The following is a 57671-nucleotide window of genomic DNA, read 5'->3' on the forward strand; positions in this document are numbered from 1 at the left end:
CTTGTGTCATTTTGTCTAAAAAACTATGTTCCTCGGTCTTTCCAACACGTTAATAATCATTAAAGATACCATCACAAAGGCAATAATCCAAGCCAATGTAAGCTGAAAATTACTATCTTTGTAGCTAATAACAAAAGCAATCGTCTATGGTAAAAAAGATATTTACTCCTTTTATTCTCACCTTAATACTCCTCATGGGTGCTGTTACTTCGGCACGTGCCGAGGCTCCAGTGGAGTTAATCGAACAGGAACTTCCATCCATTACCATCACCGTTACAAATAATGTCTTACGTGTTGTTGGTGCCGAAGATGAGGTACTCTCGATTTATAACGTTACAGGGGTAAAGGTGATGAATGTGCGTGTTGACGGTAGTGACAAGCACTATACTTTGAGCTTCCCAAGGGGTTGTTACATTGTGAAAGTGGGTAAAGTTGTCCGGAAAATATCTATCCGTTAAGGGCTAGACATCCCCCAATTCTGGTACAGCAACAGCTTTTTGAGTAACGTGTCTCCCCTTGATAATTCGGAAGAAGTTCGCCAGTTAGCGAGCTCGGAAGAGCAACAGAAAGCATTCCTAGATATTGTAAACCGATATAGTGAACCGCTATATTGGAAAATTCGAAGTATTGTTATCACGCATGATGATGCCGATGACGTGCTACAAAACACGTTTCTAAAGGCATGGAAAGGACTTGACAATTTTCAAGGCAAGTCCCAGTTGTCTACATGGCTATATCGTATTGCCATCAATGAAGCTCTTGAGTGCCTACGTCGGAAACGCTCGACAGTTGTCACGGGAGGCGAAGACACCCTAAACCTAGCCGACAGCTTGCAGGCAGATGAGTATTTCGATGGTGACAGAGGGCAAGCCCTTTTGCAAGAAGCCATTGCCACCTTGCCCGATGTACAGCGCTTGGTGTTCACCTTACGCTACTTTGATGAGATGAAATATAGCGATATGAGCGAACTACTTGGTACGAGTGTCGGAGCATTGAAAGCCTCTTATCACATTGCAGTAGAGAAGGTTACGACCTATATGAAGCAACACGAATAATGTTGCAAAGTCTTCTGAACAAAAAAGGAGAGCCTTATGTTTAAACCAATCTACCTATTTGAAGTCTAAGAGAGTAGTAACAATAACTCTCTATGGAACAAGAAATTCATATCAATTCAAGCAATGGAAAGGCACGTCCCTTCCGTGTTCCCAACAATTATTTCTCCTCTTTTCCACATCGACTAGTGGATAGGCTGTTAGCGGAGGAGGCTGTAGTTAGCTGGGACGAGTATTACAGAACGACGGTAGAAAAGGCTCAGCTGTGATACGCATGATAGATTCATTATAAAAGAAAAGACCAATCAAAACAAATAAAAAAGCATAACAAAGAGAAAGATAAACACATGAGACAAATTCGTGAAGGCATGAAGATTCTGTCATTGATAGTGCTATTCTTGACCATTACTATAACCAGTTTTGCTAAGAGTCAACCAGCAAAGCGCGAGTTTCGTGGGGCTTGGATCCAGTGTGTCAATGGGCAGTTTCAGGGTATCGGAACGCAACAGATGCAGCAAACCCTGCGCTATCAGTTGGACGAACTACAAAAGGATGGGGTCAACGCCATCATCTTTCAGGTGCGAGCAGAGTGTGACGCCCTCTATCCAAGTAAGTTAGAACCATGGAGCAAGTTCCTCTCTGGGCGGCAAGGACAGGCTCCTTCGCCTTATTGGGATCCCTTGCAATGGATGATAGATGAGTGCCATAAGCGAGGAATGGAGCTGCACGCATGGATCAATCCCTATCGTGCTAAGACAAAGAACACCAACCAGTTGGCTAATAGTCATATCGCTGTGCAACATCCCGAACGTGTTTTTTCATACGATGGGTTGTACATCTTGAACCCAGCCTTGCGTGAGAACCGTGAGTATATATGCCAGGTTGTCGACGACATCGTGTCTCGTTACGATGTAGACGGGCTACATATCGATGATTACTTCTATCCTTATCCTGTTGCAGGACAGCCTATTCCTGACCAAAGAAACTTCCAACAGGATTCGAGAGGATTCTCAAATATCAACGACTGGAGGCGTGATAATGTTGATGTCTTCATCAAGGAACTAGGCGAAAGGATACATGCTGTTAAGCCATGGGTGAAGTTTGGCGTGTCACCCTTTGGTATTTACCGCAATCAAAAGGCTGACCCTCGTAACGGAAGTAGGACAAATGGACTTCAAAACTACGATGATCTCTATGCCGATGTACTAAAGTGGGTGAACAACGGATGGGTTGATTATTGTGTACCACAGCTCTATTGGGAGATTGGCAATCGTGCTGCTGACTACAAGGAATTGATTGGTTGGTGGAATCGCAACGCTGGGAAACGCCCATTATACATAGGTGAAGATGTGCTGCGAACCGTCAAATTCGCAGATCCACAGAACCCTTCTATCCATCAGTTAGCAGCTAAACGTCGCTTACATCAGCAGTCGACAAATGTCAACGGAACAGTGCTCTGGTATGCAAAGGCAGCTGTTGACAACCCTGGGAACTATGGAACTCTCTTGCGAACAGACTACTGGCGCTATCCAGCCTTGCAACCCTTAATGCCTTTCATAGACTCTGATGCACCGAAACATCCCAAGCGGTTGAAGGCACAATGGGAACGCGATGGCTATTATCTCACGTGGAAAGCACCGAAGGGAAAGGGCTGGAAGGATGAAGCACATCAATATGTTGTTTACCAGTTCACGCCTGATGAGCCTATAAACACCAATGACCCATCGAAGATTATAGCCATGCCTTATGAGAACAAGGTGCGTTTGAATTATAAAGATGGCAATCAGAAATATGTCTATGTGGTCACTGCTCTAGACAGAATGAGCAATGAGAGCACTGGAAAAAAGAAGAAGGTGAAGTTGTAAGAACTTCACCTTCTTTATTATATCATCGTCAGTTCTGACAAAGGAACAGGTTTTAAAAGACGGAGTAAGATAGGAATAGCATGTATCGTAATAGTTATTTAGCCAAAACAATGCCATGCTCTCTTGCCTTTATGACCTATTCGCTCCTTCTTTATTCAGTATTCCCTGCAACAGAAACGTTGCGTTCTGATTGCGTGCCACACCCTTACTTATCTTATAAGAATAGGTGATTTGCTCCCCTAACTCAATCTCGAAGCAATAGTTATGGAAGCGTTTTGGCTCCTCATCTTCCATCTTTGACAACTCTAAGTCATGTGTGGCAATCACGCCCGTGACGTTTCGTGAGGCGATGTGTTGTAGGAATAGACGTGAACCATTTAGCTTATCCAAGGAGTTAGTGCCCTTTAGTATCTCGTCAAGTATGATGAGGTTCGGTGTAGACTCACGTAGAGAGCCTAACAGCTGATCGAGTCGTAAGAGCTCAGCATTGAAGTAGGAAATACCATGAGTGAGGTCATCTGTGGTGCGCATACTCGTGAATAAGTGGAAGACGGAGACCTTTAGTTGCTTGGCAAACACGGGTAATCCGTTCATTGCCAACAGATAATTCACACCCAACGAACGCAGGAACGTACTCTTACCTGCCATGTTTGCACCTGTTACTATATAATATTCACGATCCTGAATGTCGAAGTCGTTTGCCACAGCATGCTCTCCTAAGAAAGGATGATAGAGTGCTTTTGCATTAAAGACAACCTGATTCTCTGCCACAACCTCAGCCTGCACCGCCTTGTTCTCATTGAGTTTGTAATTGCCCATAGATACCAGTGTGTCAAAGAGATTCAGCGTTTCTATCCATTCACTTGTGCGCTCTTCATACGCTCGTTGCCACTGCTGAAAGAGTCGAACAATGGTTATATCAATCAAAGCAAAGCAATTAAAGATGAATATACCAATCTCATTACTGCGGTTATCTATCTTCTGTAAGATGAGTGCTAACCGCTCTAATGACTCTTCCGCACCTGCTAATCGCCCTTTCAATGCCTGCAATTCTGATGCTTGAAAGTCGGTCTGATTGATGAGCCTCAGCACTTGTAAATAGCCGTCAACCGCTGTTTGCACCTTTGCTATCAGTTCGGATATAACACGGATGTGCTTATGCGAACACAAGAAAGCTAACAGGAAGTTGAAGATTCCCCACCATATTGGCAACAAGGAGGGCACGACGTCCATGAATGATAGTACGATACTGGCATAGAAACCCAGCAAGTTTGCAGAACAGAAAAGGCGGAAAAGAGGATGAGAGAAGTATTTGGGTAGCTGCTTCTGATGCACATCTGTCAGTGCAATCAGCACATCCTTCGTTTGAATCTGCCCTTTTACACCAAACGACTTGAACCGAGTTAGAAACGACTCTGCCTGTCCTAACTCTTGAATAGATGCCATTCTCTGATGGATTTGACCCACTTGTTCTCTCTGGTCTATACCTCCCCACTCCTTTGAAAGGCATTCTGCCAACTGGTCACTGCCCCCTGTTGAGATGGTGCGGTTGATACGTTGGAACAGAGAACCAGCTCCGAACACATCTAAATCGTATGTGTATGGATGCTGCGGATTGACATATTGCGTGCCAGCATTGAGCTTACTGAAGTCGCCATGATGGTAGTTTATCTCATTCTCATAGGTCATCACCATTGCTTCTCCCACCTTTATACGGCGGTCATTACGCACATCTAGCTTGCGAATGTATACATATAAGAAGAGAGCTAACAGCCCACAAGCTAGTGTCCAGGCTGCATTAGCAAGCAAAGTATAGACTACTACGAAGCCAATAGCAAGTAAGAAAGAGCTTACTTCAGCCAGTATGAAGGCTCGACTACGGTTGCGAAGCCTTGAGAGAAGGCTATTCTCTTCTTCAACTTTCCGTTGATAATGAGCTGTTAGATCCTTATTCATGTTGAGAAATATACTATATTGAAAGCGTTTATTGCGTTATAACCTCTTTACGAACACGTCCATCGCTGTACTTCACGATGTTGATTCCCTTCTGTGGAGCCGTAATTTGCCGACCATCCAATGTATAACGTGCGGTCTCAACAGCGGTTTCCTTTCTATCAGAAACAGATGAGATAGAAGTTGTTTGAGCGTCAGCAATACTGCATTTAGCCGCATTTTCTATTTTTTTTGTTTGAGTGTTTATCAGCAAGACACATACCTTCAACCTTGCTTTATCTTGTAGAGCTTTTATCTTCGAGACATCCTTGAAGATGTAAGAATGACTCTGCGTTTGGTCGGCTTTGATAGGAGCTTTGATGAGATTAGCCACTGGCTCTTTCACACCAGCAGCCGCAATGGCAACAAAGTTGTTCTTTAGATTACGGATTTCACTTGGTGAATCGATGAACACATCGAACTCTTTTGTAACTCCACGGTCGCTCTCGCTACCCGCATAAGCATTGTTTTGAACCCATTGGGGACGTGACATTCCATCCTCTGTCAGCACATAGGCAAAGCCATAAGGGGCTTTTTCACGATTCAAACGGAACGTTACTGCAGGCGTAACAGTGATGTTGTTCTTCTCTTTATCCCATTCGGCAGATACTTCAATATCCATATCTGCACCTGCATCTTGCTCTGCTTTGAACTCATCAACAGCCTTGACAAACCCTAACTTACGGCTTCTATTCATATAAAGAGAGGGACGGCGAGAGTCTTCCCTGGCTTTTGCATAATAGTCCCAACAGGTCAATGGATCATCAGCATGCACCGCTATACCTACGAAGTCATCGCCAAAAGTATGCGACAAGTTCTCCATAAGGGCAATACCAGATGGACAATATCGGCACCACATTGCCGTGTATTCCTCTACAACAACTTTCCTCTTTGCCACCTTAGTAACCGTTACTCGCGGTATTCGAGCCTCACTGATAGTAGCTCCATTGCGCCCTCCATTCACCTTCGTAATCGTGAAGATCAGTTCATCTTCACCCAATTCTGTGTATGGCGGAACAGCTACTTCAATCACAGCATCATCATTATGTCCCAATGTTTGGGGTAATGTGTAATGCTTTGACTCTAGCTCTTTTCCATTGAAAGAAAGCGTATAGTCAATGTCTTGAATGCGAGTTCTACCAATATTGGAAACCACAATCTTTCCTTTTACACTCGATCCCGTAAGTGGCACATACACCTTTTGTCCAGCAACAGGGATAAGTATATGCTCTTGTGCATGAGCGTTTCCTGCATAAGAGAGAATGGCAAGCAGGGTAATAATTTGTATGTAAATTCTGCGTAACATATTAGGTTGTGAATAATTAAAGATGAATACTTAGCGTACAACAAACTTCTTTATTGCCTTCTTTGAGCCCGTCTGTTTCAAGATGTAAATGCCCTTAGGAAGACCAGACAAGGACGTAAGCTGCCTATATAATAAGGTACCTTGCGTATTGAAAACATCGTAAGTAAGACCCTTCTGTGACGCTACCTCAACTATTCCTGTTGGGTTAGTATCGAACTTAACAATAATAGTTGGACCTTCAATCTCTTGCTCAGAACCAAGTTCTTTGGTAGTCAGCTTCAGTGTAATTGAGCCCTTCTCGCTATGCTCGTAAGTGTGTTCTATCGCAATAGACTCCTTCTCCGAGCCTGCAAGTAACATCTGACTTCCTATCTCAGTACTGTTATCTTCTTCCAAAGGAGTACATCCGCCGAGTGCACAAACCGTCACATTGCCCTCATCAAGGCTGTTAATTCTACTGTAAAGGGTCACTGTCAGGTTCTTATCCGACGTATTCTTAATATATACCTCACCTGCTATTTCCTTCCATCCAGGTGGGAACATGGCTTCTTTCACAGCGTTTAATACCACCGTTGTGCCGTTGGGAATAACCTTACCTTGCGCATCCACGAAGGCAACATCATTGTTACTTGTCTGTGCTTGAGCACTAACTAAAAGACTGGTCAGCAGTCCGATTAATACGAGTAAGCGTAATTTCATATTGTTCAATTTATATTTATCTACTTAATTGATGATGACTTATTTACGAAATAGAAACCTTTTGGCGCACAGCCTGCAGTACTCCGCTATCGTTATAGACGAATCCTACAACCCACGCATTGCCTGGTACGACATCTTCTGGGAGTGTGTACGATGTTTGCTCCACGTGCGTTCGCATTGAAGAGAGCATTAACTCCGTTCCCCACTCCCCATTGATAGCAGCACGGAACACGTGGTTATGCACATACTCCTTATCCATCTTATTGTTTGGAAAGAGTTGTGGAGCCACGACACTATCCTCTACTAACCAAAGCTGAAGTCTTCCCTTCACATCATCGGACAATGTTTTTAAGTTGGTTTCAATCTTCACTTGACGTGTAGCAGCGTCATAGTGACATTGAAGGGCTATATTGATTGTCGTCGTTTGAGCGAACTCTTCGTAGATACGCCCAGCCCAAGTATCTTTTTGTAGGACGCCTCCACGACGATTGATAATGGCTTTCGGCACATTAGGAACCGCCCAATACTTGTAATAAACATCCCCTGCATCAGTGCGCAAGCCCTTAACTCCACCCATACTCTTTATTGCGAGCGGTCCAGCATGTATGCCCACGGCTATCAATCTGTCTGCTCCATACAGCTTTTGCAGCTCTTCTATCGTCTGAGAAGCCGCCGGACAGAATATGCAACGTTGCCCTGTAAAATCCTCTATAAGTACATTTCGCTGAACAGTTGCAGGTGGAATCTCTATCAATCGTTCGTCAGAACCAACTGAATCACAGCCTGCCAAGAGTACAACAGCAGCCAAGATAAGTATATAAAAACGTCTCATTTCCATCAAAAGTTATAATTATAAGAGAGTGTCAAGCCCTTTGTTGCAGGGATATAACGGCATACTCCACCCGAACAATTAAAGCCCGCACGTGTTCGACCATAGCCTAATTGCAGTCGATGTGCCCCACCGCTATAGGTTACATAGCCTTGGTAGTAATGCACATGGGTGTTGCCTGCATTGTAGAGGTCGCTCACGGTGACCATCCAATGCGGTGCGAACGATAGCTCTCCCAGCCCAAATAGCCAGTCTTTATCGCCCTCTTTTGATGCAAGATACTGCCCTTCGACACGCAAGATGGCGTTCGTTGCGAGTTTCTGTTTGACATCTGCGACGAAGATATGCGTGTTTAGCATTCCTCCATGCCCTTCCAACAAGGTCTGATTGTATCGTTGATACATATACATCAGGTTTAACTTCGTTTCTTTTGAGAGTCGCTTCTCCAACTGTACATCAATATCTTGATAATAAGTAGCGTCACCCCATGCCCAAAACGGGCTACCATAACCCTCTGTTCCCATCTCTCCTGCACCCTTCTTACGCACTGAATGGACATGAGAGAAGTTCACTTTCGTTGTTATTCCATACTTTCCTCCCATCCAAGAGCCCTTTGGAAAGGTATAAGCTGCCGTGGCTTGATAAGCCCACTCACCCTCAGGGCGTGTGGCGTAAGGGTAGAGTGCAGCCAAGGTATAGGTATGCTCCACCGTGAAAGGCGGTAGATGATTGATGAAAGAGGAGATTCCTTCCATCCCTCTACGGCTTCGGAAGCCCATATTCGTACTGCGTTTTGCTTGCAGCAATAGGCTCATTCCACGCTTAGAATAGGACCCTGACAGCATTGCCACATAGCCATTACGATAGATGTAACCATTATCATGCGAAGGATCCTGCGTCTTCATCGCCATTTCTGCCAATACATTGAAGCCGTGATGTTGCACTCGTAAACGTAAATCGAACGCATTGACATAACGAGGAAGGCGCAACCGATGGGTCGGATCGACCATCACCACCTCGTCTCTCTCGTATTTATTAAGGTAGGAAGCACCCAACATTATATAGGTATTATGCTGTTGAAGCGACTTAAACGACTCCTCCATGTTCCATTCCACATCCGCTCCTGTCATCCAACTCTTATTGTGGTGCCAGTAACGACGCTGTCTACCGGTGAGCAACTTGACCGCAACTCCAGCACAAGGGAGATAGTTCAAGCGTGCACCTTGCAATGAATTGTCAATTCCAAGACTGCGTTCTTCATACGAACGAAGGATGAAACCAGAGCCAAACTGCTCATAGAAGCTACCCAAAGTAAGCTCCGCATTCTTATAACGACCCTTCAAGTAGGCGTAAGGAACGCCCCAACCCTTAAAGTCATGCTCGTATCCTGGGAGTGGATGGGGCATATATTCCAACCTTGCACCAGCCTCAAAGTAACTGTTTGAAAGCCTCAAGTCGAGATAAGTATTCGTTCGGAAACGACTGCCTGTAGCCTCTGCGCCTGTCGCACTGTCCTTTTGTGCCAACAGCATATCACTCTGAAGACTTCCAGAAAGGTGTAATTTGTCGGACTCTTGTGCATAAACTGATGCACTACTCAGGCTCATGAGCAGTCCTATCATCATCCATCTTTTCATAAAATCACCTTCTCGAAACCTCTTTCACCTTCTTATATAGCTCCATCTCAGCGCCCTCTGTGTAGCCATTATGCTTATAAACAATCCTGCCCTGACCATCGAGTAAGACCGTATAAGGCACTGACTGAATACCTAACGAGCGTCGGAACTCACCATTAGGATCGAGTAATACATCATAACGCCAGCCATTCTGGTCGACCAAAGGCTTCACTTTATTGACGTTTTGAGCCTGATCAATGGATACAGCAACGATTCGCACACCTGTTTCTAGGCGCCAATCGTCATAAAGCTCATCAATGCTTTTCAACTCACGGTCGCATGGCTTGCACCAAGTAGCAAAGAAGGTAACAACAAGAGGATTGCCATTATTAGAGATAGTGTCGGTTTGTACGGTCCTTCCTTCTAGATCTTTAAGGGTCACTTTGGGCAGTCGCTCTTGTGCACCAACAGCCACACTCGCCCCTAAAAGACAAAGGGATAGAAATAATTTATTCATCGTTTTTAGTTATAATTAGGTTGCAAATATACGAAAAAAAAGCGATATGACAAAGGCTTGTATTCGCTAACTCCTGTAAGAAACCTATCTTTTTTGCTCCTTCTTACCCCTTTGTTGCGTTGCAAACTACTTTGAATAATGTAATAAAATACTGCTAATTTCAGGGCTTCTATTTGCGTTTTTCAGAAGAACAAAGGACTTTGTCCACAAATACGGGAATTAGAGAGCGATTTTACAAGGTGCATATAACTTACTGACTAATAGCTATTTGCATAAGAGTAAGCCTCATTTTGGGTAGGAGGAAGTAATCCTAAGTACAAAAAATAGGCTATTTTTAGCTAAAACGATAGTACTTTTTACTCAAAACGGAGGTGCTTTCTACCCGAAACGGAGGTATCTTTTGCATAAAACGAAGGTACTTCTTACCCAAAACGGAGGTATCTTTTCACAAAAACGGAGGTACGTTTTCATAAAAAGCCACATATTGGTTCGTTTTCTAATAAGTATGGCTTTGAATGAAAGCTAGAATGAGAAAACAAATTGTAAAGTACTTTCTATATCAGTCCTCACCACTTCCGACCACTCAAAAAGGAGGATGCGCCACTTTGAGCGTACCCTCCTTACTGATCTTACTTTCCATCCAGTCGATAGAAGACTGTGCACATCGAAATGATATAAATGCGCTCAGCTCCCTTCGTATTCATTAAGAGAAAAGGATGCTATTGATAGGAGTTTTATTGCTTTGCAATGCGTTTTTTCTTAGCACCCTTCAGCCACATATACACCAACAAAAGGATGAATGCACCCAAGATACACAACAACAAGAACCCATACTCTTGTGGGTGAACCCAGAACTCTTTGAAGAAGTTGATGCGTCCGAGTATCTCTACTGGCGTCCAAAAGACGATTACTGTCGCCACAGCCATTCGAATGTTTGCACCCCAAGCGGCGATATGGAGCTGTCGACGGAACATAAAGAGTGAACCGATGAAACAGCCTATTCCGATGAGATAAGTTACTGGATGGTGGTCGCCAAGGAAGTTTTTATCATAACAGAACATCAACAACAGATAGAAAGCCCATAGTATCATGTTCAGTTCCATGAACGTGATTATAGACGTGTGGTGGGTCATTGGCTGCACAACTATCTTATTCTTATGCTTTCCGAAGAGCTTCTCTTGTATCCATGTGATGAAGTCGCAACCATTACGGGTACTAAAGATATACATCGTCATGACCATCATCCACAATCCAAAGGAGGCTGGCATAATAAGATATTCAGGCTTGGTAACGACCACACCATGCTCTATCTCGGGTGGAACTCCATAACGGCGTGCATAATAGAGGAATAGGAACTCGACCCATCCCGTCCAAAACAATAAACCGCCAATAAGCCCCCATAAGGTTTGACGAGTATCTCCTTTGACAAAGACACCGACGATAACCATAATCAAGCCAACGAACCCCATGGTGAAACCAGCATAATGTACTGCCACGGGATCCATAAACTTCTCCATCAGTATCATTAGTGCATGACCTAACGGCATAGTGAATAGTACGAGGACAAAGGAGGCTATCGTGCGCCACCAATAAGTTTTCTTTTTCTCCATTATTATATATTAGAACTTAAATAGTTTATCCACATCAACAGACAAGCCAACCTGCAGGTTCATGCCATCTGTCAATGGGCAATTCAAATAGTAATACTCTGGTTTATAATTGAAGAGGTTATCCAAGGCAACACTCAACTTCACACTCTTGCTGAATCGTTGTACAACAGCGAGCTTAAAGAGCGCGTATGCAGGGTAATGAATGGTGCGGATTCCCTTCGAGATGTCGTAATAATCGACGAACTCTTGGTTGTCTACTGATGATAAGAAGCGACCATCGAGTCCTATATTCAGCCCATAGTTCTTCACAAACTGATGGTCCCAATCAATATGCCCAGTCATTGCGTGCTTGCGAGCAGGGATGTATTGGTTATTCACCGAGTTATTGTTCTTATCCTTTGGTAGGCGCTCATCGGTATAAGCATAAGACAGACGTGCGGTGATACCATTCGACCATCTCGCTTGTGCCGAAGCCTCTCCTCCACAGACAGAATAGCCTCCTAAGTTAAGATAGGGTAGATGAGGAATAAGGTCAGAAGCACGCTTGTAATAAGGAGCACCAGTAGCGAGTTTATCCTTAATCCTATTGTAGTAAGCCGTAAGAGTGTAGTTGTAATGCCCGTGTGTATAGTCAGTAGACAGGGAGAAGTTATGACTTACCTCTGGTTTCAAGGCTGGATTCCCTTCCACAATCCATATTCCTGCCATGTCAAAGTTATAGTATTTCTCCTTTAACGTTGGTGATCTGAAGCCCATACCATAGCTAAGACGGAGATTAAGATTGTGTATTGGCTGGTAACGAAGGCTTATCTTTGGTGTCACGCGAGAGATATGTCCGTCCGAGAAGTAGTCGTAACGCAATGCACCAACAGCCTCCCATTGCTCGTTAATGTTCCAGTCATATTGCGTAAAAGCATCAAAGGAATCTTGCTTGCGGGTGCGTCCTTCAAGGTTCACATTCAATAAGTAGTCGTGCATATAATCGGCACCCACAGATAGAACATCGCCTCCTTTGAGGTTGTGATTATAGAGTAATCGGAAGCTATTCTGCACGTTTGAATAGTCGCGCACATCGATCTTTGCGATTCGTTGATAGTCCGACTTATCATATTGATCGAATGCGTATGTAAGCTCAAAGTTATCCGCTTCGGTCGGAGTCCACACTCCCCTAAGTCCGCCCGTGAAGTCTCTATATCGTTCTGGTGTCTCTGTTGTACGTACAAGCTGGCGATAGAAGTAACCCGCCCTACCGCTCAATGAGAGTTTATCACTCGGTGTATAAGACAGTTGCTCCTTAATGTTCCAAGTTGCATCTCCATATATCGTGGACACAACACGAGTAATAGGATGGTCGCCATTCTGCACGTTGTAGTTATCAGCCTTGCCCCTGTTAATGGTCAGGAGGTTGCTCCATTTCCCTTGTTTCAACTGCGCATTCAAGCCGTAACGTTGCTCGTTATGCTTGCCCAAACGCATATTTAGATTGAGAGAGAATGGGTGTATATTCTTTTTCGTAATGATATTGATGACCCCACCAGCCGCATTCGAGCCATAGAGCGCAGACGCTGCTCCAACGATTTCAATGTGGTCTACATTGTCCATCAGTAGTCTTGTGAAGTCGACATCATCCATCGTCTCACCAGCAAGACGTTCCCCATCAACAAGTATCAACACGCTTTGTCCACCAAAACCAGAGAAGTTCATGTGCACTTGCTGGTTCATTGCATAGGAGAACTCAACGCCTGGCATCACCTGTTGCAATAGGTCTCGAAGATTGGTGGCATCGCTCTTTGCGATGTCATCTGATGTAATGATTTTCGTCAAGACAGGTGTGTTGGCAAGTAGCTTTGGTGTACGCGTTCCCGTGACAACAACCTGTTCTAACTCATAAGACTTATAGATGGAGTCATTCAACTCATCTGCCCATGACACCGAAGGAAGTGTAAGGAGCAAAGCTGATAATAGAATGGTATTTCGTTTCATAAGCTCTATATAAAACCTTATTCGCCTTTCCGTTCCCTAGACGAGGGAACAAAGTAAGACGGAGGTCACGCCTAATAAGGGTATTTATAATTGATGGTCAACCAACATTTAGTGCCTCCCGCATTCATATAATTCACCAACTGTAAGGCTGCATATTTCCCATTCTTCAAGCGGAGAATGTACACATTATTCTTCATAGTAAAGGCTGGGGGCATTGGAGGAATGTCTACTCGAAGCCATGATGATAACACCTTATTAATAGTTATCCCTTGGCATCCTATCAAGCTCTGAAGCATTTGCGTCTGATCCGTCCAGACCTCATTTTCGCTCCACTCATCCGTTTGGAAGTTTGCACCGAGGAAGTCTATGCTACTCTTCGGAAGCTCAGTCATCGACTTATAATTAGTTTCCAACACTGCACCTCCATTCGTTCTCACATTGTTGCGATGGAAGGCAATGCTCCACGAAGGTGGCTCTTGTTGTGCATCAGTAGCCGTGAACGAACGCTTCTCATTGACGGCTATCCCCTTTCCGAACACATCGAACCAATAAGTATAGCTACCTGTTCGCCCATCAGTGGTACTAGCTGTGAGACTTGTGGGAATCGTCATGCGGGTTAAATGGCTCTGCGCCTTCAATAGTCCAGCAGTATCTTTATGCTCAATGAAGGTCTCTAACGAATCGAAGTCAACGTAACACCAATCTTTCCAACTCGTAGCATCGACTAACAACTGCCCTTCCGTAATCGTGGGAGAGGCTGGCGCATCATCGTATATACCATCAAAAAGCCCATTGCAAGACGTCGTTATCAAAAGGATAACGGCGCCTGCAAGGGCATATATAGGGCGAAATAATTTGAACATGTACACTTACTTAGATTTCGTTCCAGTATAGGTTGCAGATAAACCCATCGGCATTCTAGCTAGACTATAATCGTTCTTAATAGTCAACGAACCATTCTCTTCAAGTTTAACAGTTATCTCACTTTTATCTACAAAAGAATATTCCTTATCCAACGACATTACCCCTCCCTCTGATTTAAGGTAGACCTTGACATCGTCCTTGCCATAATTACGAACAAAGCTATGGGAACTTTCATCATAAGATAGGTTCTTTACAACATAAGAGCCAATCGTCAAGTTGCCCACCATCATAATATCTTTATAGTGTTCCTGAGGTGCTGTTACATTAATAGTACCATCTTCGTTGGCTGTAATCGTATAACTAACAGTAGCAGAGCTATAGGGTCCCATAGTGGTACCAACCATCAACGAAGTCGTACCAGAATAGTTACCTGAAACTTTTAAGGCTACTGGTACTTCCCCATAATGCCAATTGATAGTCACTCCCTGCATAAGAGATGGAATCTTAATACTGATGTTTGTCATCGAACCAGACATCTCTGCACTATATTTGGAAGCCTCTCCACTACGTGGATTAACTATTGTCATCTCACCAGAGCCACTAATTTGTCCTCTTGTCAAAGTGATATCGAACGAGCCAGAACCCCATTGTGCATCTGAGAACTGGGCGATATACTTGTCCCCATCTTGTAGTACTTTTATCTTTGCTGCATCGCCATAATACTTATTAGTAAAGAGTGAGCTTGTAACTGTTAGATAACCTGTAAACTTATGTAATACCTTTGGTTGAGATACAGATGACGCAGGTAAGAACTCAATCTTACTAATGTCTTTGGCATTATAAGTTACGACACTACCATCAGTCTTAGTGACCTTTAAGGTTTGTGCCTGTACTGCCATAGCACTTAAAAGTGATACGATTACTAAAGTAAAGAACTTCTTCATTGATTGATAAATTTAAATGTCTTGGTTAATGATTTTACTATAAACACGCCCTTCTGACCATCGAAAGGAACCTCTACAGCACCATTCTGGTTGACAACAGCACTACCAACAAGCTGCCCATTGATGGTATAGACGCTCACACGAGTGCCCGCTTTCAACCCTTCTCCACGTACTGAGAAGTTGGTAAAAGAGAACACGGCATTAGCCTGGTCAGCCCCAACAGTGTTGATACCAGTAGGCTGGTCGGTGAAAGTAAAGCTAAGGAAATCCGTTAATGGATACTCCACTGTTTTGCTACCAGCCGTCAAGACAAGATGATCTGACGTGAAGGTAACCGTTGGTTTGTCTGTGAGAGCAAAGGTCGTAGGCTTTCCCTCTTTGTCAGTTACTTTCACATAATCAGTTGCGGAAGCAGAGACTGCACCCCACATAGCCAACAATGCGATAGCAAATGACCTGCATAAAGTTCTAATTCTCATGTTATTGACACTATTAATATATATGATTCTAACTCATTGCAAAGTTATGTAATGTCTGTCAACAACACAATACTAAAATATGATGATTTTGTTAGCTATAATTAAGTCAAAACCTGTCTTTGCTTCATCTCCAAGTACTTATTTATGATGTCTACGCTTAGATTCTCAGGTGTTGTAAGTAAGCTATAAATACCATGCTGCCTGAGTGTAGACACGATAAGGCGTTTCTCATAGACAAACTTCTCTGCAATGACATGCTGATAATACTCTTCTATGGAGTGCTTAGTCGATTGTATGTACTCATTCAACTCGCTATCTTCAAAGAATACGACGAGCACACGATGCCAACGGCTTAGCAGTTTCAGGTAAGGCAACTGCCGATTAAGGGCTGTCATACCCGAGAAGTTGGTATAGACAACGCACAGACTTCGCTTGCTAACTTGCTCCCTCACGTTGATACAAAGGTTACTGAAGTCGGTCTCCCCGAAGTCAGTTTCTTGTCTATAAAGCGCATCCAACAGGCGTTGCATTTGTCCCGTGCGGCGCGAGGGAGCTACGAATGTGTCCATCTTATCGGTGAATGTAATCAAACCAGCCTTATCGTCGCGGTGCATAGCGACGTAAGAAAGCACCAAGGCGGCGTTTATGCTGTAATCTAATAAGGTCATTCCGTGGAACGACTGTTGCATAACTCGCCCCTTATCAATGACTGAAAAGATTTGTTGCGAACGTTCGTCACGATAGACATTGACCTTGAGTTGGTGCGTGCGTGCACTTGCTTTCCAGTTCATCATACGATAGTCGTCGCCCGGTACATAGTCTTTTATCTGTTCAAACTCCGTATTATTGCCCACACGTCGGAGCTTCTTGATCCCCATCTCAGTAAGATGATTGCTCATCGCAAGCAATTCGTATCGGTTCAGCATTAGATAAGATGGATAGACGGCGACGTCTCTTTCCTTGCCCAAGTTATACCTTCGCTCCACAAGTCCTATGCGGGTGCGAACGAAACAGCGAATCCGCCCGAAGGAATAAACGCCACGCTTCACCGGAGTTAGCGTGTAACGGATTTCGTTCTCGCCCTTTGCTGCAAGTTGCGTGGTATATGATATGTCTCTACGTTGGAACACCTTTGGTGCCTCGTCGATGATGGTTAGCCATACAGGGAAGGTATATTCGCTTGCTAAACGAAGTTTTATGACATTCTCATCGCCGTTTGAAAACCTATCTGCACAGCTTCGTTCCGCTGTTAAGGCACGTCGAGAATAGAGCATAAAGGCGTCTATAAGCGTTATAACAACGAAGGGACACAACAGAATCTTAGCCGCAGTGAAGAGGATGGGATAGACATATCCCAACCCACAAAGCAGTGTCAAGCACGCAAAGATGATATAAAATCGCTTGGTAAGAAACATTTACTCTATCTATAAGAGGGTTATTGTGTAAGGGTGCGAGACGTTCGCTCCAATGGTGCGAGGTTGTGTAACCATTTGTGCGGGGCGTTCGCACACATACGAGTCAGCAGTTTTACACGTATGTGTCAGCGTCGTGTATCGTATGTATCAGCGTCGTGAATCGTATGTGTCAGCACTGCGAATCGTATGTGTCATTATCCTTACTCATAAAACAAGGCTTTTCCTGTGCCGAAATTACTTAGGGACTTCCACCTTATCTATCAACTTCTGCGCTACTTTCAACGCTGTGTAACCCTCCATTTCAGCCTCAGCAGTAAGGAGAAGGCGGTGTTGAAGGATGCTAGGAGTAACGAATTTGATATCTTCCGGCGTCACAAAGTCACGTCCGCAGAGCATGGCATAGCCCTTAGAGGCATTGAGGATGGCGACAGATGCACGTGGACTGGCTCCGAGATAGACTACCTTTGACATACGTGTCTGCTGTACGATGGAGGCAATATAGCGTAGGAGGCTGTCTTCAACATACACTTCTTGCAGTTTCTGACGCATAGCTAGCAGCTCACTAACGCTTAGCAGGGGTTGTATGTCGGCTAGTTTCACGAGCTGCCTATCCTCTTGATGGCGCTGCAAGACGCTTACCTCCTCCTCAAGAGTAGGATAACTCATGCTTATCTTGAATAGGAAGCGGTCTAACTGAGCCTCTGGTAGTCGGTAAGTTCCCTCTTGCTCCACTGGGTTCTGCGTTGCTATGATTGTATAAAGGTCCTTCATGCGATGCGAAATGCCGTCGATTGTGACCTGCCGCTCCTCCATTACTTCAAAAAGAGCCGCCTGAGTCTTAGCTGGCGCACGGTTAATCTCGTCAACAAGTACCATCTCTGCGAACACAGGACCTTGATGGAAGTCGAATTCGGAGGTCTTCATATTAAACACTGTTGTGCCTAACACATCGCTAGGCATTAGGTCAGGCGTAAACTGAATACGGCTGAAACGTGCGTCAATGAGGCGTGAGACTAATCGAGCTAACAGGGTTTTAGCTACTCCGGGGACGCCTTCTATCAGTACATGACCGTCTGCAAGGATGGCTATTAACAGCAGGTCGACAGCCTCCTGTTGCCCAACAATCACATTGCCGATAGCCTTCTTTAATTGTGTAATCTTCTCACTGAAGTCCTGAAGATCCGTTCTCTTTGTTGTATTCTCTTCCATCTTGTTGGTGTATTGTTCGTTCGTCTTATTGTTTATTAGTTCGTCCATTAGGATTAAAGATTACTGATGATGCGGTCTAACCCATCTATCGACGCTTGCAGCTGCTTATCAGTTAGACTTGATGAGGGCTGTAAGTATCTACTAACTCTATCTAGTATTATGCGCACATCAGCCTCAGCCATTCCCGTGCGGAAGGCTAACTGCTGGATATTCTCACGCTTCATGTCCTCGTCGTCTATGTCTATTAGCAACTGCCTGCGCACTAGCTCTGCAAAATAACCATACTTCTTCTGTAACAAATCATGGTTCTCATGCTTCTGATAGTAGAGTGTTCCGATGAGTTGCACAAACTCCAACGACTTGTTTTCGGGCTGTTTTACCACTGGTATCACCCTTTGGCGACGTCGAGCATAGAACACGCAGAACAAAAGCAAACCTAACAATGTGAGATAAACACACCATCTGAGTGGCGCATTTTGCAGCCAGTAGCTGAGCGGACTCTCCTTGTTTATCACGTTCTTAGGCGCATACGCCTCTGTACGTGTTACTGGTAAGCCACGGAATTGGGACATCGCACGGAATAAGAGTCCGTTGATCTCGGGGTCAAGTACACCATAGTTGGTCCAAAAGAATGGGTCACATGAGAGGAACAACTCGCCCTTTCCCCACTTAATTCGTATGAGTCGTGCCTGCCAATAACCGCCTATCTTGTCAGCATACTCATCATCATCTAAGTCGTAAGAAACGACTGTTGTATCTACATCCCCATCAATAGAACGTTGGAAAGCACATAACAAGGTATCACACTGGACGCCCTTATCTACCTCAATCCCATAGCCTGACATCGATGTATAGACCTGATAAGTATGAGGTCTATAAGGCTTCACTGCATTCCAATAGAGGGTATCCATCGGGATTTGATAGGACTCTATCGACTTCTTCACCCACTGGGGAAGGAAGGTGTCTCTACCTGATACCGCCACTCCAAAGTCTATTTTCGAGGAGTCGCAAGCGAAGTCTGAGGTGACAATGAGCACTTTATTGCCTGCTTTTAACAACCTACTCAACGCTCTCCTATCGGTTTCTGTTGGGTTAAATGCCAATGTTTGCACAAGAATAGCATGTGGTTTCTTACCATATCCATCACGTTCTAACTGCGCAAAGGTCTTATTCGTCACATGATAACCAGCAGGGATTGACTTCTGCATAAGCGTGTCGAAGACTGCACAACCAAAGGGTTGATCATCGTAATGACCGAAGGTTGGTTTCCAAATGAACTTTGCAGGGGCATTAAACTCCATCGCTAAGACAAAGAGGAGGAATACTACTACGCCAAATAAGAACTTCTTATTCATGGTGAGTGCCTCCTTTCTCTATCCCATCTTCTATATGGAGTAGCTCGTTGACAAGCTCTTCTGATGCTTCATAATTACCATATCTCACACGCATGAAAGCATTGGTCATACGCTGGAAGTCGGTCGACAAGAACTCACGGGTGTATTGCGTTGGTGTCTTATAAAGCTGCCAATTAATCTTATGATGGTCTGCCAGCCAACGAAGTGTGCGCAGATACACCATTCGTACAGCCTTATAATAATCCTGTTGTGCCATCGCCTTGGTATATTCCGCATCGAAGTTGACACCATATATATTATCTTCTTCAGTATCAACACTGCTCACCTTACCTGTACGATGGAATAGCTTCGCACGATACCGATACATTAGAAAGGCAATAAAAGCCGCCACTGCAATGGCTAAACCTATATAGAGATAGAAGCGGACATCGCCTTTCCCATTCGGAGAGAATAGTGTCGATATCCACTCCATCAGCTTATTTACCAGCCAGTCCCATAAGTCAAGCTCTGGAGCTTGTAGCTCTTTCGCATAGTTATACGCCTCATCAACGCGGTATTGATGTAGTAAAGCTGTATCGCAAGAGAGCGTGTCGGACAGGGCTTGTAACATATCAGAAGGATTTAACGAGTTGTGTTATAGCTTATCAAAGTCGTCAATGTCGTTATCTTTCTCTGCCAGTTGATCAAAGTTTTGGATGCTTTCTTCAACCGAGACACCATCTACTTCCTCTGCAACACTACCATAGTGGAAGGCAAGCGCAATAATGGTTAATATCGTTGCTAGATAGGTTCCAAAGTTCATGACAACCGATAAGATGTACTCGACGAAGTTGTACACTGGAGAACTAGCAATCGATACTTCCTCTGCATTCGCAGCCGTTAGAAAGACCTTCGCAAGGTACATGAAGTACCAAGGGAGCGTCGTTACCGTTTGAAGGACATTCTCTATAAGCGCCATGATAAACATCAATCCAATCAAAGGGAAGAAGGAGTAAATACCTAATCTCCACCCACGACGAATGGCAGAGAACACTGTCTCATCATCTTCGAATAGATAAACTGGCCATGAGACAGTGGCTGGGACAAAGGCAACTAATAGTCCGATAATAACCAAAAAGAATAGTCCAATACCAATAAGGACATTAGGGAATTGGTCATTCGAGGCCACTTCAAAGAAGATAAAAGCAAAGAGTCCAAGGATGATAACGATAACCACCCATGCAACAGAGAACACTAAACCCATCAAGAAGGAGCGTTTCATACACTGAATGATGAGGGGCTTGAGGTCACGCAAGGTCACGCCCTGTAAGCGAGTGGGGCTTTCATTATAATACCTTATCATTGCGAAGCAGATAGAGAATAGCAAAAGTGTGCCTAAACAAATACAAATTAACAGCAAAATATAGGATAAGCCCGTATTGATGAGTAGGTAACTTAATGCTCCAGAAGTACTACCATCGTCTGCAACAGAAGACATATTGTCACTGGCAACAGCAGTCATTAACCTCTCAAAAGCGAATGCCTGGAACAGACAAACGGGTAAGATGAGATAAAAACAGGCCTTCAACAAGAGCTTATAGTTCTCTTTAATGAAGTCGAATGTTGCTGAAAACTTCTGTCCAAAGGTACGTACTCTATACAAATCAACCTTTGGTTTCTCTACTTGAAAGTTCATATTTATTACGTTTATAAGGTAAGTATATAAAGTAAAAGACGACAAATGCGAATGAAAGGAGGATGATGCTCAACCGCACATAGTTGTTGATTTCGGTGTGCCGAGTGACAAAGCTCTCTATAAAACCAGCCACAATGAAGAGCGGAATAGTACCAACTATTATCTTCATACCACGCTTTGCCCCTCGTTGGAAGCTCACTAAGCGTGAGTAAGTACCAGGGAATAGCCATCCATTACCCATTGCCAAGCCTGCAGCACCAGCCACCACGATGGATGAGAGTTCTAAGGTTCCATGCAACATAGTGGTTAGTAAGCATTCAGATAACAATCCGTGCTGATAGAAGAAGGTATCGAAACAACCCACCATAACGCCATTTTGGAACAAGGAATAGCCTGGCATGAAGCTCGTCAGTACGCCCGTGACAAAGGTATAGAACGATACCATGACGTTATTTAGCGTTATTCCGATGAACATAACACCCTCTTCTTCACTTCCATAAATGCCCATTGGCTTTCCTTGTGCTATGTTCTCGAGCGTCTGATCCATGTATCCATCACCGAGTATGAGCCTTGGGAAAGATTCATCTCCTAGTGTTGAGACGATTCCTATGAGCACACTTATCATGAAGATAGCGAATGACAGGAATAGTAATCGGCGTTCTTTCCACATCACATCAGGTACCTCTTGCGTCCAAAAGGTGATCATTCGTTTCCATTTCTCACGCTTATTGCGATAGATCTCATTATGAAGTGCAGAGGAAAGGTTGTTTAGATAGATTGTAATTCGTGATGTTGGATAATGTGTTTGAGCAAAGGCAAGATCGCTTGTGAGGTCTGTATAAGCATCAGCCAAGCGGTCAGGCATTACCGAGTTGATGTTGTCCACCAACGCTTCTATTGCTTTCCACTTCTCAATGTTATTACGTATGAAAAGGATTTCCTTCATTATCTCTTTTATAGGTAATGATGATTAATTCTACCAACTGCCCACAAAAGTAGAGTTTTTTTCCTATATTTGCAACTGAAATAACCAATTTGTTACAAAGAGAATGTCAGAATCCAACATCATTACAGGGCAATATGTGCAAATCAGTCAATCGCCAGCAAGCATTGGCGAACGTATGCTTGCACAGATGATTGACGCTTTTATCCTATTCGTTTACGCCTTTGGTATGGGACTACTGATATATAATGCAGACTATCTGAATGATAAACTACAATTATACTCGGCGTTCTTTGTTTTCTTATCAGTGCTCTTCTATTCCTTTTATATGGAACTCTTCAACCATGGACAGAGCCTCGGAAAGATGATTATGCGCATCCGTGTGGTGAAGAAAGACGGTACGACACCTGGTATAGGCGACTTCTTCATGCGTTGGTTATTCCTGATTATTGACATAGGGTTCTCCTTCGTAGGTGTAGCAATTATCCTTTTGACCAAGAACTCACAGCGTCTAGGCGACTTAGCAGCCCACACTATGGTGATAAAAATCAATGATTACCATAAGATCCAAGTCTCTCTTGACGAGTTCTCGTATCTTGATCGCAACTATAAACCCGTCTATCCACAGGCAGAAGACCTTTCGCTCAATCAGATAGAGGTCATTCAACGCACGCTCGATGCCGACTATGGACCTGATAGGGAGCGTCGAATTGCCACCTTAGCACCTAAGGTTCGGGAACACTTAGGCATCTCTGACACCAGAACGGGTAATGAGAAATTCCTTTATACCATCATCCGTGACTATCAACACTATAGTCTTGAGATGGTTTAAACACCTATTATAATAAGGTAAGGAACCAAATGATTCTTATACAGAATAACGTTGGCTCTTAGAGACGAATAGAGAGGAATGTACCCATGAGAGCATCTATCAAAAGTAAGTTAATGGCAATCAGCACTGCAATAGCCTATCCGCCCATCCATTTAAAACGCCAAGTAGTGGCAAAGGAGATGCGTGGGAAGTGGGCAATCGTTACGGGTGCATCCCACGGGATAGGGCGTGCTCTGACAGAGGTATTAATCTCTTTGGGGGCAAACATCTTTCTTATTGCACGCAGTGAGGCGGAGTTACAAATGCTCTGTACGAAAGCTAAGGAACAAGGGGGGCATGCGGATTATTGTGCGATAGACCTCCGTGATAGGGAGCAACTCGACCGCCTCTGTCAAAGACTACGCAAGGATATGCCACAAGTGGACTATCTTTTCTGCAATGCAGGCAAATCCATTCATCGCAATATCGCACTGGAAATAGACCGATTGCACGACTATGACCGCACAATGGACCTCAATTATCGATCCTTTGTGGCGTTATCACTCGCACTATTACCTGCCTTGCAAACAAATAAAGGGCATATCGTTTACTCATCCTCCGTAAGTTCTCTCTATCCAATGGCACCAGGTTGGTCGGCTTATCACGCTTCCAAAGTTGCCGCCAACGCATGGCTTGACACAGCAAGGATAGAGTTAAAGAAGTTAGGGGTGCGTGTTCATGTGGCTTACCTGCCCTTGGTTCATACACAGATGTCGGATGTTAATAGGCAATATCGTAATATTCCAGCTTACAATCCAGCCAATGCTGCTAAGATTCTCTTGCGCCTCTGCATAGGAAAGAAGTATCGTTACCAACCCTGGTGGGCTACTCTATCTGTTCCCATTGCGCGTGTCATTGCTCCTATTATCCGTCTTTTCTATCAGAAACTATGAAGAGTAAAACATTAAGAAACCTCCTTCTCATCCTTTATCGACTACATATTCTTTCGCCAAAAGGGTTATTCTACTGGGCAAAATACTTGCTTTCAGAAGGAATGAGTTTGATGGCTCTGCTCCGTTTCGCCGCTCACTTCTATCCAAATCGCTGTGCGCTAAAAGAGAAAGAAAGTTCTCTAACGTATCAAGAAACATACGAGAAGGCACAAAAACTGGCTCAACTGCTCTATACACAATACCAACTACGCCCCAAGATGAGCGTTGCTCTCTTAGGACGTAACAGCCTCATCCTGTCCTTACTGCTCCCTGCTCTCTCCCGAATAGGTGCTCATATCACCTTGTTGAACACTGACATGCCGCAAGATCAGCTTTTAGAATATCTGAGAAAACATCATTATCAACTCTTTCTATACGATAAAGAGCTGATAGAAAAGCCCCAACTAATAACTTGTAAAGCTGTATCAACAGAAGAACTCCACCACCTTATTATATATAGGGACTACAAGAAAGGCAAAATGAAGCTCCCTCGTATGTTCCAAGGAACAAAGATTATCATTCATACGGGCGGTTCAAGTGGTAATTACAAGGCTGTGGCTCGACGTCCAGCCATCATGTCCTTTCTCCCTCCTCTCATCGCCCTGCTCCACAAAATAGGGATTTATCGCTATGAAAGTGTGCTTATCTCTTTACCTTTCTATCATGGTTTCGGACTTGCCACACTCATTGTTTCACTCTTAATGGGTAAGAAGATCTGTCTACAAAGGCGTTTCCTCGTGCAAGAAACACTATCCATTATCCAGAACGAACACATTGAAGTAATGCCCATCGTGCCTGCTATGCTTTCAAGACTATGGCTGGTAGAAGGTGCAAAAGCACAAATGAAGAGTTTGAAATGCCTCATCTGTGGAGGTGACCGACTTCCAAAGCAACTCATCGAAACTACTCATCAACAACTGGGGGATGTTCTTTACAATCTCTATGGAACTTCTGAAGCGGGCTTCTTCTTACTTGCTACTCCACAAGAGTTGGCTGCTTTCGACGAAACAACGCTTGGGAAAGCGATATGGGGAGTAAGATGTAAGATGAAGGAAGCCAACGAGGAGCATGTGGGTGAACTATGGGTGCGTTCGAGTTGGGCTATGGCTGGACGTAAGAACCAATGGCAAAGCACTGGAGACTTGGTCTTTCAGAATCTCGATGGGTACTATTTTCATCGAGGTAGAACCGACCGAATGGTGGTATGTGGCGGTGAGAACGTCCACCCAGAACACATAGAACAGGTGCTACTTGCCCACCCTTCCATCATTGCAGTACGTGTCTTTGCTGTTCCTCACCCACTCTTTGGCAATGTGATACAGGCTGAAGTTGAATGTACCCCCAGCCTATCCATGACAGAAGAAGAACTCCTCACATGGCTTAAACCCCAACTCTCACGTGCTGAAATGCCACATGGTATAACCTTCCAAAACATCGGAATGCTATCAACTGGTAAACAAAAAGCATGGAAAACTTAATATTCTCATCAACAACATTTGCCTTCCTTTTATAAAAAAGACCATTATAAGTTTCCTATATAAGAAACTTTTATTATCTTTGTAGCATCAAATAACCTGAATATGAACGATTATTTCAAACTCTTTTTATCACAAGAAGCAGAAGAGTTTCTATATTCACTCCCTGTTATGGCAAGGCGGAAAATGATGTATAACATACGCCGTATCCAAGAAGGAGAACGTAATAAAGAGCTCTTCAAGAAGTTAGAAAACTCAGAGATATGGGAGTTTCGAACACTATATAACAAACTCGCTTATCGCTTATTCGCCTTTTGGGATAAAGAAGAAGAGACTTTAATTATTGCAACTCATGGTATTATAAAAAAGACACAAAAGACTCCTCTTAAAGAAATAATCAAGGCAGAGAGACTAAGATTGGAATATTTTAATAATAAGAAAACAAAGACAAGATGATGAAACTAAAAGACTTTGATATAGTACAAGACGAGTTATTAGGCAAAAAAGGCACTCCAGAACGAGATGCATTTGAGAAAGATGTAGCAGAGGCAGTGCAGGCTTATAAGATTGGAGAGGCTATCAAAATAGCTAGAAAAGCTCAAAATCTAACGCAAGAAGAGCTTGGTCATCGCGTAGGTGTGCAAAAGGCACAAATCTCCAGACTAGAGAAAGGCAAAAGCATAACGTTTAGTACGCTTGCAAAAGTATTTAAGGCAATGAATATACCAGTATCTCTAGACATGGGGACGATTGGTAAGGTTGCCCTCTGGTAATTAATCTTTCATCAACAACAGTTGCCCTCCTCAAAATCAAATAGGAGTATTGGGGAAAAGATAAACTCCTTTTATCAACAACTAAAAAAGCCCTACAACAATCGTTGTAGGGCTTTTCTCTTTTTCTTATATCTGTCTCCTCATTGAGAGGGAACGCTTCTTTAACCTAGATACTTCATCAACACACGGGCATTACCACTCTCACGTATCTTCTCAATAGCCTTCTCTCGGATCTGACGAACACGCTCACGAGTAAGTCCCATCTCGGTTCCTATCTCCTCTAAACCCTTCTCCTGACAACCGATACCGAAGCATTCTGTGACGATCTTAATCTCTCTGTCCTTCAGAGTATTCTGTAGAACGGCACGCAAATCATCTGACATTGACTCAAAATCAACGCCCTTATCCGTACGAGAATCATCACCAGAAGAGAGCATATCACTCATGGAGTTATCATCGTCATCACTAAATGGTGCATCAATACTCATGTGGTGGTTGTCCGCACTCTGGCTCTGACGAATACGTGCCTCATCAATACCTGTAAGCTCAGCAAGCTCATGGATTGAGGGACGACGATTGTGTTTTTGCACAAACTCATTTGTTACCTGGTTGATTTTTGATATAGCACCAACCTGGTTAAGAGGCAATCGCACAATACGACTCTGCTCTGCGATGGCTTGCAGAATGCTCTGACGAATCCACCACACAGCGTATGAAATGAACTTAAAACCACGAGTTTCATCGAACTTCTCGGCTGCTTTTACCAAACCAATATTGCCCTCGTCGATAAGATCGGTTAGTGAGAGACCTTGGTGCTGATACTGCTTTGCCACAGAAACAACGAACCTAAGGTTGGCTTTTATCAGCTTCTCCTTTGCGCGTTCGCCCTTTCGTCCACCCTTATGAATCTCTTGTGCGAGTTCAATCTCCTCATCAACTGTAATCATCGGCTCACGTCCTATCTCAACAAGATACTTGTCTAAAGCCTCGCTGGAACGGTTCGTGATACTCTTAGAAATCTTAAGTTGTCTCATGAATAATTATTATTTCCTCCTTTAATGATCTATTAGTTCCTCCTAAAAATAATAGCTTTTCCCGTTATCCTAAGTTGATACGGCGTGCAAAGGTACATATAATTATGTAGAAAACAAAATCTAGTTGGATATAATTCGGGTCTTTTATGCTTTTTTATAGATTAGTTGTCTCTGACAGAGGAACTTGTTTTAAAGACAAAATGACACAACGACATATTGTTTGAATGACATATTATTAAGACGGAAGAACATAGTTTTAAAGACATAACAACACAACGACATATTGTTTGAATGACATATTATTAAGACAGAGGAACATAGAAACACGAATCGTAATAATGAAAGAGCAAAAAGAAGGAAACGCCCTTCTCCATTTGAGAAGGGCGTTTCGTCCTATCCAAGAGAGCCTTTCCTTGCACCAACGAGACGCCCCCTTTATTTGCAAACAATAGTTTTCACTCCCCTCTCTATTCGGAGAGGGGTTGGGGGTGAGGCTGTAGATGGTTGGGGGTGAGGCTATGTTTACTTTACAGCAATACACTCAACTTCCACCAAAGCACCCTTTGGTAAGGTTTTTACAGCTACTGCCGAACGTGCTGGATAAGGCTCTTTGAAGAACTCGGCATATACCTCGTTCATCGCTGCAAAGTTATCCATATCAGAAAGGAAAACGGTTGTCTTCACAACATGAGATAGGTCAACACCAGCTGACGCCAGTACGTTTTGTGCATTAGTAATTGATTGGCGAGTCTGTTCCTTCACACCTCCTTCAGCGAAAGCGTTGGTAGCTGGATCGATAGGAAGCTGACCAGATGCAAAGATGAAACCATTGGCTTCGATTGCCTGACTGTAAGGTCCAACTGCTGCAGGAGCCTTGTCTGTGTGTAATGCGTGCATGTCTTTAAGATTTAAAAAGGAGTTAGAGACGTTAAAGAAGTCATTAGGAGCAACGCTAACATCCCTATTCTCCATCTGTTAATACTGTTATTTACGGCTGTAAAATTACTATTTTTCTATAAAAGGAACAAAGCATAGCAGTGATTTTTATCGAATAACAACGAAGGAGAAAGGGCTTTTCAATTATTTTTCGCTACCTTTGTAGCACCAATCACATATACCACATAAGCTATATGAAAGAATTAGCTCTTAAGTACGGATGCAATCCGAACCAAACGCCTTCACGTATTTATATGGAGGAAGGCGAACTCCCTATCACTGTTCTTAGTGGGCGTCCAGGATACATCAACTTCCTCGATGCGCTCAATAGTTGGCAACTCGTTAAGGAATTAAAGGCTGCTACTGGACTGCCCGCAGCAGCTTCGTTCAAACATGTTAGCCCTGCTGGTGCTGCCGTAGGACTGCCTCTTAGTGACACACTAAAGAAGATTTACTTCGTTGATGACGTCGACTTCGAGTTGACACCATTGGCTAGTGCATACGCAAGAGCACGTGGCGCCGACCGTATGTGTTCGTATGGCGACTTCTGTGCACTTAGTGATACTTGTGACAAGGAAACGGCTTTGCTCATCAAACGTGAGGTGAGTGATGGTGTGATCGCACCTGACTTTACACCTGAAGCACTAGACATTCTCAAGGCGAAACGCAAGGGTGGTTACAACGTTATAAAGATTGATCCGAATTACACTCCAGCCCCTATCGAGCACAAGCAAGTGTTTGGTATTACCTTTGAACAGGGCAGGAACGAGGTGAAACTAGATGATCCTGCGCTCTTCGAGAATATCCCTACAAAGAATAAAACGTTCACCGAAGAGGCAAAACGCGACCTTATTATTTCGCTCATCACACTGAAGTACACACAAAGTAACTCTGTTTGCTATGTGAAGGATGGGCAGGCTATCGGTATCGGAGCCGGTCAGCAAAGTCGTATTCACTGCACTCGTTTGGCTGGTAATAAGGCTGATGAGTGGTGGTTGCGTCAATGTCCAAAGGTGATGAACCTACCTTTCAAGGAGGGTATTCGTCGTGCCGATCGTGATAACACCATCAATGTTTACATCTCAGATGAGTATGAGGACGTATTGCAAGAAGGGGTTTGGCAACAGTTCTTTACCACTCGCCCAGAGCCTCTCACACGTGAGGAACGCAAGGAATGGATTGCTAAGAACACAGGAGTAGCACTCGGCTCGGATGCTTTCTTCCCCTTCGGTGACAACATCGAACGTGCCCACAAGAGTGGAGTGGAGTATATTGTGCAGGCTGGTGGCAGCATTCGTGACGACCATGTCATCGATACTTGCGATAAATATGGTATCGCAATGGCATTCACAGGAGTACGTTTATTCCATCATTAAACCGATTTTGTATGAGCGAGATAGATGATATTATAGAAGGAGGAATGGTCTTCCGAGGTGCATCAAAGCCCAAGAATGATGATGGGAAAGTAAAGACTAAAGCCAAGAAGAAGAAGTATATTACAGGTGCACACGGCTCTGGCAGTGCTAAGCAAAAGGCTAAGTACCGCCAGCAAAGAGCCAATCGTCACAAGTAATAGGCTTTTCTCTGCGACTTAGGTAAGTCCTTTTAGCATTATAAAAAGAGTAAGGAGGCAGAAGATGAAGTACCCAATTGGATTACAGAGTTTCGAGAACATACGGCGAAGTAAGTTCTTGTATATAGACAAGACCGATATGGTTTATCAACTCGTAATGCAAGGAGGTTGCCACTTTCTAATGCGTCCGCGCCGCTTTGGTAAGAGTCTTCTCGTATCAACCTTAGAGGCTTACTTCTCTGGAAAGAAGGAACTCTTTGCAGGCTTAGCCATTGACTCTTTGGAGAAGGAATGGGCTAGTTACCCTGTTCTACACCTCGACTTTAATCCTGAGGATTATTCACGAAAAGGTGCATTAGAGCTTCGCTTGACGCTTGCTATCACCCAATGGGAGAGCATCTATGGGCGTTATGAATTAGAGAAAACGCTTTCTCAACGCTTTGAAGGTGTAATAGAACGAGCCTATAAGAAGACCGGTAAGCAGGTAGTTATCCTAGTGGATGAGTATGACAAACCGCTCTTGCAAGCCATAGGGAACAATGAGTTACAGGCTGACTATCGTGGTTTATTGAAGTCGGTCTATGGTGCTTTGAAGTCACAAGACCGCTACATCCGCTTCGCCTTACTCACTGGTGTAACGAAGTTCGGCAAGGTTAGCGTCTTTAGCGACCTCAACAACCTGCAAGATCTATCAATGGATGAGGAGTACCAAGCACTTTGTGGCGTTACGCAAGATGAGTTAGAAACCATCTTCGCAGAGCCTATCAAGCAACTTGCCACTAAGTATAAACTATCCGTGGAAGAGGCACTTTGCCGATTAAAAGAACGATATGATGGCTATCACTTCGTGGAGAATGGCATTGGAATCTATAATCCTTTTAGCTTGCTAAACACCTTCAAACGACTGCAATTCGGTAGTTATTGGTTTGAAACGGGTACACCCACTTACCTCGTGGAGTTGCTGAAACAGGACAATTACAGGCTGCCCAACTTGACGAAAGAGGTATCAACTGCGGATGTTCTCAACTGTATTGATACGGCTTCAAACAACCCTATTCCTGTCCTTTACCAGAGTGGTTACCTCACCATTAAAAGCTTTGATGAGGAGTTCGGGGAGTATCGCTTGGGCTTTCCTAATAAGGAAGTTGAGGAGGGATTCACACGTTTCTTGCTGCCTTATTACACTGGTTTGCGCAATCCAGAGACGCCTTTTTCAATGGGCGAGTTCGTGCGTGACCTTCGTTCGGGACGTCCAGAAGACTTCATGCAACGCATGGCAACACTCTTTGCAGACACCGACTATAAGATTGTGGGTAACTCGGAACTATACTTCCAAAACGCTTTCTATCTTATAGCAAAGATGATGGGATTCTATACAAAGGTGGAACGCACGACCAGTAATGGGCGTATGGACTTGACGATAGAGACGAATGATTACATCTATATTGTCGAGTTTAAACTTGATGGTTCGGCTGATGTTGCACTGCAGCAAATCGATGAGAAAGGTTATGCTCAACCCTTTGCAATGGACAAGCGACAGCTCTTCAAGATTGGTGTTAACTTCTCGCTTGAGAAGAGATGTATAGACAAATGGCTGATAGCATAAGCCGTCCTAGCACATAATAAGCCCTACTTTCAACAGGATTAAAGGGATGTGTCGAGGTGTAAACCACCCTCCGCACATCCCTTTAAGTATCTCCCGTCGCCTCTCATAAGTATCTCTTGCACCCTTCAGAACGTTACTCTATTAGATTATACAGGCGTGTAGAAGGAATTATACAAGTGTGTATAATCAATTATACAGACGTGTATAATAAGTTATACAGACGTGTATAACCAATTATACAAACGTGTATAACCCACGACCCAGCGGTTCTAATGGAACGTACTGATACTGGGATGTGGGAGACGGACATACTTAGTCTTAACTTGCAAGGCTATCTATAAGTTACATCCAACATACTTTAATGCGATAAAGGGAAGTAAGGTAATACTGATGTGACCATAAGTAGCCCATCAAGAGAGGCTCTCTTGCAATGCAAGAAGGCGTTTCTTTGATGTAAAGGGAGGCTTTCTTTGATGTGAAGAAACGCCCCCTTCATTTGCAAGCCATGGTCTTCACTCCCCTCTCCATTCGGTGAGAGATTGGGGAGTGAGGCTCTTCCTTTCCCCTTTGGGGAGGTTGGGCAGGGTTATCTCATCCGTATGTTCCGTGATTAGAGTATGTCAGCAATACGGATGTTAGGCGTTATTTCAAATGGGAAGAATGTAGTTGTTTGATATAACGGAACGTTGCTAACATGGGTTGGGATAGTGCTAATGAATCGTTATACAGCGAGTCGCGCAGCGTAATTACACCTTTCTTACGACTTTGCTGGACGTGTCGGAGGGCTATACTCCCTACTGCCTCCTCCCAGAAATAATCGTCTCCACCAACACTAATCATGCTTGTGTCATTGTAAGTTTGCAATAAAACCTGCTCCACATGAGGGTTCTTTCGTCTTATCAAGGCGTCCAATGCGGAGAGACGAACAACGGGCGAATAACGATGATGGGTATAAGTTAGGAGTTGAGAATCGGTGCAAAGGCTGTCTAACAAGTCTTGAACACGCGGATAGGCAACTGCCTTTCTACGCTTCATAAAGGCTGTGTCGACCTTAGCCAACAAGCTATCATAATTGTAAGAGCACCTTGCTGTCTCCGTTAGTGTATAGTCATCGAAGTGACCCGACCAATTCAATAGGAATAAGACCTTGCTTAATTGTCCTTGACGGTTATCTGTACAGGACAATAGCAAGGCACTGATTACGAAGATAAAGACGAGTTTCCTCATTCCTGTTAAGCATTAGAAGTGAAGAAACTAGCGCAGAGCTATACCCGTATAAATGGTTCCGAAACTCTCTTTGAGGATTCGTGCCGAGAAGAAGTCATCGGCATTGTCGTAGGTACAAATAGCTGATTGAAGGATGTTCGAGGTGGGAACTCCCATCTCTTCAAGCTGTAGTTGGTTACAAAGAGGGAGGTCTATATGCCACTTCTCGTGCCTCTTTGCAATACGATCCATAGGGAAGTTCGCTGTGGCGAAGGCGTCATATACCTCCTGCCCTACCTCAAAGTTCTTCTCAGATATGCAGGGTCCAATAACGACTTTAAGCTCTGCTGGCTTCGTATCATATTGCTCCATCATGTGCTTCAAGGTGTGTTGTGCGATACGCTGCACCGTCCCTCTCCACCCTGCATGGGCTGCTCCAATGGCGTGATGAGTGGGGTCGTAGAAGAGAACAGGGACGCAATCGGCAGTGTGCACACCAATGCAAACATTACAACAATCGGTAATGACGGCATCTTTCCCCTCTTCCTTTTCTGCTTGTTGAGCCTTTGATAATTGGAAGAACTCGCTTGTTACGATCAGACAATGGGCTTCGTGTATCTGATGAAGGCGCACAAATCTATCCGCCTCAACCCCTATCTCGGTTGCTACAGCTTGTAAGTTTGTGGCAACAGCAGTAACATCATCCCCACGATGAGGGTTGATATTCAGCGTAGCAAGCTGTCCCTTGCTGACACCACCATGCCGAGTTGTGCTGAAAGCAACAACCCCTTTGGCAATGTCATAATAGTGTAATACGGGCTTAATCATTGGTATATTCAAAGTCATCAAGGTCTTCCACCTCATCCAATTCATCGATACCAACCTCCTCAACATCGTCGATGTCGGCATCTTCAGCAGCCAATTCCGCAGCGAAACGACTCATATCTTTATCGCGATGAACGAGTGTATCCTCTGAAGTTATGTCTTGCAACTTATTGCTTTCAGCGTTTAGTTCTTTCCAAAGAACGTCCTTTAAATCATCAATTCCTTGACCAGTTACAGCCGAAATGAATACTACAGGGAGGTCATCGGGTAATGTTTCTTTGAGCATTTCGATGAGTTCCTCGTCTAGTAAGTCGCACTTCGTAACCGCTAAGACACGATGTTTATCGAGCATCTCAGGGTTGAATTGCCTTAGTTCATTGAGTAGAATCTCATATTCCTTCTTGATATCATCCGTATCACCAGGCACCATAAAGAGTAAGAGCGAGTTGCGCTCAATATGACGAAGGAAGCGCAAACCGAGTCCCTTTCCTTCGCTAGCTCCCTCGATAATACCCGGTATGTCAGCCATCACGAAACTCTGATTATCACGATAGCTAACAATGCCCAACGATGGTTCCATTGTAGTGAAAGGGTAATTGGCAATCTTTGGTTTCGCACTTGAAAGCGATGATAACAAGGTTGACTTACCGGCATTGGGGAATCCAACAAGGCCCACATCGGCTAAGAGTTTAAGCTCAAGTATAACCGTCATCTCCTGCATTGGCTCACCCGGTTGGGCGTAACGTGGAGCCTGGTTTGTCGATGTTCTGAATTGGAAATTGCCCAATCCTCCTCGTCCACCTTTCAACAACATCACCGTCTGCCCATCGTGCATAACATCGCAGACATACTTTCCTGTCTCGGCATCATATACCACCGTACCACATGGGACATCAATATAAACATCCTTACCATCCGTTCCGTGGCACTTATCACGGCCTCCATTGCCTCCATGTTCGGCGTAGACATGACGCTGATACTTCAAGTGAAGCAATGTCCAATAGTTATGGTTACCACGCAGATAAACGCTCCCGCCTTTACCTCCATCACCACCATCAGGGCCGCCATTAGGGTTATACTTCACATGACGAAGGTGCATAGAGCCTCTTCCACCCTTACCTGATCGACAGTAAATCTTTACATAGTCTACGAAGTTACTATCCATTGTATATATTTAAAGGGAAGCCTCCCCAAGCCCCTCCAAAGGAGGGGATGTCTGATTACCTCAAGTGGTAACTTAAACATCCCCTCCTTTGGAGGGGCTTGGGGAGGCCTTAGTTATTATAGTTGTTCTATAACCTCTGCAATTCTATTGAATATCTCATCAACAGTACCTAAGCCTTCTACATGATGATGAATGCCCTCACCCTCATACCATTCAATCAATGGTGAGGTCTGTGTGTGGTAAACATTAAGACGCTTCTTGATTGTCTCTTCGTTATCATCAGAACGACCGCTTTGCTGTCCACGGAGTACCAAACGCTGCATTAACTCGTCCTCTGGTACGAACAACTCAATCATTGCAGCAACATTATGACCACGCTCTGCTAACATCTTCTTCAGTGCTTCCGCTTGTGGAATTGTACGTGGGAAACCATCAAAGATAACACCCTTGTGCTCTTTACCAAAACTATCATAAACACTTGCAAGGATGTCTACCATCAACTCATCTGGTATAAGCTGACCATTGTCAATGTAGCCTTTTGCAGTCTTACCTAACTCTGTTCCGTTCTTGATTTCATTACGAAGTACATCCCCAGTAGAGATGTGTTCAAAACCATACTTCTCAATCATCTTGTCGCTCTGAGTACCCTTTCCAGCACCAGGCGCACCAAAAATAACAATATTCTTCATTATTCTTTAATCTTTTACAAGCGTATAAATATCTCTTAAATTACGACCCTCTTGGTCATAGTCGAGCCCATAACCTACAATAAAATCATTAGGTATCTCAAACGCTGCATACTCTATATTCAATGGGACTGTGAGCTTACCAGGCTTCAACAATAAGGTGCAGATGTGAAGACCAGCAGGCTTGTGGGCTCTCAATGTATCTAACATTCGTTCCATAGTAGCACCTGTATCGACAATATCTTCTACTATGATAACCTCACGACCACTAATATCATTGTTCAGACCTATCACCTCTTTAATGGCTCCAGTAGAGCTTGTTCCTTGATAAGATGCCAACTTCACGAAGGATATCTCACATGGAATTGTGATGTTCTTCATTAAGTCTGATGCATACATGAAGGAGCCGTTCAATACCGCAAGAAAGAGCGGAGTCTTTCCCTCAAAATCCTTATTAATACGATTAGCTACCTGCTTTACTCTCTCTAGAATCTCTCTTTCAGGAAGGGATGTCTCGAACGTTTTATCCTTAATAGTTACACGACTCATGATGATATAAATCTTTATTTTCCGCAAAATTACGAAATTTATAGCAAACAGACATATCCGATTAGCATTAATTTTGTAATTTTGCCATCAGTATGAAGATATTTACAAGCGCCCAGATACACGAACTGGACAGATATACAATAGAGCATGAACCCATCAAGTCGATTGACTTAATGGAGCGAGCAGCCAAAGCCATCACTCATGCAATCACTGAGGAATGGACCACTCACACGCCTGTTGTGGTCTTTGCTGGTCCTGGCAACAATGGAGGAGACGCCCTTGCAGTGGCTAGATTGCTGATAAATGAGGGGTATAAAGTTAAGACTTATCTCTTCAATATCACGAATCATCTCTCTGATGATTGTGTACTGAATCGACAGCGTTTGCTTGATGGTAAGCACGCAAAAGACCTCATTGAAGTAACTGCCAAGTTTGATCCTCCAGAGCTTACAGCCGACATGCTTGTTGTCGATGGGCTCTTCGGTTCAGGATTAAACAAGCCTTTAGCCGGTGGATTTGCATCTTTGGTGAAGTACATCAATCAAAGTCCTGCAAAGGTTGTAAGTATAGATGTGCCATCTGGATTGATGTCCGAGGACAATACTTATAACGTACGAGCGAATATCATCCATGCGTATCTTACACTTACACTACACGAACGGAAGTTGTCTTTCCTATTTGGAGATGCACAGCAGTTTATCGGTAAACTAAAAGTTCTCGATATACGACTTAGTCCCGAATACATCCAAAAGACGGAAGCTCAATACCATGTCCTCGAAGAGAATGACATTCGTTCTCGCCTCCTTCATCGCGATGACTTCGCCCACAAAGGCAATATGGGTAATGCTCTTATCGTTGCTGGAAGCTATGGAATGGCAGGTGCAGCAGTCCTTGCCACACGTGCTTGCTTGCGTAGTGGAGTTGGTAAGGTAACAGCCATCACACCGAAGAAGAACTATGATATCATGCAGATAGCTGTCCCCGAGGCAGTACTTCAAATGGATCATGAAGAGACCGCTTTCACTGAAGCAGTAGACACTGATGGCTTCGACGCATTAGGTATCGGACCAGGCTTGGGACGCCAGGAAACGACTGCAATAGCGATGATTGCACAGATTCGACGTGCACAGTGTCCTATCGTGGCGGACGCTGATGCCTTGAATATTCTTGCTAGTCATCGTGCATGGATGCAGCAGTTACCAAAGGGAATCATCATGACTCCACATCCAAAAGAGCTTGATCGACTAACGGGATCACCCGCTAATGCCGACTATGAACGTCTACATCGAACATGCGAACTCGCTAAGTCTTTGCAGGCTTACATCATATTAAAAGGTCACAATAGTGCACTTTGCTTACCCAACGGAAACGTATTCTTCAATCCAACTGGTAACAGTGGAATGGCAACAGCAGGTAGTGGTGATGTGCTCACAGGTATCATTACCGCCCTTCTTGCACGTGGTTATCATCAGCAGAATGCCTGCATGGTTGGCATGTATTTGCATGGTCTTGCTGGCGACCTTGCCGCTAAAGAACTTGGCAAAGAGAGTCTTGTTGCAAGTGACATCATAGACCATCTTCCACAGGCTTTCCAATACTTAGAGGATTAAATAGTCGAGACAATCCTCTTGGCAAGAACTTGCATAAAAGAATATTTCGTAATTTTGCTGACTATATGGTAATCATGTATTACAGAAGAAAGATTATTTTAGCTTTATTAGAGACACTCAACAGAGATGTCTCTGCCAAAAGCATGCAAAAATATCTTTTTCTTTTCACCCGAAAGCAAACAATTGATAAGACTTTTGATTTTTAAGAACCTGTTACTACAGATATTACATTCTTATATTACCCTGTATTCCATACCTGTTTACTCTGCTTTAACCCGTGTTCCTCCATCTTATACAAAAGCCTCACCCCGTTAGGCACCCCCCTCTCTGTAGGAGAGGGGCTGGGGGTGAGGCTGTACCACAGGAGCGAGAGAACCAAATTAATACACTAGTTTTGAAAGACATTAATTTCACAATTAATATAATCGAGTTGTCTTATTACAGAACGATTGATACCCTGAATCAATCTAAAAAATGCTCCCGTGGCACGTTTATCTAAAAGCAGAACCTGTCATAAGAAATGTGTTCTTATATCATTCTGCCTAAAGCCTTGTCCTTCTGCTACAATGTTCCTCTAAGCAACGCAAAAAATTCTTCGCGAAGAAAATTAAAATTGTTCGCGAAGAATTTCGAATTTCTTCGCGAACAATTTTTTTGTTGTTTTAGCAGAATCTCAAAAATCCGTTATCATCCTTCTGTTACAGGACCTGAAGGCTCCGTTCCTTCTGCTTTCTTTTTCTCTTTCTTTCCTTTCTTTTCTTTCTTCTCCTTTGGTGCTACTTGTTCATACGTAACATCATTCAGAGTGAAATACTTCGCAGAAGCAAGGAACTTTATAACAGGTTTCTCGATATGCTGTTGTGCACGAAACTGCTCAACAGTCTCTACTGCCTTGCTCTTAAACGAGGGTGTCAACGTTCCCATGTCACCAAACTCCACAATGTCACCATTGGCAACGATGTCACGGGCGGTCTCGCTTGCAAGATTCAGCACGGCTGCCACCTCCTGCGCATTAAAGGTTGTTGACTTAGCAATGCGTTCGCAAAAGTTGCGGAAGTCTACACGGTGCCTACCAGTTGGACGAGCAACAATAACAGTCTTTCCAGCCTGCTTGCCGATGTTCAGCTTCTGCTCTCTCAAGAAAAATTGAATTGGTTTGTTAGCCATATCATCTTTAAGGTGGTCTCTCTTTATGATAGCTCCGCAGGCTCGAGACCTTTTAGCCCACGGAGCATTTGTAAGTGATATTATTACAAATTACTAGAGTTTCATCTTTTTCTATTGTTTCGTAGTCTACTCTCTTTTTACTCAAACTTCCAAGCATTCATAATATTATGTACGCGAGTGAGGTCGGAAGATATAGATAATTCTAATTCGTTGTTATCATTCATGAAATAAACAAAGCCAAATGCACTACTGCCACTAAAGGTACTAGCAGCATTAGCAGAAGAAGACCAGAAAGAAGCATTTTGGCCAGTCATATAAAAACGTTTTGAACTAGGGTCGTCATTTGCCATTCCAATGGCTGGTAAGAAAAAGTAGTCATTAATATCTCCAGAAGAAGGAGGAGTCTGATTTGTAATCTTCCGACTGAGATTTACGTTAGAAGTAGCAATTCTCCAATCCGTATTATCTGGTGCTTTATTTTCAATATCAGATATTGTCTTACCGTTATCGCTTGCTATCTTTGCTTTCTTTTTTAACCAAAAGCCTCCTTTACGTAAGTGTCCCATACAAGTCCAAAGGATATCTGCATCAAAACGAGAATCTCCCTTTTCTGCATACCACGCAAGCTCATTTGCATTTGGGCAATCTTTACAGAGATTAACCGCATCATTACGAACGCCAGCACCGGCATCATACATATTTGCAGCACGTGGAGGAGTAACAGGGGCTTTTAGTTCATCATAGTGAGGGAAAGGATTGGTATCAACCACTGGTTGCCAACGATCAGCAGGATTAGCAGCATTCCATTCATGCCCTACCCAATAGTCTGCCTGTGCATCCCAATAACAACGTGTTGCCTCATAATCTCTCACATCAAGATTAGCCGTCATGTCGTAGTACGTATTCTTATTGTAGGTAAAAGATGTTAGATCTTTTGTGATAGTACCCTCTACATTGTCAACAAGACTTTTTATCCAATAACGTACTCTGAGTGTATGTGTACCTGGCTTAATATGCATGTAGATCTTGTCAGCAGTAGATGCAGATGTTGCACTGGTCAACGAAAAGCCATTAGTGTATGCACCGCTACCTGTAGTAATGATATTAATCTCTTTGTCAGTTCCACTACCTGTCAGTTCACCTGTAGTTGGTTTAAGAGTATACGTTCCTGTAATATTGTTATCTGAAATTACTTCTATCTTTGTCAAATAGCAATTGTTCAAGGCTGTATTACCTGTATAAGGCTGAAAAACAAGAATTGCAGCTTGATGGTCAAGCGTGAAATGGAAATTATTTGCTCTTTTTGCGTCAGCTGTACCACAATCACCTGATACGCCGAAGTGTGCAGTACTATTGGGCTCTGTCTGACTTTGTGTTGCTGGGATCGTTACATTGTTATCTGTTCCATTCTTACCAGGATAATAAATCTTATAAGAAGCTTTATCTGTGAATTTGCCAGGAACTTTAAACTTAAAAGATGCCACCTTGCCAGTAGGGGCGTTATTGCTTACCTGCCAAACATTGTCATCGTCCTGCACGTAAATCTTGTCGCCAGCTTCCCAATAGAAAGCGCCGCTGTTATAATCCATCGTTGTGCGCGTCTCTGGTCTGCCACCAACAAACTCTGTAAAGTTCTTATCATTGTCTGTATCTTTGCCGTTCTGCGCCACATCTTCGCTAGCACAAGAAACTGCTGCTAATGCCATCGTGCAAAGAGCTGCAAAGGACAATAAGCGAATCTTAAATAATTGTTTTGTTCTCATCATTACTTTTTACTTTGTCTTTTTCTTGTTTATAACTCTCTTTTCTTAATCTTCCCAAGAAGGAATGTTTTGTTCATCGCTTTCTTCCTCATCTTCTTGCCAAATTGTTGCAGCTTTCGCCCCAGCAGGACCTACTGCATGGTGGGCTGGGTTGTGCTGACCTGGCATGGACGTTTGCATAAAATCAGTAGCTTCGTTTACTTGGATTATCATACACTCTGGTGTAGAATAACTCTTCTTTACTTGCTTTTTTCTCATTACTTCATTGATTAAAATAGTTGTTATTTCGTTCTTATTTTGCTTTAAATAGAGTTCGCAAAAGGACACAAAAAAAGAACAAAGGAAACTTCTAAAAGTCCTTTGTTTACAGGGTTTGCGGCACGCTTCGCGCGCGCGTACGCGAGAAGAAAAAAATGTGTAATTTACGTCTGCTCTACTAGAGAGAGAGAGAGAGAGAGAGAGAGTATACAAATATTTGGAACTACCAAATAATTTGCAGCCTTTTTCTCATCTTTTTTTGTTAGAGAATCAAATGTACGAACAACCGTACCTATACCTTTATTATATAGGGCTGCGTACTGCTGATAATTATGATTCTTTGTAATTCTCATCTGCTTTTTGATAAGTCGACGGCAAAGGTAATAATAAAAATTAAAAGGAACAAATAAAATAAGAAGAAGTATCATATAAAAAGAAAAGCGATAGCACCCAATAAGGGCACTACCGCCATCTTTTACTATATGGTAATTCTAATCTACAACTGTAAATTAATCACAGTTAACGAGCTTGTTGTCAGAACCGAGAACATCTGTGATCTTATGCTTGTAAAGGTCTTCCATGTACTCACGAGCCTTTCCGCAGTACTGACGTGGGTCGAAGTACTCTGGGTGCTCATCGAATGTCTGACGTACACCTGCAGTAAATGCAAGACGTGAGTCAGAGTCGATGTTGATCTTACATACAGCACTCTTAGCTGCCTGACGGAGCTGATCTTCTGGAATACCAACAGCGTTTGGCAACTTACCACCGTGCTCGTTGATGATGTCAACATACTCCTGTGGAACAGAAGAAGAGCCGTGAAGAACGATTGGGAAGCCTGGGAGCTGCTTCTCGATGGCTGCGAGAACGTCGAAAGCCAATGGAGGAGGAATCAAACGACCAGTCTTCGGGTCACGTGTACACTGCTCTGGAGTGAACTTGTAAGCACCATGAGAAGTACCAATAGAGATAGCCAATGAGTCACAACCAGTGCGAGTAGCGAAGTCAACAACCTCTTCTGGCTTTGTATAGTGTGATACCTCAGCTACAACATCATCCTCAACACCAGCGAGAACACCAAGTTCTGCCTCTACAGTTACGTCGAACTGATGTGCATACTCTACTACCTTCTTTGTCAAAGCGATATTCTCCTCGTATGGAAGAGCAGAACCATCAATCATTACAGAAGAGAATCCGAAGTCTACACAAGACTTACATGTCTCGAAGCTATCACCATGGTCTAGGTGAAGAACAATCTCTGGATGATGGCAACCCAACTCCTTTGCGTACTCTACAGCACCCTCTGCAAGGTAACGAAGTAAAGTCTGGTTAGCATACTTGCGGGCACCCTTAGATACCTGAAGGATAACTGGTGACTTTAGTTCTGATGATGCCTTGATGATTGCCTGAAGCTGCTCAAGGTTATTGAAGTTGAATGCTGGGATTGCATAACCGCCTTTGATTGCTCTCTTGAACATATCACGTGTGTTCACGAGACCTAATTTCTTGTAATCTACTACTGCCATAATTAATTATGTTTTAATAATGAAATAAGTCAATACCTATTGTTACTTGCAAAAGTACGACATTATTTTCTGATAGCCAAGATATGATAGCTATTAAATGAAGTGCAAGTGTTAAATTGCGTAATTAACGATTACCTGGACTCGACTTATATGTATCTTTGCATACAAATGACTAATGATTAAGTGTAAAGGATATATGAAGTATAAGATGATTGTGCTCGATCTCGATGGCACACTGACGAATAATAAGAAGGAGATAACGCCTAAAACGAAGGAAGCTCTTATGCAAGCGCAGGCAAAGGGCGTGCATATTGTATTGGCATCGGGGCGTCCCACTTACGGAATTATGCCTCTTGCTGAGGAGTTGGAACTAAAGACTCATGGCGGATTCATCCTCGCTTACAACGGAGGAAAGATTATTGACTGCACGAACAATCGTGTTTTATTTGAACAGAAGTTGGATGAGAAGCTCGTTCCCATGCTCTACGAAGGGGCGAAGAAGGCTGGTTTACAGATTCTAACTTACCAAGGTGAGGGTATTGCAGCCACTCAAAAGGATGATAAATATGTACAGATTGAGGCGCACATCAATAAGATGCCCGTCGTTCAATACGATGACTTCCTCCGCCAACTAGTCTATCCTATTAATAAATGTCTGATTGTTGGCGAACCAACTAAGCTCCATCAACTAGAGTTAAGTCTACTTGCTCAACTGAAAGGACAGATGGAACTCTATCGTTCAGCCGATTACTTCTTAGAGTGTGTGCCCTTAGGTATCGACAAAGCGCAGTCGCTCAACCGCTTAATCACTACACTCGGTATCACCCAAGAGGAGGTTATTGCTTGTGGCGATGGCTATAATGACCTGAGTATGATACGCTTTGCAGGACTCGGGGTAGCTATGGCAAACGCTGCAAAAGACATTCAATCCGAAGCCGATTACGTAACATTATCCAACGAAGAAGATGGGGTTGCACATGTTGTTGAGCAATTTATTCTTGCAGAGTAAAAGCCTCATCAAGCCCTTTCTAAAGCCTCACCCCCGCCCCCTCTCCGAATGGAATAACCCCACCCAGCCTCCCCAAAGGGGAGGAGTGCCTAACGGGAGCCGGTTAGGAAAAGGCATTCTTAATACAAAGAGGGCGTTTCTTCGATGTGAAGAGACGCCCTTTTCATTGCAAAGAAACGCCCTCTTCAAATTGAGAAGGGTGTTTCCTTAATTTCAAAATACAATTACCTCTATCCCCCCTTACCACTCTCTTCCATCCTACTAACAGTTTTCACTCCCCTCTCTATTCGGAGAGGGGCTGGGGGTGAGGCTCTTCTTCATCTGCAAATAATAGTTTTCACTCCCCTCTCTATTCGGAGAGGGGCTGGGGGTGAGGCTCTTCTTTATCTGCAAACAATGGTTTTCACTCCCCTCTCCATTCGGAGAGGGGTTGGGGGAGAGGCTGTAGAGGGGTTGGGGGTGAGGCTGTTCTTTATTTGAAAGAGAGCTTTTCTGCCATACTCGCTGCGGCTCTTCTACCATCACCCATAGCGAGGATAACAGTCGCACCACCACGTACAATGTCACCACCAGCATATATCTCTGGACGTGAACTCTGCATCTGGTCGCTGACAACTATCGTGTTCTTACGACCTAACTCAAGCCCTTCAATAGACTTCGGAACCAACGGGTTCGGTGAAACTCCTACTGCCACAATCACTTGATCGCACTCCACAGTCACCGTCTCACCCGTTACCTCTGGACGTCGACGCCCACTAGCATCAGGCTCACCAAGCCTCATCACATCCAATACTGCAGCACAGACGCGACCCTTCTCATCGGCTTTGTACGATTGAGGATTATGTAACGTGAGGAAATGGACACCCTCTTCTTTGGCGTGTTTCACCTCCTCCAGGCGTGCAGGCATCTCTGCTTCTGAACGTCTGTATACCAATGTCACATCTGCCCCAAGACGCTTAGCTGTACGGCAGGAGTCCATCGCTGTGTTGCCTCCTCCTATAACTAGAACCCTCTTACCTATTATGAGTGGCGTATCCGTTTCGGGGTTAGCTGCATCCATGAGGTTTACTCTCGTGAGGTATTCGTTACTAGAGAGTATGTTGATAGAGTTCTCTCCTTCAATGCCCATAAAGTTCGGTAAGCCAGCTCCGGAACCTACAAATATGCCTTTAAAACCCATCTCCTTCAATTCGTCAATACTGATAGTCTTACCCACAATCGTGTCTGTTTGGAAGTGGACACCCATACGTCGGAGGTTCTCAATCTCTACATCTACTATCCTGTTAGGGAGGCGGAACTCGGGGATACCATACTTGAGTACGCCACCGATCTCATGTAGTGCTTCGAACACATAAACCTCATATCCACGCTTTACCATATCGCCTGCAAAGCTCAAACCAGATGGTCCTGAACCCACAACAGCTACCTTGATACCATTCGAGGGGGCTACTTTTGGTAAGGTCATCTGCCCACTCTCACGCTCATAGTCGGCTGCGAAACGCTCGAGATAACCAATGGCTACAGCGGGAGAGTTCATCTTTAGATGGATACAACGGCTCTCGCACTGCTTTTCCTGTGGGCATACACGACCGCAAACAGCGGGCAATGCCGATGTTTCCTTTAGTATGCTAGCTGCCTGAAGGAAGTCTCCATGCTCTATATGTTTGATGAAGTCGGGGATATGAATGCCCACTGGGCACCCTTCCACACACGTTGGTTTCGGGCAATCGAGGCATCGCTTCGCCTCTTGCATAGCCATTTCGGGGGTCAAACCGATGTTCACTTCCTCCAAACGGGTCGTTGCACGATAGGCAGGATCAAGTTCTGGCATCTGCACACGAGGGATGGCTGTACGCTCCTTAGGCTTCAACTCCTTGCGAAGAGCTTTGCGCCAAACCTCTTCGGGTTCGTTTGCCTCATCGGTAGAAACGTTGTTTTTGTCGATAGAAGATGATTTCTCACCATCCACAGAAGCCTCATCTCCTACATTATTAATAGACGAACTAGAATGGTCAGAACCCTTCTTATCAGCAGGATTAGGCACAGCCATGTCCTTAGCCTCAATCTCCTTGAAGGTGCCCATACGCTTAAACATCTCGTCCCAATCGACTAAGTCGCCGTCAAACTCTGGTCCGTCAATGCAGACAAACTTGGTCTTTCCACCGATAGTCAATCGACAAGCACCACACATTCCAGTGCCATCCACCATGATAGTATTCAGTGATACATCGTTTGGAATGCCGTATTTCTTTGCCAAGAGTGAGGTGAATTTCATCATAATAGGAGGTCCAATCGCCAACACCTTATCGACATGCTCACGTTGAATCACCTTCTCAACTCCCACCGTGACAACGCCCTTCTCACCATAAGAACCATCATCCGTCATGATGATCACCTCGTCAGAGTACTGTCGAACATCGTCCACCATGATAACAAGTTCCTTGCTTCTTCCTGCCAAAACAGATATTACCTTGTTGCCAGCTTGCTTAAGAGCTGTGAGGATGGGGAGTATCGCTGCAATACCAATACCACCTCCCGCGCATACGACTGTACCGTATTTCTCAATGCGAGAAGGGGTGCCCAAAGGACCGACAATATCGACTATCTCGTCTCCAACCTTTAGTTGGCAAAGCTTCGTCGAAGAGCGTCCCACCTCTTGAATAACCATTGTCAACGTGCCCTTCTGGGCGTCAGCTTTGGCAATGGTGTATGGTACTCTCTCACTGTGATGATCAACACGTACGATGATAAAGTTGCCTGGTCGACAACTACGAGCTATGAGTGGTGCCTCTACTTCAATACAAAACACCTTCTCAGAAAACTGCTTCTTGCTTATAATCTTGTTCATAGTCTAAAGGGCTCATCCACGTCCCCTCTCCGCTTGGAGAGGGGGGATTAGGATCCACGAGGGATGAGTTTTGTTAAAAGGTTGATTGTTAGGTTATGTCTTGTTCGTTGTTCCGTATTAGTGGGCTAAGGCTTAGTCCATCTTATCGTCGAGCATTTCAAAGCCGCAATAAGGTACGAGCACCTTCGGAACACGTATACCCTCTGGGGTTTGATTGTTCTCTATGATTGCCGCAACAATGCGTGGTAAGGCAAGTGCCGAACCATTCAGTGTGTGGCACAACTCTATCTTCTTATCCTCTGCATGACGGTAACGACAATGCAAACGATTCGCTTGGTAACTCTCGAAGTTAGATACACTTGACACCTCCAACCAGCGTTCCTGCGCTGCACTCCATACCTCGAAATCATAGCAGATAGCCGATGTGAAGCTCATATCGCCACCGCAGAGACGAAGGATGTGATAGGGTAATTCGAGCTTTTTCAATAGACCTTCTACATGGTTCAACATCTCATCCAATGACTCATAAGAGTGTTCTGGCTTATCGATGCGCACGATCTCCACCTTATCAAACTGGTGTAGACGATTCAGTCCACGCACGTCTTTTCCATAGCTACCAGCCTCTCGACGGAAGCAAGCAGAGTAAGCACAACGCTTAATCGGAAGCTCTTTCTCGTCAAGAATCTCATCACGGAATATGTTGGTAACAGGCACCTCTGCCGTTGGAATCAAGTATAGATCATCGAGGTTAGCATGGTACATCTGACCCTCTTTATCAGGCAACTGACCAGTGCCAAGACCGGAGTCTTGATTAACAACCAATGGTGGTTGCACCTCAAGATAGCCGCTTTTTCGTGCCTCATCAAGGAAGAATGCCTCTAGAGCACGTTGGAATCTTGCCATCTTACCGATGTACAATGGGAAGCCAGCACCCGTTATCTTCACACCTAAGTCGAAGTCAACTAGGTTGAACTTCTTCAATAGATCCCAGTGGCATTGGGCGTCAGCTGGGAGGTTAGGCTTCGTTCCGCCCTCCTTAACAACAACGTTGTCGTTAGCGTCCTTGCCCTCTGGAACATCGTCGTTAGGGATGTTTGGAATGGTTAAGAGCACCTCGGTCATCTCCTTCTGGGCATTCTCCATGATCTCCTGGAGTGCTTTGTCGGCCGATTTAAGCTCTGCCACCTCTTCTTTTATATTGTTAGCTTCATCCTTCTTACCGTCCTTCATCAGTTGACCAATCTGCTTTGATAGTTGGTTCTGATGCTGTTTATTGGTGTCAAGTTTCTGCTGAGTCTCACGACGCAAGCGGTCATATTCCAATACTTTCTCTACTGCCTCACGTGCACCAGAGAAGTGTTTCTTCTCCAATCCTTTGATGACACGCTCTGTCTCTTCGCTTATAAGCTTTAATGTAAGCATATATCTATATCCTTTTTGATTGTTATTTATCTGAGAGCAAAGTTACAAAAATCTTCTAGAAGTCAATCATGTTTACTGCACTTATTTGCTGTTTAAGGGAGAGAAGCAGCCTATCTCGAACTTAGATAGAGCCTCACCCACGTCCCATCTACAGCCTCTCCCCCGCCCCCTCTCCGAATGGAGAGGGGAGTGAATACTATTGTTTGCAAATAAGGAAGAGCCTCTCCCCCAGCCCCTCTCCGAATGGAGAGGGGAGTGAAAACCATTATTTGCAGATAAAGAGGGCGCTTCTTTGATGCAAGGAAAGGCTCTCTTCGATAAGAAGAAACGCCCTTCTCCAATCGAGAAGGGCGTTTCCTTAATTTCAAAATACAATTACATCTATCTCCCCTTACCATCCTCTCTCATCCTACTAGCAGTATTCACGCCCCTCTCCATTCGGAGAGGGGACGGGGGTGAGGCTGTAGATGGGCTGGTGGTAAGCCTGTTATTGGACGGGGGTGAGGCTCTCCTTCTATACGATTTATTCGTTCATATAGCGTTGAACACGCGCATACATCAATTCATATTGCGACTTGAGTGTACTGTTACTCGTGGTCTTGATACGCTCAGCAAGGAGTGTTTTCAACTTCTGCGCATAGTGGAACACATACTCAGCAGTGCGGTCGATGGTCTCTGTCCACATCGTTTCTGGATCGCCATAACCCGTTCCGAAACCGAGGAAGGATACGTCTTCTTTGTCGTTGCGAAGGCTGCGCACCCTACCCATCTGCTTCACTTCCATAACGTTCGACCTAAGTCGTTCCACGTATAAACGCTCCATGGCAATATCGTCATCATCGAGTGACTCGTCACCTGCAATCGTCTTTCTCCATACGTTGTTATAGACATCCTCGTTATATTCCAAGGGCGAATAGGATGTGGAATCGGCATAGTAACTGAGTGCCAAACGTGCTGTTGCAGACATAGCCATCTCTTGTATGCCACTTGCCAACATCTTATAAGGGTGCGAATTAACCTGTGGCAATTTATCTTCAAGACTTGTTATCCCTCGTTTACCGAACTTTCGAGCCTCATCCAAGAGCCACATTGCAGCTGCACGTTGGCGTTCCTTTGATACGACTTCATAGCGTGGAAGCCCTGAAGACTCGGTCGTTTGATAGAGTTTGATACCGCCTATCAAGGCATAAACATTGCGTGAGTAACCATAAGCCTGAGACACTATTTGACGATAGAGTTTCGCCTTTCTAGCCCCGTCCTCACCATCTGGTATCCACTCATCAAAGTGCTGGAGGATGTATTCAAGGTTCTTCAACCCATAGGTACTCGACTTAATTGCATCGCTACCAAGGTCTTCCTCAATCGCAGTTGGGTCATAACGATAACGCGACTGTTGCAATCCATAACGATACATAGGGTCGGTTTCGTGTTGAGCCACAAGTTCCTGCAAAGGCTTAATATCGTCACGAAAGCCTTTAGAGTTAGGGAATACACGATAACCCCACTCTATGGCATACTTGTCATAGACGCCGAGAATAGGTGGCGTAAGCGATACGCCCTTATCAGAAGGCTGTGCAACGTAATTGAAACGGGCATAGTCCATGATAGAAGCTGTGGTGCCGTACTTCTGAGTGAAGTCCACTGAGCGTAACGAGTCAGTAGGTATAGCAGCTGATGCAGCCATATTGTGCATTAATCCAAGTGTATGACCCACCTCGTGACCAACGATATATTCGAGCGAAGCCTCAAGTATGCTATCAGGCATATTGAGCGTTCGAGCAGCTGGATCGAGCTGTGCTGTCTGGATAAAACGCCAACTATTAATAACGTTGACCACGTCGTTATAAACCAAGACAGTGGCTGTGATGATTTCACCCGTGCGTGGATCAATCCATGACGGACCCATTGCATTCTCCGTAGCAGTAGGCAAGTAACGTATGCAAGAGTACTTGAAATTATCTGGATCAAAGCTTGGGTCATCTGTTGGGAAGTCCCTTACCTGCATGACATTCTTAAATCCTATGCGTTCAAAAGCAGCGTTCCAACGCAGAACGGAGTTCCTAATTGCCTTCTTCCAAAGCGGTGGGAAGTTGTTGTCGATATAGTAAACAATCGGCTTCTTAGGCTCTGAGAGCTTCCCTGCAAAGTATGCGGCAGGGTCCTTCGGCTCTACTCGCCACCTATTAATAAAGCTCGCATGCTCAATGAGTCCATCGTTAACTATTGCCTTAGGAGTTAAGAAGTAACCTAGTCGGACATCGCTAAGTCGAGGTGTCATCTTATCCTCTGGCAATAGAGCTAATGTAAATTCAACACCGATGGATACCGGTTGATTACTGATTGCCACACTACCACTATTACCCGTCATGTTGGCTACGTAGTTACGTTCCATCTTAATACATGCGTTGGACTCAAAGGACTTTAACGCAGTAACCTTTATCCATTCGGGTTTCAATTCGGCATCCACTCTGTAAGGACCAGCTATCTTGGCGATAACAGGGAAATACTTACTTTCACGCAAGAAGAACGATGAGGCATCGAAGACGATACCACCTGTTTTCTTGTTACGAGCCTTGATTGGGAAGGAATAGAGGTCGAGGTTACGATAGTTAGTAGCCTCAGCTTCCTTTGCCATTGGCGTTGGTAAGGCATCAAGCAACTCTGAATTGACAGCCTGCATGACGATGGAACTATCCTTCTGAACGAATCGGATATGAGAAACAGAGCCTGCACGTGTACCTAATTCGGCATATTGCGGACTAGATACTGACGAGATGGTTGCCCCTAGCAACATATCACGATTGAGGGAAGAAGGGGGGAGTTCAACATAAAGTTTCTCTCCCGTTCGATAGAGAGAGACGAAAGGACCTCGAGCAGAATCGGTCTTCTCTTCTGTAAGGAGTCGCTCGTAAGCATCTTTCTTCACCACGGTTGTGGTTGTCTTTGTATCTTTCTTCTTCTTTTTAAAGAGTGGGAAAGCCTGCGCCGAGAGTGAGATACTTAGCAAGCCAACCGCTAGTAAGCTGATGGCAGCCGTTCTCTTAGATGGAATGAATAGTTTTCTCATTTCTTAACCTCCATTGTCTTGTTCACTTTGAAGAGCAACATCTCATAGTGGGTGCGTGCTTCTAAGGGCAAGTTAGCCTTTAGGCACTTCTCCAAAGCTGGTTTTAATTTAGCCAGACAATTATAGAAATAAAGCTCAGAGTTGTCTGCTACAGTGATATCCACTGTTGGGGCAAGATTCTGTGAAGGGTCTCCAAAACCTGGTGTAGCACCCATGTCGTCATCTTTCAACGCTGAACGACTGCCCGAACCACCCTCAGAACCACCATTACCAGTGGCTTTTGAGACTACATTCTGCGCATAATTCATGAATGTGCGTTGCAGAACTCGCTCGCTCTGAGAGGGTGCGCGCATTTGAGCAACGCTCTTGAAGATACCATCATAGAGGTCATCAAAGTACTCCTTCTGCGTGTAGCTGTTTGGATTCAAGTAAGAGGTAACAGCCACACGAAGCCTAGCTGCAAGCAAGTCATAGCCTAGGAACTCCAAAGACTGGTCATAGTAGCTAACAGATAAGAACCCTTTGCGCTCGTAGTTGCGGTTAGCATACTTGGTGAAGTTGGTTGCTTGTTGTAGACACCACAGCATGGAGCGACGCTGAAGATCCTTTGGTACGACCTGATACTGCGCTATTCCACTTGAAACCTTCATGTTGTTAAGGTACATACCACCCACGTTACTAAGCACATGTTTGAATACTTCGTATCGATTCTGTGATATCTGGAGATAGAGCTGATCCTTGATTCGTGTGTCCTCATCGTTCTTTATCCACTTAGAGAGGTTCGATTCAACGATAGAGTAGTTCTTGTTGGCAAGGTTGGCAGTCTCAATCATGTCATTACCGAGCGCACCTTGCTGCACACGTGGGTCCCACTTGCCATTGCGTTCAGCGTAGAAACGATAGCGAGGATTCTGTATCTTCTTGTCGACGAAAGCCTCGAGTATCTTTGTCTCATCGTTGATAGAGACAGAAGAAGGGTCGAAGTAACGATAGTTCCAATCAATGGTGAAATAGTCATACATGCCCAAATCGGTTTGAGCAAGGCGTACACCATGGTCTGTGGGTTGTGCCACATAATTATAATCAACGTCATCCATTACCGATGGCGTTAGTCCCATGGTTGTGGTGAAACGTGCATTACGCAAAGAGTCAGTAGGGTAAGTAGATGACGCACCAGGGTTAGCTTGCAATCCCAACATACTTCCCATCTCTCTCATTACAAGTAGTTTCAACCCTTCAGCAAACTGAGCTGCATTCAAGCGGTTGCCTCTCACAGATGGATCAACGGCTCCTGTCTCAACCAAACGACGCTTATGTAGAGAGCGTTCAACGTCAGAATAGATAAACATTGACGCACTCATGATCTCTCCAGTATTAGGGTTTACATACTTGTCACTCGATGGTTCGGATGAAGAACCACTAGGGATATATCTGATACAAGAGTACTGCACGTTGTCTGGGTCGAAGTCTTCTTGATTCTTAGGGAAGTCTAGCACCTCTATTGCATTTCGATATCCAATCTTCTCAAAAGCCTTGTTCCACGCAAGAACACCCTCTCTGATAGGTTTCTTCCAAGCCTCTGGAAAGGTGTTATCAAGATAGAAGCGGATAGGCTGAACAGGCTCACTTAGTTTACCTTTAGCGTATGCTTTCTTATCACGTGGCACAAGATTCCAACGGTGAGAATAGTATATTTTCTTGGTTCCAGCCCCTTCTACGGGTATTCCTAATCGAGCAGAATAATCAACGCCAATGCGTGAGTCCATAATACGAGGACGCATAGCTGACTCGGGAACAAGGGCTAGGCTATAGCTTACACCTACTGTCGTTGGACGCTCACCACCTATCGGCATAGACATTAAAGAGGTGGAAACGCCATAGGAGAAGTCGTTATTAATGGACAAGTTAGTATCAAAACTCTTTATACCTCGTATAAAAGAAAGCTCAGACTTAGGCGTTGCCTTGATAGAATACTTACCATTACGTGTTGGCATAACAGGCAGTAGGTTGGTTGGTTTCCCTAGTAAGGAGGTAACGTCGAAGACTACTGCTGTACTGTCATTGTTATATGCCATGATGTTAAAACCCTGCCAGATACCATCGCGATAGTTGAGTGCTAGGGCGCTAGAAAGCTCTGGTGAGGAGGCATTCGACTGAAAGAGAACATTGTTCGGGGTCTTCATTACCACCGAGCTATCCTGTATGTCGAAATAAAAGAGTACTGGGTTGGCACTCGTCGAACCGACTGTCACCGTTGTAGGGTCGGTCGTTGACGTGATCGTGCCACCTAATATCATCTGCTTCTTAAGCAGTGTTCGCGGTAATTCAAAGTAGATTTTGTTGTCTTGCTTGTAGACAGTGATGAACTTACTACGTGCTGTCTCGGTCTTCTTGTCCTTAAAGAGTCGATCGTACTTCGTCTCCTTCTTGGCTTTAGAAGAGTCCTTCGACTTATTGTCATCAGCCTTAACTACAGTACCATGCAATACTAGGAGGAACGCAAAAGTCCCTCCCAGTAATGGTTTCCAATGTGAGATATTCATTATCATTAATGTTTATTTGTTTCTGTATAGTGCCTTCACAATCCTCTTAGTGATATGCTGTTTCGACCAACGTAGGCTATTAGTCTGTGCGTCATAACAGTAAAGACTACCCTGCATAGTGCTTGATGGGTCGTTAGTTGCTATATATATAAGGTTGTCATCATCGGAGAATACCATGTCAACTATCGTCTCCGTGCTATTGCCAACACTAATGAGTGGAGCCGTAGGGAAGGTTCCGTTCGCTAGGACGTTATGTGCATATACAGCGTTACCCTTCGTGTAGTAAACGATGTTCTTACTACGTGCTGAACGCACAACAGAGCCATTTTCAATTCCTGTTGACGCTGGCATAGCTATGCGATACAGTACATTTGCAGCAATGCGCTTGGTTGCGTCAGACGAATAATAGCCTGGGTTGATATAGTTGAAATAGAATGTTCCCGTGCTCTTCTGGCATGTGATGAGGGCGAGATGTCGCTGCCTATTAATGCTAGCCATACCTACCAAGGTGTCACCAGAGAATGTTCCCTTGAGGATCTCGGCTGGTATTGAGGTGTTCTCAATCGCCATTGTGAGAAGAGCACCATGTGAATTGTCGAAGTAAGCATCGCCATGTGCATAGAACAAGTCCTCTCTCCACCATGGAGTCATGTAATTGGCAAGTGTGACGTTACCACTGACAGCACCATTGAAACGTGATGTCTGTGTTCGAAGATTGGTTGAATTCACATCCAGAGAATAGAGGTTATGATCTGTAATAGCCATCACCTTAGGTCGACTATCATCCGAACTTGCCACTAACTGATTGACCTTCTCACCAACAGAAGTATTGAAGATCGATACCATCTCATAGCCATCTAGCTGATAAATCTTCGATGGGTTGCCTGCAGCAAGGAACAAGATGTTTGCCTTCTGACTATCGAATGTCCTACTGAAAGCCATTGAGCGTGGCGCACCAAAGCTGACATTAGGGTTGTTATCAGCCAATACATCCAACTTGAAGGACTTCTTTACATCCTCAGTTGGGACGTATGACAAGATGGTTTGATTGTTGTTATCAGCCAAGAGATAGATCCCCTTGGTGTAAGCATACTCTACATTGACATTGAACTCATAGATTTGAATGTTCTGACCATTGCTTACTCGCAAGCGAGCTTTGTACTCTCCCGACTTGTTACAAGGGTAGACTAGCTTCGAATCGTTCGATACTAGCTTATGATTAACCTCCCATTCGTAAGTAAGGGGTTTGTCTCCATTGGTCTGCAAGACGGTTGGATTAATCTTAAGAGTATCGTTCTGATCCAATGTGTAAGTACTTTCAAGAGGATTCTGAAGACTTATCACTGATACAGAGTCGCCCCCCGCAGTAGAGTCATCCTTAATACATGAGGTGAAGGTAAGGGCAGATAGTGCCAATACATATAAATATTTTCTTATCATACTTGTAGCTTTCTTTTTCCATGAAGGGACCATGTCCCGTGATTGTTATCTATTAGTTGTATCGTTACTCAGGGTTTGCTAAGAAATAAGCCTTAACCTTCTGAATGTTTCTATACAGCTGTGTCTGTTGACGAGGATTGCGAATTGCATTCACAATCAGGCTTGGATCGGAGTCATAATACGACAACAACATACGATACTTGGCTGGTGTATAATCTGGAAGACCCATTGCCTTCATTATTGGATAGTCCCACCAATAAGGCTTCTCGAGTACATTATCGAAGGTGATAATGCGCTTGGTCATATTCGGGAAACGAACTCCTAAATCGTTGGTAGCCTCTAAACGCAATACAATTCGTATGTTATCATTCTGCGTACTACTCAAGTTTTGACGCAACAACACCACTGGGAACGTTGCAGAAAGACTATCGGCTGGAATAATCTGGTCGCTATTCAATGCCTCATAGTGTACACCTGCTTGAGCCGAACTACTAGGGTCAACGACTACCTTAAAGTGCTGAGCAGTGGACTTTTTAACGCCTGCGAGCTTTACAGTAACAGCCACCGTATCACGTGTCACACTAGTTGGTGCGGTTCCAAAAGAGTAATTATATAAGGTGTCAGAAGTATTCTTCAAAGCAAAATACACCTGATTATTACCTTCAAAATCACCTTCTTTAGAATATTCCCCATCGTAATCTATACCAGAGCATGCCTGCCATGACAAGGCAATAACACCAATGGCAAAGAAGTTTATGATTGACTTATACATAATCTATTAAATTCTAGTTGATTGTATCAATATACTTTGTATGAGGGCTGGTCAGCGTGGTTAGCGAAAGAGTCTTCGCCCCACAAAGACCTTATTAGCCCCTATCTTTTATAATTTGTGTACTTCCTTGTTACCATACTCATTCTCCACATCAGGCCAAGGGAGGTTGAAGATGGCATCAGAAGGCTGATAGGTATCAACGTTGCGGAAGTCAGTAAAGCTGCGATTATAGTGCTTTAACGCATAGAAGGACTGTCCCATACCAGGGAACTCACGCATACGTTCACGCATCATCTCCTGTTCGAAGAGGTCACGTGTGCTCACTTTCGAAGCGTCAACATCGCCAAGTCCCCTACTCTTCCTCACTGCGTTAAGCAGAGAAATAGCCTCTGTCTTGTTCGTGTCATACACACTTTCACTCAAGATATAGTACATCTCTGGCAGACTAATCAGTACAAAGCCCTTGAGAGTATTGTTGTTTGCCTCTGCATCGTTCTGTATGAAGCGTATAAAAGAGAATGTTGATGCACCCGAAGAGGTGTTTTCTCTGAAGAACGAGCTGTATCTTGCATCAGAGCTAGTGGCTGTGAAGTGGTCTGTCTCATAGAGACTTCGTGCATCACGACGCCCTTCAGTAAACGTACCAGCACCTGTTGCACGCAGAAAAGCAGAACGAATGGCACCTGAACGATCGGCTGCATAAACGCCAAATATCATCTCTTTATTAGCTGGGAAACGCATAACTGAATCAATAGAAGTCGTTGTGTTCAGCTTAAAGTTCTGTGTTGCATTGATGACTTCACGTGCATACTTGGCTGCTTCTGACTTATTACCCATAGCATAGTAAACGCGTGCTTTCGTTGCTTTCACCGCATATTTATTGAAGAAGATGACGCGGTCTTGATGATAATCACGCTGTAAAACGTTATTGTAAGTGACGTTATTATCATCTGACAATAGCGAGTCGGCAGCATTCAAATCACCAATGATTAACTTGAAAGTATCATGCAAACTATAACGCGAGCGGTTCTTTAGATTGAACTCAGTTGCGTATGGTAAACCTAACGTATTGGCGTCACTTCGAGTATAGTCAGTACAATATAAGCGAGCCAAATCGAAGTGCATAAAGGCACGCAAACCCAATGCTTCACCATGTATGAGGCGTCTCTCTTGGGGCGCACTACTAATATCGTTCATGTGTCGCAACACGTTGTTGACATTTGCGATATTGCTATACATGTTCTTCCAGATGGCATCTGTCTGCAAACGAGCCTGTTGGTTGGTATATTGGTAACGGTTCAGATAATAGCTCACATCCTGCGAGTTATCATAACCAAACTCCTGTCCGAGCTTGTCAACAAGCCCCCATGAGAGGCTCTCACCATACAGGTTAGAGGAAGCTAACTTGCCATAAACACCAAACATAGCATCTTCATAACCCGTGATAGTCGTAAACATCTGGTCTTCGGTGTTCTGTCCTTTGGGCTGAACATCCAAGAAGTCATTGCAAGAGGTCAGCAGTGCAAGTACCACCGAAGCCCCTATATATTTTGTCAACATATTCATTTCTTGTCTAATCGTATTAAAGTGAGAATCTTAAAGAGAACTCGAAACTTCTATCGTAAGGGTAGTTTAGACCGCGCTCACGCTTTGCTGAGGATAGATAGAAGAGGTCATTGGTGAGGAACTCGAGGTACATACGTCTCAAACCGTACTTCTGTATCCATGTTGTTGGAACCTCGTAAGACAATGCCAAACTGCTCATTCGCAGGTAATTGTTCATCTGTACGAAGCGAGATGTTTGATAAGGTGTTGCCGTATCATCAATTCGCTTGTACTTAGCAATCGTCCCTGGCGTCTTCCATCTGTCCTGAAGTACACGCTCATCAGCGTTATACTTAGGGTTAGCACCCTCTACCTTTGTAGCGAGAGTCTCGTTATATAAGGCTCCACCAAATGAGTATTGAAAGGTACAGCTAAGGGCAAATCGCTTATAAGTAAGGTAGGAGTTGATGGCTCCAATACCGATTGGGTTCGTATCACCAAAGATCACTTTGTCATTCGGATCATAGGTAAATGTGTAGTTACCATCACGCTTAATGAAGATTTCCTGACCTGTTACTGGATCGATACCAGCGGATGGAACAACCTTCAAAGCAGACAATGACTGACCTTCCTCATATACTGGAAGTGGTGCAACACCACCCTTTGCGAGGTTCTGCTCATTGAGTGCACGGAGCGCATTACTTATCTTCTTGATCT

Annotated in this window: 51 protein-coding genes (1 of these 51 running past the window's edge); 14 read left to right on the forward strand and 37 right to left on the reverse strand. The window is 44.1% G+C overall.

Features of this window, described 5'->3' with window-relative positions; genetic code table 11:
• The first annotated feature begins 146 nt into the window (after window positions 1-146).
• From O3603_RS07350 to O3603_RS07365, 4 genes are all read left to right on the forward strand, one after another.
• The gene (locus O3603_RS07350) at window positions 147-458 is read left to right on the forward strand and encodes a T9SS type A sorting domain-containing protein (protein ID WP_009435572.1); all 312 of its coding nucleotides are present in this window, start codon (window positions 147-149) and stop codon (window positions 456-458) included.
• A 48-nt stretch (window positions 459-506) separates the two neighbouring features.
• Entirely contained in the window at window positions 507-1055 is a 549-nt protein-coding gene (locus O3603_RS07355; protein ID WP_371521949.1) for an RNA polymerase sigma factor, read from the forward strand.
• A gap of 92 nt (window positions 1056-1147) precedes the next feature.
• Window positions 1148-1321, forward strand: a complete 174-nt coding sequence (locus tag O3603_RS07360) for a hypothetical protein (RefSeq protein ID WP_314868164.1) — start codon at window positions 1148-1150, stop codon at window positions 1319-1321.
• 78 nt (window positions 1322-1399) lie between these two features.
• Window positions 1400-2917 carry a glycoside hydrolase family 10 protein gene (locus tag O3603_RS07365; RefSeq protein WP_371521877.1) on the forward strand — a complete coding sequence of 506 codons (1518 nt, stop codon included), beginning with the start codon at window positions 1400-1402 and terminating at the stop codon, window positions 2915-2917.
• Window positions 2918-3046: 129 nt separating this feature from the next.
• Here the strand turns inward: O3603_RS07365 and O3603_RS07370 are convergent, their stop codons facing one another.
• The 17 genes from O3603_RS07370 to O3603_RS07450 all read right to left on the reverse strand — a co-directional run bounded on the left by O3603_RS07370 (window position 3047) and on the right by O3603_RS07450 (window position 22356).
• Entirely contained in the window at window positions 3047-4873 is a 1827-nt protein-coding gene (locus O3603_RS07370; protein WP_371521879.1) for a DNA mismatch repair protein MutS, read from the reverse strand.
• 28 nt (window positions 4874-4901) lie between these two features.
• The gene (locus tag O3603_RS07375; protein WP_371521881.1) at window positions 4902-6215 is read right to left on the reverse strand and encodes a thioredoxin family protein; all 1314 of its coding nucleotides are present in this window, start codon (window positions 6213-6215) and stop codon (window positions 4902-4904) included.
• A 30-nt stretch (window positions 6216-6245) separates the two neighbouring features.
• The gene (locus O3603_RS07380; protein ID WP_371521883.1) at window positions 6246-6914 is read right to left on the reverse strand and encodes a T9SS type A sorting domain-containing protein; all 669 of its coding nucleotides are present in this window, start codon (window positions 6912-6914) and stop codon (window positions 6246-6248) included.
• Between the two features lie 43 nt (window positions 6915-6957).
• Window positions 6958-7746 (reverse strand): Omp28 family outer membrane lipoprotein, encoded by a 789-nt coding sequence (locus O3603_RS07385; RefSeq protein ID WP_371521885.1) that lies wholly within the window; start codon window positions 7744-7746, stop codon window positions 6958-6960.
• Window positions 7747-7751: 5 nt separating this feature from the next.
• A complete protein-coding gene (locus tag O3603_RS07390) occupies window positions 7752-9380 on the reverse strand; it encodes a DUF6029 family protein (RefSeq protein WP_371521887.1) in 1629 nt (542 codons plus the stop codon).
• Between the two features lie 4 nt (window positions 9381-9384).
• On the reverse strand, window positions 9385-9876 hold the full coding sequence (locus O3603_RS07395; protein WP_371521889.1) for a TlpA family protein disulfide reductase: 492 nt from the start codon (window positions 9874-9876) through the stop codon (window positions 9385-9387).
• A 734-nt stretch (window positions 9877-10610) separates the two neighbouring features.
• Complete coding sequence (locus O3603_RS07400) at window positions 10611-11486, reverse strand: hypothetical protein (RefSeq protein ID WP_371521891.1); 876 nt, start codon at window positions 11484-11486, stop codon at window positions 10611-10613.
• A 9-nt stretch (window positions 11487-11495) separates the two neighbouring features.
• Window positions 11496-13469: a TonB-dependent receptor plug domain-containing protein gene (locus O3603_RS07405; protein WP_371521893.1), complete on the reverse strand. Its 1974-nt coding sequence runs from the start codon at window positions 13467-13469 to the stop codon at window positions 11496-11498.
• Between the two features lie 71 nt (window positions 13470-13540).
• Window positions 13541-14332, reverse strand: a complete 792-nt coding sequence (locus O3603_RS07410) for an HmuY family protein (RefSeq protein ID WP_371521895.1) — start codon at window positions 14330-14332, stop codon at window positions 13541-13543.
• A 6-nt stretch (window positions 14333-14338) separates the two neighbouring features.
• On the reverse strand, window positions 14339-15277 hold the full coding sequence (locus O3603_RS07415; RefSeq protein WP_371521897.1) for a calycin-like domain-containing protein: 939 nt from the start codon (window positions 15275-15277) through the stop codon (window positions 14339-14341).
• Window positions 15274-15756: a T9SS C-terminal target domain-containing protein gene (locus O3603_RS07420; protein WP_371521899.1), complete on the reverse strand. Its 483-nt coding sequence runs from the start codon at window positions 15754-15756 to the stop codon at window positions 15274-15276. The genes O3603_RS07415 and O3603_RS07420 overlap by 4 nt, the downstream gene beginning before the upstream one ends.
• 101 nt (window positions 15757-15857) lie before the next feature.
• Window positions 15858-17171 carry a DUF58 domain-containing protein gene (locus O3603_RS07425; protein WP_371521901.1) on the reverse strand — a complete coding sequence of 438 codons (1314 nt, stop codon included), beginning with the start codon at window positions 17169-17171 and terminating at the stop codon, window positions 15858-15860.
• 234 nt (window positions 17172-17405) lie between these two features.
• Entirely contained in the window at window positions 17406-18380 is a 975-nt protein-coding gene (locus O3603_RS07430; protein ID WP_036895629.1) for a MoxR family ATPase, read from the reverse strand.
• A gap of 53 nt (window positions 18381-18433) precedes the next feature.
• Window positions 18434-19735: a DUF4350 domain-containing protein gene (locus tag O3603_RS07435; RefSeq protein WP_371521903.1), complete on the reverse strand. Its 1302-nt coding sequence runs from the start codon at window positions 19733-19735 to the stop codon at window positions 18434-18436.
• Window positions 19728-20345, reverse strand: coding sequence for a DUF4129 domain-containing protein (locus O3603_RS07440; RefSeq protein ID WP_371521905.1), 618 nt, complete (start codon window positions 20343-20345; stop codon window positions 19728-19730). The genes O3603_RS07435 and O3603_RS07440 overlap by 8 nt, the downstream gene beginning before the upstream one ends.
• A 24-nt stretch (window positions 20346-20369) precedes the next feature.
• Entirely contained in the window at window positions 20370-21410 is a 1041-nt protein-coding gene (locus tag O3603_RS07445) for a hypothetical protein (protein ID WP_009435592.1), read from the reverse strand.
• Entirely contained in the window at window positions 21379-22356 is a 978-nt protein-coding gene (locus tag O3603_RS07450) for a stage II sporulation protein M (RefSeq protein WP_009435635.1), read from the reverse strand. Before O3603_RS07450 ends, O3603_RS07445 begins: the two co-directional genes overlap by 32 nt.
• Before the next feature lie 103 nt (window positions 22357-22459).
• Here O3603_RS07450 and O3603_RS07455 point away from each other — a divergent pair, with 103 nt between their 5' ends.
• The 5 genes from O3603_RS07455 to O3603_RS07475 all read left to right on the forward strand — a co-directional run bounded on the left by O3603_RS07455 (window position 22460) and on the right by O3603_RS07475 (window position 26404).
• Entirely contained in the window at window positions 22460-23185 is a 726-nt protein-coding gene (locus tag O3603_RS07455) for an RDD family protein (RefSeq protein ID WP_009435593.1), read from the forward strand.
• Window positions 23186-23271: 86 nt separating this feature from the next.
• Window positions 23272-24117, forward strand: a complete 846-nt coding sequence (locus tag O3603_RS07460) for an SDR family NAD(P)-dependent oxidoreductase (protein WP_371521908.1) — start codon at window positions 23272-23274, stop codon at window positions 24115-24117.
• Window positions 24114-25634: a class I adenylate-forming enzyme family protein gene (locus O3603_RS07465; RefSeq protein WP_371521910.1), complete on the forward strand. Its 1521-nt coding sequence runs from the start codon at window positions 24114-24116 to the stop codon at window positions 25632-25634. The genes O3603_RS07460 and O3603_RS07465 overlap by 4 nt, the downstream gene beginning before the upstream one ends.
• Window positions 25635-25736: 102 nt before the next feature.
• The gene (locus O3603_RS07470; RefSeq protein WP_371521912.1) at window positions 25737-26087 is read left to right on the forward strand and encodes a type II toxin-antitoxin system RelE/ParE family toxin; all 351 of its coding nucleotides are present in this window, start codon (window positions 25737-25739) and stop codon (window positions 26085-26087) included.
• Complete coding sequence (locus O3603_RS07475) at window positions 26084-26404, forward strand: helix-turn-helix domain-containing protein (RefSeq protein ID WP_009435623.1); 321 nt, start codon at window positions 26084-26086, stop codon at window positions 26402-26404. The genes O3603_RS07470 and O3603_RS07475 overlap by 4 nt, the downstream gene beginning before the upstream one ends.
• Window positions 26405-26565: 161 nt before the next feature.
• Here O3603_RS07475 and O3603_RS07480 read toward each other — a convergent pair whose 3' ends face one another.
• Window positions 26566-27438 (reverse strand): RNA polymerase sigma factor RpoD/SigA, encoded by an 873-nt coding sequence (locus O3603_RS07480; protein WP_009435604.1) that lies wholly within the window; start codon window positions 27436-27438, stop codon window positions 26566-26568.
• Between the two features lie 522 nt (window positions 27439-27960).
• Window positions 27961-28335, reverse strand: a complete 375-nt coding sequence (locus O3603_RS07485; RefSeq protein ID WP_024985778.1) for a RidA family protein — start codon at window positions 28333-28335, stop codon at window positions 27961-27963.
• 185 nt (window positions 28336-28520) lie between these two features.
• Here O3603_RS07485 and O3603_RS07490 point away from each other — a divergent pair, with 185 nt between their 5' ends.
• From O3603_RS07490 to O3603_RS07500, 3 genes are all read left to right on the forward strand, one after another.
• Entirely contained in the window at window positions 28521-29750 is a 1230-nt protein-coding gene (locus tag O3603_RS07490; protein WP_371521951.1) for a phosphoribosylaminoimidazolecarboxamide formyltransferase, read from the forward strand.
• A gap of 11 nt (window positions 29751-29761) precedes the next feature.
• A complete protein-coding gene (locus O3603_RS07495) occupies window positions 29762-29947 on the forward strand; it encodes a hypothetical protein (RefSeq protein WP_004383746.1) in 186 nt (61 codons plus the stop codon).
• Between the two features lie 64 nt (window positions 29948-30011).
• Window positions 30012-31553 (forward strand): AAA family ATPase, encoded by a 1542-nt coding sequence (locus tag O3603_RS07500; protein ID WP_371521915.1) that lies wholly within the window; start codon window positions 30012-30014, stop codon window positions 31551-31553.
• A 642-nt stretch (window positions 31554-32195) separates the two neighbouring features.
• On the opposite strand, the gene O3603_RS07505 is transcribed toward O3603_RS07500, so the two are convergent.
• The 5 genes from O3603_RS07505 to hpt form a co-directional block, all read right to left on the reverse strand.
• Entirely contained in the window at window positions 32196-32780 is a 585-nt protein-coding gene (locus tag O3603_RS07505) for a hypothetical protein (protein ID WP_371521917.1), read from the reverse strand.
• Window positions 32781-32807: 27 nt separating this feature from the next.
• Window positions 32808-33587: a peptidoglycan editing factor PgeF gene (gene pgeF / locus O3603_RS07510; RefSeq protein WP_371521919.1), complete on the reverse strand. Its 780-nt coding sequence runs from the start codon at window positions 33585-33587 to the stop codon at window positions 32808-32810.
• On the reverse strand, window positions 33580-34749 hold the full coding sequence (gene obgE, locus O3603_RS07515) for a GTPase ObgE (protein ID WP_009435576.1): 1170 nt from the start codon (window positions 34747-34749) through the stop codon (window positions 33580-33582). The genes pgeF and obgE overlap by 8 nt, the downstream gene beginning before the upstream one ends.
• Window positions 34750-34865: 116 nt before the next feature.
• Window positions 34866-35438, reverse strand: coding sequence for an adenylate kinase (locus tag O3603_RS07520; RefSeq protein WP_273540255.1), 573 nt, complete (start codon window positions 35436-35438; stop codon window positions 34866-34868).
• Between the two features lie 6 nt (window positions 35439-35444).
• Window positions 35445-35984, reverse strand: a complete 540-nt coding sequence (gene hpt / locus O3603_RS07525; protein WP_155716562.1) for a hypoxanthine phosphoribosyltransferase — start codon at window positions 35982-35984, stop codon at window positions 35445-35447.
• A gap of 92 nt (window positions 35985-36076) precedes the next feature.
• Between hpt and O3603_RS07530 the strand changes: the two genes are divergently transcribed.
• A complete protein-coding gene (locus tag O3603_RS07530; protein WP_371521921.1) occupies window positions 36077-37594 on the forward strand; it encodes an NAD(P)H-hydrate dehydratase in 1518 nt (505 codons plus the stop codon).
• A 687-nt stretch (window positions 37595-38281) separates the two neighbouring features.
• Here the strand turns inward: O3603_RS07530 and O3603_RS07535 are convergent.
• The 5 genes from O3603_RS07535 to O3603_RS07555 all read right to left on the reverse strand — a co-directional run bounded on the left by O3603_RS07535 (window position 38282) and on the right by O3603_RS07555 (window position 42308).
• Window positions 38282-38761 carry a histidinol phosphate phosphatase gene (locus O3603_RS07535; protein ID WP_009433854.1) on the reverse strand — a complete coding sequence of 160 codons (480 nt, stop codon included), beginning with the start codon at window positions 38759-38761 and terminating at the stop codon, window positions 38282-38284.
• A gap of 137 nt (window positions 38762-38898) precedes the next feature.
• Window positions 38899-40527 (reverse strand): hypothetical protein, encoded by a 1629-nt coding sequence (locus tag O3603_RS07540; RefSeq protein ID WP_371521923.1) that lies wholly within the window; start codon window positions 40525-40527, stop codon window positions 38899-38901.
• A 42-nt stretch (window positions 40528-40569) separates the two neighbouring features.
• The gene (locus O3603_RS07545; protein WP_371521925.1) at window positions 40570-40782 is read right to left on the reverse strand and encodes a hypothetical protein; all 213 of its coding nucleotides are present in this window, start codon (window positions 40780-40782) and stop codon (window positions 40570-40572) included.
• A 164-nt stretch (window positions 40783-40946) separates the two neighbouring features.
• On the reverse strand, window positions 40947-41135 hold the full coding sequence (locus tag O3603_RS07550; RefSeq protein WP_371521927.1) for a hypothetical protein: 189 nt from the start codon (window positions 41133-41135) through the stop codon (window positions 40947-40949).
• A gap of 156 nt (window positions 41136-41291) precedes the next feature.
• Window positions 41292-42308, reverse strand: coding sequence for a class II fructose-bisphosphate aldolase (locus O3603_RS07555; protein WP_009433833.1), 1017 nt, complete (start codon window positions 42306-42308; stop codon window positions 41292-41294).
• Window positions 42309-42504: 196 nt separating this feature from the next.
• Here O3603_RS07555 and O3603_RS07560 point away from each other — a divergent pair, with 196 nt between their 5' ends.
• Window positions 42505-43317, forward strand: a complete 813-nt coding sequence (locus tag O3603_RS07560; RefSeq protein WP_371521929.1) for a Cof-type HAD-IIB family hydrolase — start codon at window positions 42505-42507, stop codon at window positions 43315-43317.
• A 472-nt stretch (window positions 43318-43789) separates the two neighbouring features.
• On the opposite strand, the gene O3603_RS07565 is transcribed toward O3603_RS07560, so the two are convergent.
• The 8 genes from O3603_RS07565 to O3603_RS07600 form a co-directional block, all read right to left on the reverse strand.
• Window positions 43790-46165 carry a bifunctional dihydroorotate dehydrogenase B NAD binding subunit/NADPH-dependent glutamate synthase gene (locus O3603_RS07565; RefSeq protein ID WP_371521931.1) on the reverse strand — a complete coding sequence of 792 codons (2376 nt, stop codon included), beginning with the start codon at window positions 46163-46165 and terminating at the stop codon, window positions 43790-43792.
• Window positions 46166-46297: 132 nt separating this feature from the next.
• Complete coding sequence (gene serS, locus O3603_RS07570; RefSeq protein ID WP_004384262.1) at window positions 46298-47587, reverse strand: serine--tRNA ligase; 1290 nt, start codon at window positions 47585-47587, stop codon at window positions 46298-46300.
• A 523-nt stretch (window positions 47588-48110) separates the two neighbouring features.
• Complete coding sequence (locus O3603_RS07575; protein ID WP_371521933.1) at window positions 48111-50654, reverse strand: zinc-dependent metalloprotease; 2544 nt, start codon at window positions 50652-50654, stop codon at window positions 48111-48113.
• Window positions 50651-53197, reverse strand: a complete 2547-nt coding sequence (locus O3603_RS07580; RefSeq protein ID WP_371521953.1) for a zinc-dependent metalloprotease — start codon at window positions 53195-53197, stop codon at window positions 50651-50653. The genes O3603_RS07575 and O3603_RS07580 overlap by 4 nt, the downstream gene beginning before the upstream one ends.
• Window positions 53198-53209: 12 nt before the next feature.
• Window positions 53210-54637, reverse strand: coding sequence for a PKD-like domain-containing protein (locus tag O3603_RS07585; RefSeq protein WP_371521935.1), 1428 nt, complete (start codon window positions 54635-54637; stop codon window positions 53210-53212).
• A gap of 64 nt (window positions 54638-54701) precedes the next feature.
• Window positions 54702-55409 (reverse strand): DUF4843 domain-containing protein, encoded by a 708-nt coding sequence (locus O3603_RS07590; protein ID WP_155716556.1) that lies wholly within the window; start codon window positions 55407-55409, stop codon window positions 54702-54704.
• Window positions 55410-55517: 108 nt separating this feature from the next.
• On the reverse strand, window positions 55518-56975 hold the full coding sequence (locus O3603_RS07595; RefSeq protein WP_371521937.1) for a RagB/SusD family nutrient uptake outer membrane protein: 1458 nt from the start codon (window positions 56973-56975) through the stop codon (window positions 55518-55520).
• 16 nt (window positions 56976-56991) lie between these two features.
• On the reverse strand, window positions 56992-57671 hold the end of the coding sequence (locus O3603_RS07600) for a SusC/RagA family TonB-linked outer membrane protein (protein ID WP_371521939.1). Its footprint extends 2575 nt past the window's final position; only the last 680 of its 3255 coding nucleotides appear in the window; its start codon lies beyond the right edge, outside the window — the gene reads right to left on this strand; the stop codon is at window positions 56992-56994.

The organism is Prevotella sp. 20925_1_30 (genome assembly GCF_041433025.1).
GTDB classification, from domain to species: domain Bacteria; phylum Bacteroidota; class Bacteroidia; order Bacteroidales; family Bacteroidaceae; genus Prevotella; species Prevotella vespertina.

Coding starts and splice junctions, on each gene's coding strand:
- O3603_RS07575 (WP_371521933.1), bottom strand. CDS start 50,654: ATGAGAAAACTATTCATTCCATCTAAGAGAACGGCTGCCATCAGCTTA.
- O3603_RS07400 (WP_371521891.1), bottom strand. CDS start 11,486: ATGGAGAAAAAGAAAACTTATTGGTGGCGCACGATAGCCTCCTTTGTC.
- O3603_RS07350 (WP_009435572.1), top strand. CDS start 147: ATGGTAAAAAAGATATTTACTCCTTTTATTCTCACCTTAATACTCCTC.
- O3603_RS07445 (WP_009435592.1), bottom strand. CDS start 21,410: ATGAACTTTCAAGTAGAGAAACCAAAGGTTGATTTGTATAGAGTACGT.
- pgeF (WP_371521919.1), bottom strand. CDS start 33,587: ATGATTAAGCCCGTATTACACTATTATGACATTGCCAAAGGGGTTGTT.
- O3603_RS07420 (WP_371521899.1), bottom strand. CDS start 15,756: ATGAGAATTAGAACTTTATGCAGGTCATTTGCTATCGCATTGTTGGCT.
- O3603_RS07565 (WP_371521931.1), bottom strand. CDS start 46,165: ATGAACAAGATTATAAGCAAGAAGCAGTTTTCTGAGAAGGTGTTTTGT.
- O3603_RS07590 (WP_155716556.1), bottom strand. CDS start 55,409: ATGTATAAGTCAATCATAAACTTCTTTGCCATTGGTGTTATTGCCTTG.
- O3603_RS07370 (WP_371521879.1), bottom strand. CDS start 4,873: ATGAATAAGGATCTAACAGCTCATTATCAACGGAAAGTTGAAGAAGAG.
- O3603_RS07585 (WP_371521935.1), bottom strand. CDS start 54,637: ATGATAAGAAAATATTTATATGTATTGGCACTATCTGCCCTTACCTTC.
- O3603_RS07360 (WP_314868164.1), top strand. CDS start 1,148: ATGGAACAAGAAATTCATATCAATTCAAGCAATGGAAAGGCACGTCCC.
- O3603_RS07480 (WP_009435604.1), bottom strand. CDS start 27,438: ATGAGACAACTTAAGATTTCTAAGAGTATCACGAACCGTTCCAGCGAG.
- O3603_RS07365 (WP_371521877.1), top strand. CDS start 1,400: ATGAGACAAATTCGTGAAGGCATGAAGATTCTGTCATTGATAGTGCTA.
- O3603_RS07405 (WP_371521893.1), bottom strand. CDS start 13,469: ATGAAACGAAATACCATTCTATTATCAGCTTTGCTCCTTACACTTCCT.
- O3603_RS07410 (WP_371521895.1), bottom strand. CDS start 14,332: ATGTTCAAATTATTTCGCCCTATATATGCCCTTGCAGGCGCCGTTATC.
- O3603_RS07545 (WP_371521925.1), bottom strand. CDS start 40,782: ATGAGAAAAAAGCAAGTAAAGAAGAGTTATTCTACACCAGAGTGTATG.
- O3603_RS07495 (WP_004383746.1), top strand. CDS start 29,762: ATGAGCGAGATAGATGATATTATAGAAGGAGGAATGGTCTTCCGAGGT.
- O3603_RS07385 (WP_371521885.1), bottom strand. CDS start 7,746: ATGAGACGTTTTTATATACTTATCTTGGCTGCTGTTGTACTCTTGGCA.
- O3603_RS07580 (WP_371521953.1), bottom strand. CDS start 53,197: ATGAATATCTCACATTGGAAACCATTACTGGGAGGGACTTTTGCGTTC.
- O3603_RS07555 (WP_009433833.1), bottom strand. CDS start 42,308: ATGGCAGTAGTAGATTACAAGAAATTAGGTCTCGTGAACACACGTGAT.
- O3603_RS07540 (WP_371521923.1), bottom strand. CDS start 40,527: ATGATGAGAACAAAACAATTATTTAAGATTCGCTTATTGTCCTTTGCA.
- serS (WP_004384262.1), bottom strand. CDS start 47,587: ATGCTTACATTAAAGCTTATAAGCGAAGAGACAGAGCGTGTCATCAAA.
- O3603_RS07395 (WP_371521889.1), bottom strand. CDS start 9,876: ATGAATAAATTATTTCTATCCCTTTGTCTTTTAGGGGCGAGTGTGGCT.
- O3603_RS07520 (WP_273540255.1), bottom strand. CDS start 35,438: ATGAAGAATATTGTTATTTTTGGTGCGCCTGGTGCTGGAAAGGGTACT.
- O3603_RS07380 (WP_371521883.1), bottom strand. CDS start 6,914: ATGAAATTACGCTTACTCGTATTAATCGGACTGCTGACCAGTCTTTTA.
- O3603_RS07430 (WP_036895629.1), bottom strand. CDS start 18,380: ATGGAAGAGAATACAACAAAGAGAACGGATCTTCAGGACTTCAGTGAG.
- O3603_RS07415 (WP_371521897.1), bottom strand. CDS start 15,277: ATGAAGAAGTTCTTTACTTTAGTAATCGTATCACTTTTAAGTGCTATG.
- hpt (WP_155716562.1), bottom strand. CDS start 35,984: ATGAGTCGTGTAACTATTAAGGATAAAACGTTCGAGACATCCCTTCCT.
- O3603_RS07500 (WP_371521915.1), top strand. CDS start 30,012: ATGAAGTACCCAATTGGATTACAGAGTTTCGAGAACATACGGCGAAGT.
- O3603_RS07375 (WP_371521881.1), bottom strand. CDS start 6,215: ATGTTACGCAGAATTTACATACAAATTATTACCCTGCTTGCCATTCTC.
- O3603_RS07440 (WP_371521905.1), bottom strand. CDS start 20,345: ATGTTACAAGCCCTGTCCGACACGCTCTCTTGCGATACAGCTTTACTA.
- O3603_RS07425 (WP_371521901.1), bottom strand. CDS start 17,171: ATGTTTCTTACCAAGCGATTTTATATCATCTTTGCGTGCTTGACACTG.
- O3603_RS07390 (WP_371521887.1), bottom strand. CDS start 9,380: ATGAAAAGATGGATGATGATAGGACTGCTCATGAGCCTGAGTAGTGCA.
- O3603_RS07475 (WP_009435623.1), top strand. CDS start 26,084: ATGATGAAACTAAAAGACTTTGATATAGTACAAGACGAGTTATTAGGC.
- O3603_RS07560 (WP_371521929.1), top strand. CDS start 42,505: ATGAAGTATAAGATGATTGTGCTCGATCTCGATGGCACACTGACGAAT.
- O3603_RS07485 (WP_024985778.1), bottom strand. CDS start 28,335: ATGCACGCATTACACACAGACAAGGCTCCTGCAGCAGTTGGACCTTAC.
- O3603_RS07595 (WP_371521937.1), bottom strand. CDS start 56,975: ATGAATATGTTGACAAAATATATAGGGGCTTCGGTGGTACTTGCACTG.
- O3603_RS07505 (WP_371521917.1), bottom strand. CDS start 32,780: ATGAGGAAACTCGTCTTTATCTTCGTAATCAGTGCCTTGCTATTGTCC.
- O3603_RS07530 (WP_371521921.1), top strand. CDS start 36,077: ATGAAGATATTTACAAGCGCCCAGATACACGAACTGGACAGATATACA.
- O3603_RS07470 (WP_371521912.1), top strand. CDS start 25,737: ATGAACGATTATTTCAAACTCTTTTTATCACAAGAAGCAGAAGAGTTT.
- obgE (WP_009435576.1), bottom strand. CDS start 34,749: ATGGATAGTAACTTCGTAGACTATGTAAAGATTTACTGTCGATCAGGT.
- O3603_RS07435 (WP_371521903.1), bottom strand. CDS start 19,735: ATGAATAAGAAGTTCTTATTTGGCGTAGTAGTATTCCTCCTCTTTGTC.
- O3603_RS07460 (WP_371521908.1), top strand. CDS start 23,272: ATGAGAGCATCTATCAAAAGTAAGTTAATGGCAATCAGCACTGCAATA.
- O3603_RS07535 (WP_009433854.1), bottom strand. CDS start 38,761: ATGGCTAACAAACCAATTCAATTTTTCTTGAGAGAGCAGAAGCTGAAC.
- O3603_RS07455 (WP_009435593.1), top strand. CDS start 22,460: ATGTCAGAATCCAACATCATTACAGGGCAATATGTGCAAATCAGTCAA.
- O3603_RS07550 (WP_371521927.1), bottom strand. CDS start 41,135: ATGAGAATTACAAAGAATCATAATTATCAGCAGTACGCAGCCCTATAT.
- O3603_RS07465 (WP_371521910.1), top strand. CDS start 24,114: ATGAAGAGTAAAACATTAAGAAACCTCCTTCTCATCCTTTATCGACTA.
- O3603_RS07450 (WP_009435635.1), bottom strand. CDS start 22,356: ATGAAGGAAATCCTTTTCATACGTAATAACATTGAGAAGTGGAAAGCA.